Consider the following 55,968-nt stretch of genomic DNA (forward strand, 5'->3'; position numbering starts at 1 on the left):
TGTCGGAGTCAACCAAGGGCGCGGCGGAATGTGAGATTAATCCGATATGGACCTGTTACCGGATGATGGCCGGTGCGGACTGGTGCAATGCCATGATAGCGCAGGCGTGAGGGACCTCCGAATACGAGCACATCGCCATGTGTCAGGAGCAGTCGCTGTACCTTGGAAGATCGGGTCATTCCTCCGAGGAAAAATGTTGCAGCTAATCCGAAAGATACCGACACAATTGGGACATTAAAATCTTCCTCATCTTTATCTTGATGAAGTGATAATTGATTACCTGGTGCATATCGATTAATTAAACAGGTGTCTGGAACAAAATCCCAAAAACCTGCAAGATGCGCGGCTTGATGGACAAGCAGATACCAGGATGGTGGTATAACAGGCCAGTGATCACCAGTTTCCGGATCATATGGCGAATAACGATAGCTTTTCCTGTCTGAAATCCAGCCAATCGTGCCGCAACTGCTGGTACTGACTGACATCGTGTATCCACCTGGCGTCAGCATATGTCGAAAAGGCGATTTTTCCGTTATCTGATGAATATCTTGCAGCATATCCGCCACATTCGCACGAGCAAACTGGCGCAGTAAAACCACGCCTTCTTCGGGTTTTTCCTGCCTCATTGAGACAGCATCGTCTTCATCAAAGAAGTCCATTGCAAATTAAATTGGTTAATTTATTTAAAAATTAATTTGCGCAAATGAGCAAATAAAAATATATTATATTTAGAAAAAGTGTTACTGATAGCTGATGTTTATGTGATCTGACTTGGATTTATCTGCTGACATAGTTATGCAGACATATATATCCGTGACTTGAACCATAGTAACGTCATCAATAAAACGCTAACACACTGTAGAGATGGTATCTGTTCTGAAAATAAATACCAGAATTAAAAATTGTCGTGTACTAACCAATCGCCTGAATGAAGGAGACTATGGCGCACATCATTATATTAGGAGCGGGTATCTGATTGCGATTCTTGGCATTGGGAAGACAACCACTACGATGCAGTGGTTACCATTTTTATTCAATTTGCCGATACTGCTATGCGTGCTCGGATGTTTCCCAATTTCGTAAAAAACATTAAAGCCCGGCGGACTCCTGATATTGCAGGGTTATAAACCAAAGCAGCTGGAATATAAAACCGGCGGTCCGCCTGATATTTCGCATCTTTATACGGAGGAGCTGCTGCGCGATGCCTTTTCATTGATGCAGATTGATCAGCTGATATCATATGAAAAGGCGCTGGACGAAGGAACGCAACATGCAGGGATGTCTGCCCTGATCGGATTGATCGCGCACAAGCGTTGACCAGAACTCTGCAAGATGTTCTGTCTCAAAGGCGCACTCCCTTCTTCTGTTTGTTGTTGATTCGCAGCTGTACTTCTTAAGCAGGATTTCTGGATTTTCGGGCAATCGGAACGAAATCAAATTGAAATTTGACCGGACTGTTATTGTTTTGAATGCTGATTATCTGACTGAGCGGTGGTTTGATGCTGCCCAGATTCGGATGCCATGCTTCGATTTTATATTGACCCTCTGGCAGGTGATCGAGCTGTAATTGACCATTGATATCGGATTTGGCAAAATAAGGCGTTTCCAGCACCAGCACATAAGCACGCATCCAGTTATGGAGCAAGCAATAGACAACGACGGGACCAGTCCGGTCAAACAGAATCGGTGCCGGCGTTACGCCCCGCTCATACGTTTTAATTTCAAATTCCTTAGCCGGTGAAAATGATTTAACGTGATGTTCCATTTTGTCGTAGTTGGGAAATTCAATCTGCGTCCCCACCCGAATCGCGGTGACATAAGGGGAAAACTGCATGTCGCGCTGGAGAATGACGGCGGGCGGCGTTTTGGCTGCAGGTGGTAAAGCACCGTTAAGCGGTGTTGCGTAGACTACGGCATCCGTCATTGGGGCGCCATTTTTATCCAACGTGCTGACGTACAGATTGGCGGCCTGGGAATCCGCAATGCCGCTGTAAATAAAGATGGCAATCAGGATCAGTCTGGTGAACGAAAATGAGTTTGGCTGCATGATGTCAGTATCCGTTGATGTGGAGTGACCGGAAGAAATGCCGGGCATTGCTTCCGGATCATCGCTGTAGAGCAGGGTTATCGGGTCACGATATGCCGCTGCATAGGGGCTAGTTTTGCAATCAACTTGTTTTGAACGGAAGATGCGATCTGATGCTTTTCCATCGCTATCTGTAAATCTTCTGCCAGTGCATTGAATTGCGCATTGTTAATTTTCATTGACTGGTGCGCAGAGGTCATATCTTTTCCACTGTATTTGCACGGGCCGCCGCTCAGTTCACAGAATTGTTCTGTCAGCATCAGAGCAAGCCGTTCCATATCTGTTTCTGCGAACGCGGCGCTGATGCGCTGATCATTCGTCACGACAGCTAAAAAATCAGCCACGATCTTGCTGATACCTGTTTTTTCACCTAGTCCCCGGTATACAGCATCGGACATGCTCTGCGCCTGACTGTGACTGGTGATCAGACCAAGAGCGCTGAATGTCAGCAACATTGCGGCTACGGAATACTTAAATTTTTTCATGATACGGTTTCCTTAAAAAATGAGAACAGACTGCCGGGCTTTCAGAATCCGGCTTGTACTGATAAATACCAGCCACGCTGATTTTTCGGGTTAAAAACCGTGATATCGCCAAGTCTGGCATAAGCCGCTGTGATAGAAAGATTTTTTGATGGAAACCAGGCAACGAATGCGTCGTAGTAATCTTTTTCGTTATCAACACCCAGATTCCGTGGCTTCATCCGGTATTCCACACCTGCGGCAAGTTTGCGGTTAATCAGATAGGCAACAGAGCCTTCCAGCATAGCTTGGTAGTTGTCTTTTTTATCTCCGCCAAAACCGAGCAAACCCATTTGATTGGCCTTGGTCATTCGCACGGTGCCATTCAGCAGCAGGCTTTGATCGAGCAGAATTTTGGTGGCGGCAAGGTAGTAGTCCGTACCATGATCATCTTTGGCACCCAGTTGTTTGACATTGGTGACACCGAGACCTTCCAGACCCCCGATACCATTGTTCCGTTTATAGAGTGCACCGATGGCGATTTGCGGCATCCAGCTATCCTGATCATAGACAGCATCGCCGGCAAGCCTGACTTTTACTCCGACAATATCCTGTCTGATTTTCAGCGCGTTCAGTGGCGCCAGACTTCCGGTGAATTCCTGATTCGCCAGTGATAATTCCACCCGGTCGGCTATGCCCATAGCGACTCCGTAGGATTTCAAGGCGTAATCCTGAGTGTTTAACTGTGTGTAATGAACATTGGCACCATAACTGTCCCTGCTACCATAGCCGCTGATTAAGGCCCACGGTGTAATGCCACCACCACCCGTGCCTTCCACGCTGCTGACACCGCCCGTGGCCGTCAGTTTGCCCATATCAGGGCGGTTCATTTCCTGAGCACCGGCAGTTTCCCAGCTCATCACCGCACAGAGGCCCGCACAGGCCAGTTGTTTTGTTAAATGCATATCCGCTCCTTGGTCTCCATTGAATCAAAATAGTTCTTTCTCTTTTGAGCAGAGAAAGAACATTTGCCCGAAGACTGATACGCATGTCATCTGCAAACGGATTCAACTATTTTTCAGAATCTGTAAAAAATCTGAAATGAGACACTTTGCTGACAATTCGTCCTACTTAGGAAAATCTTGTGAAATCCGGCTACAATCCCTGACATACTTACATTGACAGAGATGGATACGCCATTGACTCAGTCCACCGCCGATACCCGACAATTGCATGACTTGCTGGCCGCTGTTGCCAGGCAGGATGCCCGGGCATTTCATTTGCTGTACCAGAGCACATCCTCGAAACTGTTTAGCTTCGCTTTACGTATATTGCATAAACGTGAGCTGGCTGAAGAAGTTTTACAGGAGAGTTATGTGAATATCTGGAACAGTGCGGCTAGTTATCAGTCCAGTCTGGCTGCGCCGATGACATGGATGACAACGATTGTGCGCAACCGGGCATTTGATTTGTTGCGCCGGCTGGATCACACCGTGGAAATAGATGGCGACGATTTTGATATGCATGTTTTGCAAGCCATGGAAGGTGAAACGGTTTCACCGGCGCGACATCTGGAATTGAGTCAGGATGCACATGCGCTGGCCTCCTGCATGGCGCGTCTGGAAAATGCGCACCGGCAGGCCATGGCACTGGCATTTTTTCATGACCTGTCTCACAGCGAGGTCGCCCAACAATTACGCTTGCCGGTTGGCACCGTCAAAACCTGGATACGACGCGGTCTGGATAAGCTGCGCTTATGTCTGAATCGTCGGGAGGCATGATGAATCTTCAGACCTTGCAGAATAACTCCAGATTACAGCACAAACTGGCTGCCGAATATGTGCTGGGCACTTTGCGCGGTGGAGCCAGGAGCCGTTTTGAGCACTGGTTGCGGCAGGATGCCAGTCTGCGCCAGCTGGTCCGTCAGTGGGAGGCACATTTGTTGGCGATGGCAGAACTTGCGCCGCTTAGCCATCCTTCACCGCAGGTATGGGAACAAATCCGGCAACGTATCGGGGACGCCCGTAAAGTTACCCAGTCTGTCTCGGGACGCTGGCAATTCTGGCGGGAATTACGAAATGATCTCGCATTCTGGCGTGGACTCGGACTGGTATCGACGACTGCCGCGGTGATTCTGTTTTCAGTCATGTTGAATAAACAGAGCGAACGCCCGGAACGCAGTCCTGCCCAGTATGTGGCGGCACTGGAAGATGATAAAGCCCAGGCGATTGCTTTAATTACCGGCGACCGCAGCCGCCGGCAACTGGTAGTGCGCATGCTGAATGCACCGCAGATCCGCGCTGATCAGAGTCTCGAATTATGGTCTGTCTCGAAAGAAGGAAAAGTCCGGTCACTAGGTCTGCTTGCCAGTCAGGGCAGCGCAACCCTGCCGATGCCGGAGCATATGATCAGTCACGAGCAGGCATTGCTGGCCATTTCATTGGAACCAAAGGGCGGCTCCGGCAATCCGGACAAGCCATCCGGTCCGATTTTATTCAAAGGTCAATGGTTGCAACTGTAGTACTGCAGGAGGTGCGGGCCAGCTTCCGGCAAAAGAGGCTGGCGCCAGGATTTGTTGCCGGGTTCAGTGCTTGCCCGTGCTGCCGAAGCCGCCTTCACCGCGCTCACTGTCTTCAAATTCTTCCACGATATCAAATCCGACCTGCAACACTGGCACAATGATGAGCTGTGCCAGGCGCTCCATCGGATTCAGGACAAAACCGGTCTGACTGCGATTCCAGGTGGATACCATGAGTTGCCCCTGATAATCCGAATCGATCAGGCCGACCAGATTACCGAGCACGATCCCATGTTTATGTCCCATGCCGCTGCGTGGCAGAATCATGGCGGCATAAGCGGGGTCGGCGATATGGATTGCGAGTCCGGTTGGAATCAGCACCGTTTCGCCTGGCTGAATTGTGAGTGGAGCATCAATGCAAGCACGCAGGTCAAGGCCGGCGCTGCCTGGCGTGCCATAAACCGGCAACTGATCTTTCATGCGGGCATCAAGGATTTTCAGTGCAATGTTTTTCATAGATCGTTCAAAGTAAAAAGAGGAAAGGCATCAGCTTGTGCCTCAGTGTTGAGACAAGCGTTCGGCCAGCTCTGCGATCAGTTGTGTCGCCAGCGTGTGCTTGTCCGCACGCGGCAGATGATGATGGCCGTTGGCATCGAATAAGATGAGTTCATTATCGTCCTGGCCGAAGGTGTGATGTCCGATATTACCGGCTAATAACGGAATATTTTTCTTGATGCGTTTAGCCGCACCATAGACCAGCAGATTTTCTGATTCGGCTGCGAAACCGACGCAATACGGTGCATCCGGCAGGGCTGCGACACTGGTGAGGATATCGGGATTTTGAGCGAATTTCAGTTCCGGCATATCGGATCCGGAATTTTTCTTCAGCTTCTGGGAACTGGCATTGGCGACGCGCCAGTCTGCCACTGCAGCGACTGCAATGAAAGCGTCTTGATGTTGCAGCCCGATCGCTTCCATGACGGCGTCATGCATCTGCTGCGCCGTCTGTACATGCAGACACTGTACACCGTAGGGTGCGGGCAGCGCGGTCGGGCCGGAGATCAGCGTGACGTGGGCACCTGCTTCCCAGGCGGCTTCGGCAATTGCATACCCCATTTTTCCGGAAGACAGATTGGTGATGCCGCGCACCGGATCGATTGGCTCGAATGTGGGCCCTGCGGTCAGCAGGACGTGTTTGCCAGCCATCGATTTGGGCTGAAATGCAGCGATGATTTCTGTCAGCAACTGAGCTGGCTCCAGCATGCGTCCCATGCCTGTCTCACCGCAGGCCTGATCACCGGCCGCAGGTCCCATCAGCAGGATACCATCTGCCAGAAGCTGGCTGACATTGCGTTGCGTTGCCGGGTTTTGCCACATCTCGACATTCATGGCCGGTGCAGCCAGCAGGGGAATATGTGCCGGCCGTGCGATGCACAGCGTCGACAGCAGATCATTACAGGCACCGTGCGCCAGTTTGAACACGAAATCAGTACTGCAGGGCGCAATCACGATCGCATCCGCGTCGCGTGTCAGGTCAATATGCGGCATGTTGTTGGCAATGCGGGCATCCCACTGATCGGTAAATACCGTATTCCCCGACAACGCCTGCATTGTCACCGGGGTGATAAATTGTGTTGCTGCCTGGGTCATCACCACGTGTACGTCAGCGCCTGCTTTCCCGAGCGAGCGTACCAGTTCGGCAACTTTATAACAGGCGATACCACCGGTCATGCCGAGTACGATTTTTTTTCCTGCCAGTCGCAAAGCCATAATCTGTACTCCTTATTTTCTGACGCGACGCAATTCATCCAGAATAAACAGGGCTGCGCCAATGGTGATGGCACTGTCGGCAATATTAAAGGCCGGAAAGTGATACAGCTCCTGATAATGAAAATCCAGGAAATCAATGACGTGACCATACAGCAGCCGGTCAATCACATTGCCCAGTGCGCCGCCCATGATCAGCGACAGCGCCCAGCAAAACAGTTTTTGTGAGGAGTGACGTTTCAGCAGAAACGTGATGTAAGCAGCCGCTATCAGGCCGATTGCCGTAAACAGATAACGCTGCCAACCGGATTCGGCCGCCAGAAAACTGAATGCTGCACCTTTGTTATAGACCAGCATCAGGTTAAAAAATCCGGTGACAGCCAGCGTTTCGCCATAAGCGAACAATTTAGTGATGGTGATCTTACTGACCTGATCCAGCAGGATGACGATGGTTGCCAGTCCCAGCCACGGAATCAGGCTGTTGCCGGAGCTGTGCGGGCGGGATACGGATTTCGGGGATTTTTTACTTGCCATGAAGATGAATCCATTAACTGGTAATAAGTGGAACGGAGTCCTGCTGATGGCTGTGTGCGGTCAGTGTATGACCGTACACAGCTTGCTGCAAATCAGGTTAATCAGGCAAAGCGGCGCGATTCACCGCTGCCGAACAGATTGCTGTGGCAACGTTGACACAGACCCGGATGGTCTGCATGGGTGCCGACGTCAGCACGATAATGCCAGCAGCGCTCGCACTTTTCATACCTGGACGGGGTGACCACGACGGTTTCATCTGTTTCGCTGGCGACTTGTTCTACGCTGGCCGCAGAGGTAATCAGGGTGAATTTCAGGTCATCTGCAAAGCTGTTTAACACGGCAAATTTATCGCCGCTGGTTTTGATCAACACTTCGGCCTGTAGCGAGGAACCGATGCCGCCGGCCACCCGTACTTCTTCCAGTTGTTTTGTCACATCTGCGCGTATCGTACGCAGCGTTGCAAAGCGTGCCAGCAACGCCTCTGCATCTGCGACCGGCGGCAACTGGTAGTAAGTCTGGGTAAAGATGGTTTCCCCGCTTGCCTGATACGTCTCGGCGGAGGCGAAGAACTGCCAGGCTTCTTCGGCGGTGAAGGACAAAGTCGGCGCCATCAGACGCAGCAGCGCCTGAGTGATATGCCAGATGGCAGTCTGCGCAGAGCGTCGTGCCGGTGAATTCACACCGCTGGTGTACAGCCGGTCTTTCAGGATATCCAGATAGAAGCCGCCCAGATCTTCCGAGCAATACGACTGCAGCTTGGCGATGACCGGATGGAATTCAAAGCTCTCGTAGTGAGCCAGGATCTCTTTTTGCAGCAGTGCCATGTTCGCAATCGCATAGCGGTCGATATCCAGCATCGCATCTACTGCTACGACATCTTTGCTGAAGTCAAAGTCAGAGGTGTTCGCCAGCAGGAAGCGCAGAGTATTGCGGATACGGCGATAGGCTTCGGTGACCCGTTTCAGGATTTCGTCCGAGATCGACAATTCACCGGAATAATCGGTCGATGCCACCCACAGACGCAGGATGTCGGCACCCAGCGTATCGGAGATTTTTTGCGGTGCCACCACATTGCCCTTGGACTTGGACATTTTTTTGCCTTCGCCATCCACCACGAAACCATGCGTGAGCAATGCTTTATAAGGTGCGTGACCATCCAGCATGGAAGCTGTCAGCAGGGATGAGTGGAACCAGCCGCGATGCTGATCCGAGCCTTCCAGATACAAATCAGCAGGATAAGTTGACTGCGCCTTGTGCGAGCCGCGTAAGACGGTGAAATGCGTGGTGCCGGAATCGAACCAGACATCCAGCGTGTCGCGGTTTTTCACGTACATGGCTGCGTCATCACCCAGCAGGTCAGCGGCTTCCATGTGTTGCCAGGCCTCGATACCTTCTTTCTCTACGCGCTGGGCGATCTGTTCAAGCAATTCCGATGTGCGTGGATGCAATTGTCCGGTTTCTTTATGCAGAAAAAATGCCATCGGCACGCCCCACTGACGCTGGCGGGATAAGGTCCAGTCAGGACGGTTCGCGATCATCCCATGCAGACGCGCTTTCCCCCAGGCAGGGAAGAATGCAGTTTCGTCGATTGCCTTGAGTGCAGTTTCACGCAGCGAGGCACGACCGTCTTTCGGTGTGTTATCCATACTCGCGAACCATTGTGAGGTGGCGCGGTAGATGATCGGTGTTTTATGACGCCAGCAGTGCATATAGCTGTGATCAAACATTTTCAGCGATAACAGGGCACCGGCTTCGCGCAATTTATCGCAGATCGGTTTGGAGGCTTCCCAGATGGTCATGCCAGCAAAAAACGGCAGACTGGACGCATAGCGGCCATCACCCATAACCGGGGCGATGATCTCGTCATCTTGCATGCCATGCGCTTTGCAGGACTGGAAATCCTCGATACCGTAGGCTGGAGCCGAATGCACTACACCGGTACCGCTGTCCAGCGTTACGTAATCGCCCAGATAGACTGGCGAATAGCGGTCATAGCCCTCATGCAGCGAAGACAGCGGATGTTTGAAACGGATCTCTGTCAGATCAGCACCGCTACAGGTCGCGATGATTTTGCCTTCGAGTTCATATTTTGCGAGGCTGGATTCCACCAGTTCCTGCGCCAGGATCAGCAACAGCGGCGCGCCGTCACGTATCGTTTCGACCAGCGCATAGCTGATTTCCGGATGCATGTTCAATGCCTGATTCGATGGGATGGTCCACGGCGTGGTGGTCCAGATCACGCAGAAGCCGTTCTGATGCGGCAGCTTGTCCATTTTGAACGCTTGTGCCAGTTTGTCGTGCTCGGCAAACGGAAAGCCGACATCGATCGACGGATCGCGCTTGTTTTCGTATTCTACTTCCGCTTCGGCCAGCGCGGAACCGCAGTCGAAACACCAGTTCACTGGCTTCAGACCGCGATAAACATAGCCCTTCTCGAGCAACTGACCCAGCGCACGGATTTCATCCGCTTCATTGCTGAAGTTCATTGTCTTGTAAGGATTATCCCATTCACCCAATACACCCAGACGGATGAAGTCAGCTTTCTGGCGGGCGATCTGCTCTTCAGCATAAGCGCGGGCTTTGGACTGCACTTCATTCACCGGCAGATTTTTACCGTGCAGTTTTTCGATCTGGATTTCGATCGGCATACCGTGGCAATCCCAACCCGGTACATACGGTGCATCAAAGCCTGCCATCGTGCGGGCTTTGACAATCATATCCTTGAGTATTTTATTCACAGCGTGACCGATATGGATATCGCCATTGGCATACGGCGGACCATCATGCAGAACGAATTTCGGACGACCGGCAGCAGCTTTGCGCACACGTTCGTAGATTTTTTTATCCTGCCATTCCTTCACCCATTTCGGTTCGCGCTTGGCCAGATCGCCACGCATGGGGAAGGGTGTTTCGGTCATGTTAACCGGATATTTATTGGCAGCTTTTGCAGGTTTGTTATCGGACATAATTATTTTCTTTGAATTTATAAATACAGGTGGAAGCATCTGCTTGCTGTGTACAGCGGTGTTGTCGTACGCTGCTGATCAGCCTGACAGAGCTTCAAATTCGGTCGGTGGCGCTACTGGCCGGAATCCGTGAGGCGGCGTCGAAATAAGTGCGCGCCTGTTCGGCGTCACGTTCAATCGCGGCGGTCAGGGTTTCCAGATCGCCGTATTTTTCTTCATCGCGTAGTTTTTTCAGAAATTCAATCTGCACGACCTTGCCATAGGCATGGCCGGCGTAATCGAACACATGGGTTTCTAGCAGTACCCGGCCGCTATCATCAACCGTCGGACGGACGCCCAGACTCGCTACTGCGGGCAGAGGCTGTTCTGCCAGGCCATGTACCTGGACAACAAAGATACCGGTGAGCGCCGGACGATGATGTGCAATACGCAGATTCAGGGTCGGAAACCCGATCGTGCGCCCCAGTTTCTGGCCGTGGATCACATGGCCGGAGATCCGGTAGGGATGGCCAAGCAGCTCCCGTGCGTCTTCAAAATTGCCTTGCGCTAAAGCAGCACGGACAGCCGATGAGGAGATTCTGACGCCTTTATTCTGGACTGCCGGCAGGGTCCGGACTTCAAAGCCATAGCGTTTGCCGGCCTCTTCCAGCGTGGCGATATTGCCGGCCCGGCGTGCGCCGAAACAAAAATCTTCGCCTACCATCAGCCATTTCACATGCAGGCCTTCGACCAGTACCTTGCGGATAAAGTCTTCCGGCGACAGTGCAGCAAAATGGGCATTGAAATGTTCGACAATCACGCGGTCGACACCGGCTTTTTGCAACGATGTCATGTTGTCACGCAGATTGGCAATTCTGGAAGGTGCTTTGGATAAATCTCCGGCGAGTTTGGCAAAAAAAGCACGGGGATGTGGTTCAAATGTCATCACAGCCGATTCCAGACCCAGCTGGTTGGCTGCCTGACGTAAATGCGCGAGCAAAGTCTGATGGCCGCGATGCACACCATCAAAATTACCTATCGCCAATGCACAGGGAGCACGGGAGGCGGCATTCGGAAGTCCGCGAAATACCTTCATTATGTTCAGAAAACAGCTGCAAAAGCCTTCGATTATAAATGCTTTCGCGGGGAAGGACTTCTAAAAACGCATCCGGCGCGGGTAACCGGTCATAGTCCGGTGCAAATGCCGGTGCTGAAATCCGTTTTCAGTACCGGAACATCTGGTTTGCGGCGCAGTGAGCCGTCAGTCTCAATGATGATGTGACCAGGTGACGGAATCGGAATGCATATAGGATTCGACCGCTTCTTTGTTGCCGGTTGCATGTTTCATGACGGTCCCGCAACTGCAGATGCCCTGATACGGCGCAATATGGGCGCAGGCAGATACTTTTTGTAAAAAGACCTGCACCGGCTTACTGCAGCTGGTGCATTTAAATGTCAGGATTCTGGCTGGTTTATTCATAAAGACAATGGTTAAAACAAAGAAGAAAATCAAAAATTAAAATAAAGAAAACGTGAAATGAACCCGAACATCACAAACAATGCCTGACGGCAGCTTGCTGTAATAAAAGCCTGGAGTTTATTTTAATTTCAAGCGCCACAGAGATGTCACTTCCTGCACGCGTGCGGCGTGCAGTGGATCGCAGGTATCTGTCGATTTCGGATGGCGTGGCCGGATATCCATTTTTCCACTCACAGTCAGACCGCCGGCGTCGATCCATTGCCAGAACTCTTCCTGACTGCGTAATCCCAGATGTTCTGCGAAATCGGACATGATCAGCCAGGCTTCACCACCGGGTTCCAGATGGACGCCGACACCGGTCAGAAATCCACGCAGCATGCGGCTTTCAGGGTCATATACGGCGTGTTCAACCGGTGAATTTGGCCGGGCGGGCAGCCACGGCGGATTGCACACAATCAGCGGCGCTTTTCCAGCCGGGAATAAATCGGTTTGCTGTAACTCTACCTGTGCAGCGAGGCTGAGACGTTCCAGATTGTCTCTGGCACACGCCAGCGCGCGCGGGTCCTGATCGGTGGCAATGATTTTTTGCACACCGCGCTTTGCCAGCACGGCGGACAATACACCGCTGCCGACACCGATGTCGAATGCGAGTTCGGTGGAGGGCAGGCGCGCCTTCCAGACCAGATCAATGTATTCGCCGCGGACCGGAGAAAAAACACCGTAGTGCGGATAAATTTTTGCGCCGAGTGCGGCAACTTCAACCCCGTTCCTGCGCCATTCATGCGCACCGATAATGCCGAGCAGCTCGCGCAAAGAAGCCACGAAGGCAGTGGTTGGCGCGCCATAAGCTTCGGTGCAGGCTTGTTGCACATCGGGTGCCCGTCGCAACGGAATCCGGTAGTCGGTATCAAACGGAATCAGCAGCATTGCCAGCACCCGGGCTCGCTGCGATTGTGCCTGGCGATGCAGGTGAAAAGCGGTTTGCGCATCCGTGGCCGGCGCAGTCTTTTTCTTTACCGGTTTTTTGTCGATACGCCGTGCCATGGCCTGCAGCATTTGCTTGGCCTGATGAAAATCACCCTGCCACAGCAGCGCGGTGCCTTCGCAGGCAAGGCGGTAAGCCGTATCCGCATTCAGCCGTTCATCTGCTACCTGCACTCTTTTAGGTGGCGGGCTGCCATTTTCTGCATGCCAGCGGCAACTCCGCGCTTGCCCGTCTTCAATCCAGTGCAACTGCGGTAAGGAGGTATTCATGGAAATGGTTTATTCAGAAAAAGAAGCAGCAGGGAGTGTAACAAAGAATGCCGCCGGGAACGGGCTGTTCAGTCTTTCCGGAGTGAAAACAATCGGCAATATTGGGTTAAAACTGTGGAGTATGTAAAGAGAACCTAGGTTTTATATAGAGAATAAGGCTATTTATTTATTTATATACTGCCCGGGAGTATGTGACAGCCCATTTTGTTCATGAATAGCCGCAGCTATGAGGGTAAAAGCGAACAAGTCGCACTGTTGTGGCAGATCAACAGAACAAATGTTGACGATTAGATATATTTTTGAGATAGTCCTTGAGCCTTAATATATTAGCGACATTATGCTTTCCTGTCGGGTGTGGCACTGCGTTGCCACCTGCCCGATTTTCTGAATTTTTTCCGAATATTTTTATGCAAAAACACGGTTTCCGCCTTTTGCTTGCGAGCCTGATGGCGGGTTTGCTGCCCGCTGCGTCATTACCGGCGTACTCTGCCGTCACTCCTGCGGCGTCTGCTCTGGCTGCGGATCAGCATCAGGCAGATCTGGATTTTCAGAAAATCAAGGCAACTTTTTTAAAAGAATTGTGGCGGCAGGACCCTGATCTGGCGATGTCTGCCGGACATTTCGCACAGGCCGACCGGCTGGCGCTACCGGGGCAGAGAGAACGCGATGCTTACGTGGCTTTTGCTGAACGCTGGCTGCAACGGTTGCAGCAAGTCGATGCGACGCGGTTACCCCCCCGGGAGCAGACCGATCTGGTACTGATGCAGAATTACCTGAATGGCACGCGCTGGTATCTGACGCGATTCCGCGAATTTTCCTGGAACCCGTCCCAGCATAATATTGCCGGCGGTTTTGATGCGATTCTGAATACCGATTATGCACCGAATATACAGCGCATCCGGGCGGCGATCCGGCGTCTGCAACAGGTGCCAGCCTACTATGCCGCCGCCAGAGCCAGCATCAGCCAGCCGACTCCGGAGCACACCCGTCTGGGAATTCGACAGAGCAGCGGTGCGGTTTCTGTGCTGGCAGCGCTGGAGTCGGCTGCCGCAGAACAAAAATTAAGTCATGCGGAACAGACTGCGTTGACAACCGGACTGCGTCAGGCACGCACGGCGATTCAGGAATATGTGCAGTTTCTGGAAAATACCGAACAATCGATGAACCCTGCTACGGCACGTTCTTTCCGTATCGGATGCGCACTGTATGAAGAAAAATTCAAAGCAGACATCCAATCCGGACTGACTGCAGAACAAATGTATCAGCGCGCCCTGGTTGCTAAGCAGGCTGCGCACGACAACATGGAAAAACTGGCCGATCAGCTATGGGATAAAACCATGGGCGATACGGCAAAACCGGCAGATCGCGTACAGAAAATTGCTATGATGATCGACAAGTTATCCGAACAGCATGTGCCCGCGAAAGAACTTTACCCGGAAATCCGGCGTCAGCTTCCGGTGCTGGAGCGTTGGATACGCGAACATGACCTGCTGAGTCTGGATGCTGAAAAGCCCTTGGTCGTGCGTGAAACGCCGGAATATGAACGCGGCGTGACGGTGGCCTCCATCGAGGCTCCGGGTATTTTCAGACCCAATGATAAAACTTACTACAACGTGACGCCACTGGACGGACAGACGCCGGAACAGATCGAAAGCACGCTGCGCGAATACAATCGCTGGGTGCTGCAGATACTGAATATCCATGAGGCGATTCCGGGCCATTACACGCAATTGCAGTATGCGAATCAGTATCCTTCTGTCATCAAAACCTTGTTCGGCAGCGGTGCGATGATTGAAGGTTGGGCGGTCTACAGCGAACGCATGATGCTTGAATCCGGTTATGGTGATCAGGCACCGGAGATGTGGCTCATGTATTACAAGTGGAATCTGCGGACGATCTGTAACACGATTCTTGATTACAGCGTCCATGTGCTAGGTATGAGTGAAGCAGAGGCAAAAGATCTACTGATGCATCAGGCATTTCAGACCAAAGCAGAGGCGGATGGCAAATGGCTGCGGGTGCAGTACAGCTCCGTGCAGCTGGCCAGTTATTTTAGTGGTTACAGCGAGATCATGGCATTTCGTGATGAGCTGAAACAGCAGCAGGGAGCGCAATTCAAGCTGAAACGTTTTCACGAACAGTTTCTGAGTTACGGCAGCACCCCTGTTAGTATGATCCGCAACATGATGCTGAATGATAAAAGCCATTGAAATGATTCGATTTCTGCAGTTCGCGGGAGCTGGCGGCCTGCGGCAGGTATTCCTCTGATCACTATTGCTGCTCTTGACAGTGCAGGAAATATTGCTGCATATCAAGGAAGGATGTGTCGGGAAGGCGTAAGATGAATCGGCATTCTCCTCAAAAAGGGGAATGCACACATCCTTCATTCGTCCGTCATATCATGGCCAAGAAATTTCCTGCCAATCCGAAGAACCCGGAACGCATTTGCTGGGGATGTGATCTGTATTGTCCGGCAGATTCCATGAGCTGTGGTAATGGCGCTGACCGGACGCCGCATCCTGCCGAATTATTCGGTGAAGACTGGGATCAGTGGCAGCCTGTCGTGATAACAAAAATGCCGGTAGTGACAGAGGCACCGGTAAAAGATCATCCGCTTCCTCCCCCTAAGTGATGCACCAATTCCCCGGATAGTCGCCAGGACGGTATGACTGATTACATGCCGCCCCAGGCCGCGCTGAGAATGGCGATGGCCGTCAGTCCGGCAGTTTCAGTGCGTAAAATCCGCGATCCCATAGACAAAGACAGAACGCCCTGCTGTATGGCCAGATTTTCTTCCTGCTCAGTCAGTCCGCCTTCCGGTCCGATCAGCAGGGAAATTGCCTGCGGCGGATGATGCCGCGCCCAGTCTGCCAGTGACTGTCCGGCGCGGGGAGACAGCATGATACGTGGATGCAAATCCTGCTGCTGTAACCATTTTCCGATGTCGACCGGAGTAGCCAGATGCGCCAGACGATTTCTGCCGCATTGTTCGGATGCTGCACGGATCACCCCTTCCCAATGCGTCAGTTTTTTTTCAGCCCGTTCGGCACTCAGTCTCACTACAGAGCGTTGCGCTGCCACCGGCTGAATGCTACTTACGCCAAGTTCAACCGCTTTTTCGATAATCCAGTCCATCTTGCTGCCTTCTGGCAACGCCTGCACCAGATTCAGCGAAAAAGGTAATTCGTTTTCTTCCTGCAGAAATACTTTCACCTCGGCGCTGGCACGTTTTTTTTCAATGATCGTCAGGCTGGCGACATAACAGCCGCCCTCGCCATTAAACAGCTGAATGGCATCTCCGGGCTGCAGGCGCAACACCTGTGCATGATGGGCGATATCGGCAGGGAGATCAACGAGGGCACCGACCGATAACGGTGTCTGACAAAAAAAACGAGGCATGAAGGTCAGTGAAGAATGATGATGTAATCCAGATGGAAACGGATTTGATTATACGATAACGCCCTGGAAATGCGTGACAAGAAGTTTCCCATGTGGCAAGGACAATCGGGACAAAATGAGAAGAATACAACCCTGTATCGGGCTATCAAAAATACATCTGTATGACGCACTAGCGTGCTCTGGTAAAATGGCAGTTTATCGTTTTGTCTAATTCCCGAATAGCTTGCCGGATAACGCTATAGCGCACATTCAGGTACCGCATAATTTCGACCAGTTTCTTCAATACACCATCTATCGTCATGATCTCAACTCTTCAGCCTGCAACACTCACCACCATGGCCAATGCCGTGCGCGTTTTGTCCATGGATGCCGTTCAAAAAGCCAATTCCGGTCACCCGGGCGCACCGATGGGCATGGCGGATATTGCGGTGGCATTGTGGAAAGGCCACTACCGTCATAATCCGACGAATCCGCAGTGGATTAACCGCGACCGTTTTGTGCTGTCGAATGGCCATGGCTCGATGTTGCATTATTCGTTGCTGCATCTGACCGGCTACGACTTGTCGATGGATGAAATCAAAAATTTCCGTCAATTGCATTCCAAAACAGCAGGGCACCCTGAAGTGCATGTCACTCCGGGTGTGGAGACGACAACGGGCCCATTGGGGCAAGGCATCACCAATGCCGTTGGTATGGCACTGGCCGAAAAATTGCTGGCCGCCGAGTTCAATCAAGGCGGTATGAATATCGTTGATCATCACACCTACGTATTCATGGGCGATGGCTGCCTGATGGAAGGTATCTCGCACGAAGCCTGCTCGCTGGCGGGTACGTTGCAATTGAATAAACTGATCGCGTTCTGGGATGACAATGGCATCTCGATCGACGGTCACGTCGAAGGCTGGTTCACCGACGATACGCCAAAACGTTTTGAAGCTTACGGCTGGAATGTGATTCGTGCAGTGGACGGTCACGATGCCAAAGCGGTGGATGCGGCAATTGCATCAGCCAAAACATCTGACAAACCGACACTGATCTGCTGCAAAACCGTGATCGGTAAAGGCTCGCCGAACAAGCAGGGTACGCACGATGTGCATGGTGCAGCACTCGGTGACAAAGAAGTGGCGGCAGTTCGTGAAAATCTGGGCTGGACTTTGCCTCCGTTTGAAATGCCTGCAGACGTTTACTCAGCCTGGGATGCAAAAGCAAGTGGCGCCAAGGCTGAAGCCGACTGGAATGCGCAATTTTCCGCTTACACTGCACAGTTTCCACAAAAAGCCGCTGAACTGACGCGCCGTATGAAGGGCGATTTGCCTGCGAATTTCGATGAATTGGTCGCGAATGCGATTGCATCCTGCGTAGAGAAAAAAGAAAACATCGCGACTCGTAAAGCCAGCCAGAATGCGATTCAGGCATTTGCGCCATCGCTGCCAGAATTCCTCGGTGGCTCTGCCGACCTGACCGGTTCCAACCTGACCAACTGGAAAGAATGTATTGCGGTACGCGGCAATCAGGCTGGTAATCACATCAACTATGGCGTGCGTGAATTCGGCATGAGCGCGATCATGAATGGTATCGCCTTGCATGGTGGTTACATTCCGTTCGGTGCGACTTTCCTGACCTTTTCTGACTATAGCCGCAACGCAATCCGCATGGCCGCGTTAATGAAAATCCGCACACTGTTTGTGTTCACGCATGACTCTATCGGTCTGGGTGAAGATGGCCCGACGCATCAGTCTGTTGAGCACGTTTCCAGTCTGCGTCTGATCCCGCATCTGGATAACTGGCGTCCGTGCGATACGGTTGAATCTGCTGCGGCCTGGGCGCATGCAGTCAAACGTAACAATGGCCCATCGACCCTGATTTTCTCGCGTCAAAACTTGCCATATCAGGAACGTACAGCGCAGCAAATCGCTGACATTCAGCGTGGTGGCTATGTCCTGCAAGATGCAGCAGATGCGAAAGCGGTGCTGATTGCGACCGGTTCTGAAATCGAGCTGGCGGTGAAATCCGCTGCTGCGCTGGCTGAACAGGGCATCGCAGTACGAGTGATATCCATGCCTTCCACCGATGTGTTTGATCGTCAGGATGCTGCATATAAAACTGCGGTGTTGGGCAAAGGCTTGCCACGCATTGCGATTGAGGCCGGTGTGACGGATTTCTGGTACAAATATGTCGGTCTGGAAGGCGCGGTGGTCGGTATCGATACCTTTGGCGAATCTGCACCAGCAGGTGTCCTGTTCAAGCATTTCGGCTTTACAGTTGAGAACGTGGTTGCCAAAGTCAAGGCGACGCTGGCTTGAGCGCGATGAATGAAGTTATGAGTAGCATCAAAGAAGTCAGTCTGCGTCGTGCTACAGTCGCCGACGCAGAAGCGATCGCCGCCGTGCGTGTGGAAAGCTGGCAAACCACCTATCGCGGCATGATTCCGGATACCTATCTGGATCAGATGCGTATTGAGGATAGCTTCCTGCACTGGAAGCAGATACTGGAAGCCTTGCCTGCTGCAGGTGACCGCGTGTGCGTGTACGTTGCAGAAAGCGAAGGACACATTATCGGCTTTGCTTCGGGCATGTTGTTGCCAGAGCCAAAGTTGGGGATGTGTGCAGAATTGACCGCAATTTATCTGCGTCCGGTCTGGCAGCGTTCTGGCATTGGTCGTCGTTTGCTGCAAAAGGTCGCCCGTACATTGCAAGCGCAGGGTGCTGATAATTTGCTGGTCTGGGTGATTTCAGGTAATGCGATCGCCCGCAATTTTTACGAAGATTTGGGTGCTGTTTTAATGCATGAACAGGCGTTTACCTGGGATGGCATCGATTTGAAAGAAGTCGGTTACGGCTGGCGCGATTTATCGGTGCTGATGGCATCAGTGAATGCGATGCCGACATCGGGTGCAGTACACTGAGATTTTTGCAAAACAGTTTGATTTTTATTGTTCTTTTATTGTTGTTCAGACCTTTGGAGATAAAACCATGACGATTCGCGTCGCAATCAACGGCTATGGCCGTATCGGCCGCAACATCCTTCGCGCACACTATGAAGGTGGCAAATTCAAAAATGAGATTCAGATCGTCGCCATCAACGATCTGGGCAATGCGGAATCGAATGCCCACCTGACACGCTATGACACTGCTCATGGCAAATTCCCTGGCACCGTCGTGGTCGAAGGCGACTCCATGATCGTCAATGGCGACAAGATCAAAGTATTTGCAGAACGCAATCCAGCCAACATCCCTTGGGGTGAACTGAATGTGGACGTGGTGCTGGAATGCACAGGCTTCTTCACAACCAAAGAAAAAGCCTCTGCCCATCTGGCTGGTGGCGCCAAGAAAGTCATCATCTCCGCACCAGGCGGTAAAGATGTCGACGCGACGGTTGTATACGGCGTTAACCACGGCGTTCTGAAAGCAACTGACACTGTAATCTCCAACGCATCCTGCACCACTAACTGCCTGGCTCCGCTGGCAAAACCACTGAACGACGCGATCGGTATCGAAAGCGGTCTGATGACGACGATCCACGCTTACACCAATGACCAGGTGCTGACCGACGTGATGCATGAAGACCTGCGCCGTGCACGTTCTGCCACAATGAGCATGATCCCGACCAAAACTGGCGCAGCAGCGGCAGTTGGTCTGGTATTGCCAGAGTTGAACGGTAAGCTGGATGGCTACGCCATGCGCGTTCCAACCATCAACGTTTCTGTAGTTGATCTGACTTTCATCGCTAAGCGTGATACGACAGTAGAAGAAATCAACAAAGTGTTGAAAGAAGCATCCGAAGGTGCGTTGAAAGGTATTCTGGATTACAACAAGGCACCCCTGGTGTCGGTTGATTTCAACCATAATCCGGCATCGTCGACTTACGATGAAACTTTAACGAAAGTCAACGGCGGCCGTCTGGTGAAAGTATCGAGCTGGTACGACAACGAGTGGGGATTCTCCAACCGTATGCTCGACACCACTGTCGCACTGATGAGCGCAAAATAATCCCGGTTTTTAAAACGGAATTCAAAATACCCCGAACTTTCGGGGTATTTTTTTGTCTGAGGTTCAGTTTGTATGCCCGGTAATCAATGCAGGGCAGCTGACGCATATAAATCATGCAGGTCATTATAGATGGAGACTGGGATGTTGAATTTTAAAAAACTGATTGCAGACAACAAAGGTTTTGCCGCATTTATGCTGGGTATGTTGCTGGTGCGCAGTGCTTTTGCCGACTACTATCTGGTGCCGTCGAGTTCCATGTATCCGACCTTGCTGGAAGGTGATCGCGTGATTTGCGACCGGATTGCTTACGATCTGAAGATCCCGTTCACCGATCTGATTGTCAAACATCTGGCTGATCCGCAGCGTGGCGACATCGTGACTTTTTCTTCGCCGGAAGACGGCACCCGTCTGGTCAAGCGGCTGATTGCCGTGCCGGGTGATGTGGTCGAAATGCGTGAAGAGCGTTTATTCATCAACGGTCAGGCGGCAAATTACGAAACTGTGTCACAGCTCAGCGGCAGTCATCTGACGCCACAACGGGAATATGCCGGCGAGCAGCAGGTTTATCAGGAAAAACTCGGCAGCCTGAATCATCCGATCATCGTCATGCCGGAGCGTCCAGCCATGCGCAGTTTTGGTCCGGTAACCGTGCCTGAAGGACAATTTCTGATGCTGGGTGATAACCGCGATAACAGCAAGGATTCCCGTTATATCGGCCTGGTGAAGCGCGAGCTGATCACCGGAAAAATCAAACATCTGATGTTTTCTCTGGATGGCGACCGTTACTACATGCCGCGTTTCGAGCGTTTTGGTTCGGCAGTCTGAGCACGCGGCGCGGGGAAGATCTGTGCCTGAAAAAATGACGCTGCTATTCTGTCGTCTCTCTGAGTAGCCGTAATCTCACTGCCCGAAGGTGCCGTCAAAGCACAGGCGATATTTGCTATGTTGGGGAAATCAGCCGTAGAAGGCAATCTGCAATCTGGATTCGGCAGCAGCAATCATGCGCTGTCGGATCCGTCAGCTGCTGGCGCCGCTACGATAGCCGAGCGCCGCTGAAATTTGTTGCGCTGTGTCTATCAGATTGGTCAGCCAGTCTTCCTGCAAACGATCGGCAGGAGCGGAAATCGATAATCCGGCGATCATTTTTCCACTGTCGTCGTGAATGCCGGCAGCCATACAGCGCACACCGAGTTCCAGCTCTTCGTTGTCGCGCGCAAAACCAGTCACACGCACTTCAGCGAGTTCCTTTTCCAGTTTGGCGAGGTCGGTGATCGAATTTTTATTATGTCCTGCCAGGCCGGTGCGGGTGGCATAGGCGCGGATGGCTTTCGGCTCGTCGAGCGACAGGAATAATTTGCCGGTGGACGTCAGATGCAACGGCGCGCGGCCACCGATGGCACGTACCACCTGCATGCCGGAACGTTCGGAATAGGCGCGGTCAATATATACAATTTCGTCTCCCTGACGCACAGACAGGTTAATCGTCTGATTGGTCTGCCGGTGCAGGGTACGCATGAATTCGAGTGCCGCTTCGCGCACATTCAGGCGGCTTTTGACGATATTACCCAGTTCCAGCAGTCGCATGCCAAGCTGGTAATAACCGGTATCGGCACGGTCAACAAAGCGGGTTGTGACCAGATCGTTCAGAATGCGGTGGGCTGTGGATGGATGCAGGCCGGTTTCAATTGCGAGTTCTTTCAGGCTGACCGGATCCTGATGCTGGGACAGGACATCCAGCAAGGAAACCATGCGTTCAATGACCTGAATAGATGTTTTTTCTGAAGCGGGAGCGTCGTTTTTCATGGAAAATGTGGTGCAGTGCAATAGTTATGTTATACCACAATGTGAAAAAAACAGTCATCTTTTGGAAGAAAAAATAACAGGCTTAAAAGCAATTCAGACAAAAACGATACAAAATCCGCATCTTTCTCCTTGAAAATTGAGCATGAGCGCTGGGAAATGCAACGCGTCTGCAAACCGCCACCGGTGGCGCTCTGACCGCGTAAGCAGCGGTTTTTGATACGGTTTCTTTGATGTTGTCTGTAATTTTCTGGCGCGACACGGAAGTTTTGTCATGTAAAATCCGGCGGCGGTGTTGGCTATGCGAACTGGTCTTGCGTACCTGCAATATGCCGTTTTTATCCGATAAGGGAATGAGATGTCTGCACCAGAGCAACCAGTCAGTGAATTTAAAAGCAAGAGCGGCTTAAAGCGTATTTTTTCAGCACTTTTTTACTCCATCGACGGCTTCCGTTCTGCATGGAAAATCGAGCATGCGTTCCGGCAGGAGCTGGTGCTGGTGGTGGCTGGCGCTGTGATCGCCCTGTTTCTGCCGGTGTCGGGGATTGAAAAGCTGATGATGATTGCGGTATTGCTGCTGATTCTGGTGGTCGAATTGCTGAATTCGGCAATTGAAGCTGTTGTTGACCGGGTCTCGCTGGAGCGGCATTCGCTGTCCAAAAATGCCAAGGATTTTGGCAGCGCTGCCGTGCTGCTGACATTTGTGATTGCCGTCGCCACCTGGACGGTCATTCTGGTGAACCGATTTTATCCATAAAGAAGAAAAATATGAGATTCATGATTTCTGATTTGCATATTGCCCCAGCCAAAGACAGTAAATTGCAGACTGTGCTGCAGCACGCGATCGATCACAAGACCAAGCCGCCGGGAAGTCTGGGGCGGCTTGAGCTGCTGGCAGCCCAGATCGGCCAGATCCAGCAAACCGCGTCGCCTGTTTTACGCGACCCTGCCATCATCGTGTTCGCAGGTGATCATGGTGTCGTGGCAGAGGGAATTTCGGCATTTCCACAGGATGTGACCTGGCAGATGGTCGAGAATTTTCTGGCTGGCGGTGCGGCAATCAATGTCTTTGCCAGACAGAACGGTATTGCGCTGCATATCGTCGACAGCGGTGTCCGGCATGAATTTGGACAGCGTGACGGGCTGACTGACCGCAAAGTGGCACCCGGTACACAGAATTTTGCGAAGCAAGCTGCGATGAGTCCTGTGCAGTGCGCCGAGGCCATCCGGCATGGTCGAGAGCTGGTGCGCGGTCTGAGCGGCAATGTACTGGGCTTTGGTGAAATGGGTATTGGCAACACTACGGCGGCGGCGGCAGTGATGCACAAGCTGACCGGCATTCCGGTGGCGGATTGCGTTGGTGCCGGAACCGGTTTATCGCCACAGGGTATACGCCATAAACAGCAGGTGATTGAGGCAGCAGTCGCACTGCATGCTGGTGTGACTGCACCGCAGGAGGTGCTGGCCTGTTTCGGCGGACTGGAAATCGCGATGATGACGGGTGCTATGCTGGAAGCTGCGCAGCGCCGCATGGTGTTGCTGATCGATGGCTTTATCGTCAGCAGCGCCTTACTGGTGGCGGCGCGGTTACAGCCGGCGATTCTGGATTATTGTGTGTTTTCACATCAGTCAGACGAAAGCGGTCATGCCCGCATGCTTGATGCCTTGCAGGTTTCTCCGGTACTGAAGCTCGATCTGCGACTGGGCGAGGGCACCGGTGCGGCGCTGGTGTATCCGATGGTGCAGGCGGCGGTGAATTTCCTGAACCAGATGGCGACTTTTGGCGACGCCCGTGTCAGTGAAAAAACGGCTGACTGAAGCATTCCGATGAATGCATTCACCCATATCACGCAACTGACCTTGCATCAGCTGCGGCTATTTTTTATCGCCGTGCAGTTTTTTACCCGAATTCCTATCCCGCGTTGGGTCGGATATGATCCGGACTGGCTGCAACAGGCCTCCCGTTATTTCCCCGCAGTGGGCTGGCTGGTCGGTGCCGTGGTGTCTTGCGTGTATATCTTTGCGGTGCAATGGTGGCCGGCGGCAGTGGCCGTGCTGTTGTCGATGATTGCCGGACTTTTGCTGACCGGCGCCTTTCACGAGGATGGCTTTGCCGATGTCTGTGACGGCATGGGGGGCGGACTGACGGCGGAGCGTACCCTGGAAATTATGAAGGATTCCCGTATCGGTGCTTACGGGGCGATCGGCATCGGCATGATGTTGCTGAGTAAATTTATTTTGCTGGTCAGCCTGCCCGTCGTGCTGGTGGTGCCGGCATTGCTGATTGCGCATCCTTTGTCGCGGCTGTTTTCCTGCAGTCTGATCTGGTTGCTGGAATATGCCCGTACCGAGGGAAAAGCCAAGCCGCTGGCGCAGCATATGAGCTCCAATGAATTCGGCATCGCCTGCCTGAGTGTGCTGGTGCCGGTCGGCATGATCCTGTTATGCGAACCACTGGTGCTGGAGCGTCTGATCGCTGCGCTGATGCTGATGTTGCTGGCGGCGTTCTGGATGGCACGATTGTTTGTCAGAAAAATAGGTGGCTATACCGGCGATTGTCTGGGGGCTGTCCAGCAGGTCACCGAAGTAGTGTTTTATCTTGGACTGCTGGCGCACGCGGCAAAATGACGTCGCCGCCGGATAGTGTTGCTGTGCGTCTGCATCTGATCCGCCATACAACGCCGCAGATCGATTCTGATGTGTGCTACGGACAGGCTGATATTGCGGTCAGTCACGAAGATTGCATCCGGCTCGCGGCAAGCATGTATCCGCGCTGGCAAGGCCGCATTCCGGTGTACAGCAGCCCTTTGCAGCGCTGCTATCAACTGGCTGTGCTGCTGCATGAGCGACCGGTAACGGATGCCCGTCTGATGGAAATGTCGTTTGGCGAATGGGAGCTCCGGAGCTGGTCTGCGATTCCCCGTGCCGACATTGAGGTCTGGGCGCAAAATGTTGCGCATTATTGCCCGGGAGGCGGCGAAAATCTGCTGCAGATGGTCGGCCGGGTAGACAGCTTTTTACGTGAGCTGCTGCGCGCCGCACAGCAGACCGGGCAGGATGAAGCAGTGCTGGTTTGTCATGGCGGCGTGATTCGCGTCATCCTGGCATGGAATGCGGCCCTGTCTCACGCTGAACTGGCGCAGTTAGTCAGCACCCGGCAGGTGACGCTGGATTTCGGTTCCTGTCAAGAAATCATGCTCACGACCAGCGCATTGATCTGAGTCAGGAAACAGGAAAATGCGTCTGTCATGAGCGCGTCACCTGTTGCTTTACAAGGCGCTGCCGCTGCGCCAACCTTGCTGCACTGCGGTTCTGCCATTAAAATAGCAGAGTTTTGGTGCTCGCGGACATGATCGTGTCTGCGGTTAAACGGGAAACATGATGTGTACCGGACCTGTTCGCTAGTCAGCCTGACTGACGATCGGGCTACGGATATGCAGGAATGTGCTGCCCCCGCAACGGTGTGCAAGTTGTCATTGAAGAACTTTGACAGCCATCTCTCAACACCACTGTGCAATTGCATGGGAAGGTCAGATGGTGATACTTGTCAGCCCGGATACCGGCCAGAATAAGTGGAGTGATACGGACGGGGATTTTCGTGAATAGCTGATGCAGGAACACTGCGTCAATTCTCATCCCGGGCATTGCCCGGCGAAATCTTTTCTGTGCACTTTGTTCAGGACAGCCTGCGGGGACGTTGGCTGTGCGCCTAGCTTATTTTTCTACATCATGACTTCTGTACTGAAACCTCTCGCCATCGGCCTGGCCGTGGCCGCCGCATTTCCTTCCATTTCCTCCGCACAGACAGCAAATACTGTTACTGCTTCCGTTGCTTCCAGCGTGATTGTCACGGCAGGTCGTCAGGCACAGGCTGCCAAAGATGTGCTGGCCGATAATGCGGTCATCACCGCTGATGAAATCGGACAATCCGGTGCAGCCACAATCGTCGATCTGCTGCAGCAGCAACGCGGCATCGAGGTGGCCCGCAATGGCGGCCCTGGCACCAATAGTTCGGTCTTTATGCGCGGCGGTAACAACTCGCAAATCCTGGTGCTGGTCGATGGCGTGCGCGTCGGTTCTTCCACCACGGGCGGTGCAACCTGGTCCAATATTCCGCTGAATCAGATTGATCATGTCGAGATCGTGTATGGTCCGTTGTCGAGCCTGTATGGCGCGGATGCAATGAGCGGCGTGGTCCAGATTTTCACCAAAAAAACAGCCGGCACACTGAGCCCGACAGCAGCAGTCGGCGTGGGCAGCTATGGCACCCGCAAGATGCAGGCCGGAATCAGCGGTTCGATTTCCAACAGCCTGAGCTTCGCCCTGAATGCCGGGCATGATGAAAACGAAGGCTTTTCAGCCACCAAGCCCGGTGCCGGTATTTATACCTACAACCCGGATAAAGACGGTTACAAGCTCGACAGCTTCAGCGCCCGCATGAATCTGCAGATCAGCCGCGATAGCGAAGTCGGAGCGAGCTATCTGAAAAGCCGTCTGAATGCCCAGTTCGATGCTGGCCCTTCGTATGACGACCATAATGTACAAAATCTGGAAACGATTACGTTGCACGGTAAAACGCAAATCAGTGACATCTGGACTGCTTCCCTGCAGGTTGCGCAGTCCGCTGATCAGACCTTTACCGATGCTTCATACGGTCAGAGCCAAATCGACACCCGTCAGAATTTCATCACGTTGCAGAACGATATCCGTATCGACAAAGACGTGTTGCAACTGATCGCAGAGCGCCGTGAAGAAAATGTGGCCACCACCATTGACGGCTTAAATGGCCGGCGGCGCACCGGCTCGCTGGCCGCATCCTATGTGCTGAAGCGGGATGCGCATCTGGCCAGTGCCAGTGTGCGTTACGACCACAGTTCGGTGTATGGCAACAACACGACCGGCAATCTGGCATACGGCTATCGCCTGAGCGACGTCTGGCGTGTCAATGCGAGCTACGGCACCAGCTTCCGCGCACCGACTTTCAATGAACTGTATTACCCGGGTTACGGTGTGGCAGGCAATAAGCCAGAGAGCGCCAGGAATGCGGAAATCGGTGTTTATTATGCGCTGGGCGATATGCAGCTGAGCGCCGTGTATTATCAGAATAAAGCCACGGATCTGCTGGTCAGCACCAATGTCTGCCCGGTTGAAACGGCGACCCATCCTTATGGCTGTGCTTATAACGTGAATCAGGCGACTATGTCCGGTCTGACACTGGGCGCGGCAACCCGCTTCGGTGACTGGAGTCTGCGTGGCTCGCTGGATCTGCAGGATCCGAAAGACGATACCACCGGTCTGCGTCTGGCGCGCCGTTCCAGGCAGCATGGCACACTGGCAGCGGAGTATGCTGTCTCTGCATTCAAGTTGGGTGTGGAAACGGTGCTGTCGGGTAACCGTTACGATGATGTGGCAAACAAAAAAGTGTTGCCAGGCTATGGATTACTGAACCTGTACGGTACTTATGCGCTGACCAAAGATCTGTCGCTGATTGGCCGCTGGAACAATGCGCTCAACAAGGACTATGAGCTGGCGAAAAATTATGCCACTCCCGGTTCGAATCTGTATGTTGGTCTGAACTACGGTTTCAGATAAAAACTGATGGCGTTTGTCATGACGACAAACGCTGTCGCCCGGAACAGCCTGTCGTCTGACGCCAGACTGTGCCGGGTAACCAGAATGCACGTTTAGTGCATTCTTCTTTTTTGTAATAAAACAGCCTTACAGGATAAAGATGGCGATTTCTTCTGCAGAGCGGCATTGGCAGGCTGTCCGCACTCCGCGCTGGCAGGCGCTTCCTGTGCTGCTTGTCGCAGCGCTGGCGAGCCTCGTACTGGCTTGCGTAACTGGCTCTGTACCACTCAGTTTTTCCGAATTATTGCAGGCAGCATCTGAGTTGAGCAAAGGTGCACAGCCATCCCTTGCAGCGAGCCTGCTGGATTTGCGGCTGGGAAGGGCGTTGACCGGATTCATCACTGGCGCCACGTTATCGTTGGCCGGTGTGCTGATGCAGGCGCTGCTGCGCAATCCGCTGGCCGATCCTTATGTGCTCGGCATTTCCGGTGGCGCCGCAGTCGGAGCGTTGGCTACGATTTTGTTTTATGGTGCATTCTGGATGGTCGATCTGGCCGCATTCGGCGGCGCCATCACGGTTGCCCTGTTGCTGTTTGCGCTGGCATACCGCGATCTGCGCGGTGCCGGCAGCAGCGATGGCAGCGCGCCTTTGTTATTGCTGACCGGCGTGATTGTGGCCGCCGGTTGTGGCGCGCTGATTACGCTGATGTTATCGGTTGCGCCGGACAGCCGCCTGCGCGGCATGGTGTTCTGGATGATTGGCGACTTGTCGAATACCCAGTCACGTTATCTGCCGTGGCTGATTGGTGCTGCCGTGCTGCTGTTTGTTATGCACCGGTCCCGGGCAATCAACGTGGCGGCGATGCATGCGGACAATGCCAGCACGCTGGGTGTGCATATCGGCCGTTTGCGTCAATCCTTGTTTGTCTGCGCTGCACTGCTCACGGCCAGCGCTGTCAGCACAGCGGGCAGCATCGGTTTTGTCGGCCTCATCATGCCGCATGCCTGCCGTTTTGCGCTGGGGCCGGATCACCGCCTGCTGATTCCCGCCGCCACGCTGGCTGGCGGCAGTTTTCTGGTGCTGGCCGATACCATTGCGCGAACCGCGATTGCGCCGCAACAGTTGCCGGTCGGCGTGATTACCGCCATCATCGGTGTTCCGGTTTTTCTGCTCCAGCTGCATCATTTGCGGAGGCGTTGATGGAAATACGTCAACTGTCTTTGTCTATCGCAGGCCGGATTCTGGTCAGGCGGCTGAACTGGCAGATACTGCCCGGTGAATGCTGGTGCCTGATCGGCCGTAACGGCGCAGGAAAAAGCACCTTACTGCGCACGCTGGCCGGATTGCGGCAGCCGGATGCCGGCCAGATTTTGCTGCACAGCGAACCGCTGGCGACGTGGCCCTTGACGGCACTGGCGCGGGAGCGCGCCTTCCTGCCGCAAAACAGAACAGACGCTTTTGGTTATTCGGCACGGGAAACCGTACTGAGCGCCCGGCATCCTTATCACGGCACGCAATACTGGGAATCTGCCGACGATCTGAAACAGGCCCAGGCTGCGCTCTGTGCGCTGGATGTGGATGCGCTTGCCGACCGCGATGTGCGCAGTTTGTCCGGCGGCGAGCGGCAGCGGGTGGCGATTGCCGCCATGCTGGCGCAGGATGCGCAACTGCTGCTGCTGGACGAACCTGCCAATGCGCTCGATATGGCGCATCAGGTCAGCGTGATGCAGCTGTTGTCGCGCCTGTGCCGGGAACAGCAGAAATCCGTGGTCATGGTCAGTCACGACCTGAATCTGGCAAACAGTGTCGCTACCCACGCCCTGTTGCTTATGGGAGACGGTAGCTGGCTGGCTGGCAGCGCCGGCGAGATGCTGACGGCCAGCCATCTGAGCCGCTGTCTGGGGCACCCGGTCGACAGCCTGAACCATCAGGGACAGACCATTTTTATTCCCCGCCATGCAGTCACAGGATAAATCATGAATACACCCTCTGTTCCGGATCTGCCGGACGATATCAATACCCGTCATCAGTGCCGCATGGCGCGCAAAAAAGCGCTGATGGATGACAAGATCCAGCAGGCACAACGCGAAACCGGGGTGCTGCTGATTCATACCGGCAACGGCAAGGGAAAAAGTTCCAGCGCATTCGGCATGGTGATGCGCGCGCTTGGGCATGGCATGCAGGTTGGTGTCGTGCAGTTCATCAAAGGCGCGATGTCTACCGGCGAAGAAATTTTCCTGCGGCGCTTTCCGGAGGAAGTACAGTTTCACGCTATGGGCGAGGGCTACACTTGGGAAACCCAGAACCGCGAACGCGATATCGAAAAAGCTGCAGCTGCGTGGCAGCAGGCGCGGCAATTCCTGCGTGACCCGGCCATCGGACTGGTGGTGCTGGATGAACTGAATATCGCGCTGAAATACCATTACCTGAATGTGCAGGACATTATCGCGGATCTGGATGCCCGGCCAGAGATGCAGCATGTTGTAGTCACTGGGCGTGGCGCATTGCCTGAGTTGATTGAGATTGCTGATACTGTCACCGAGATGCAGGTCATCAAACATGCGTTTAAAGAAGGCATCGTGGCGCAGGCCGGAGTGGAGTGGTAATGGCCGGCGCACTGGCTGCCACGCCTCCGGTTGCTGGCGTGAGCACGGTATCGGCGAAGGTGGTGCTGGTGTCGGCGATTGCTTCCGGACAGGGAAAAACCACCACTACCGCAGCGCTGGCGCGCAAACTGGTGCAGCAGGGGCAGCGCGTCCGGGTGTTTAAAACTGGGCCGGATTTTATCGACCCGATGATTCTGGAACGTGCCTGCGGCGCGCCGGTCTATTCGCTGGATCTGTGGATGGTCGGCGTATCTGCATCGCGGCAGATGCTGGCGCAAGCCGCTGCCGAGGCAGACGTGATACTGATCGAGGGCGTCATGGGATTGTATGACGGCGAACCGTCATCCGCAGATCTGGCGCGGGCTTTCGGTGTGCCGGTGATTGCCGTGCTGGATGCCTCTGCGATGGCGCAGACCGTCGGTGCGCTGGCGCTCGGCCTGCGCGATTTCGGCCCGGTGCAGCTGGCGGGCGTGATCGCGAACCGGATCGCCTCTGCCGGCCATGCGGCCATGGTCGCCGCTGCAATGCGTGATATTCCATTGCTCGGCAGTCTACCGCGTCAGCCGCAGACGCTGCCAGAACGGCATCTGGGGCTGGTGCTGCCGGATGAAGTCACGCAGATCGACGCTTTGCTGGATCAACTGGCGGCGCAGCTGGAATTGTCGCCGGATGCCTGGGAGGGATTACCGCGCACCGCATTTGAACTGATGTCAGAACCGGCGCCGGCAGCGTTGCTGAGCGATAAAACCATTGCCATTGCGCGCGATGCCGCTTTTTCATTTTTGTATCCGGCCAATCTGCGCTGCCTGCGTGAGCTGGGGGCGGAACTGGTCTTTTTTTCCCCACTGGCCGACGAATGTATTCCACCGCAGGCGGATGCGCTGTATCTGCCGGGTGGTTATCCGGAACTGCATGCTGCCGTACTGAGCAAGGCACAATGCTGGCAAGGCTCAGTGCGCAAAGCCTGGCTGAACGATATGCCTATTCTGGCGGAATGCGGCGGCATGATGGCGCTGACCGAAGGGCTGACCGATCAGCAGGGACAGCACTGGCCCATGGCGGGATTACTCGGCGGACAGGTTGTCATGCAGCCGCGGCTGGCGGCATTGGGTGGGCAGGCGTGGCAGACGCCGCAAGGCGAATTGCGTGGTCATACGTTTCACTACTCGCGTTTTGAAACCACGCTGACTCCGGCGCAGCATACCTGCAAGCATCAGCGCGGCGAGCTGGCAGGCGCAGGGGAAGCGATTTACCGCAGCCGACAACTGCACGCGTCGTATTTTCATGCATATTTCAGCTCATCGCCTGACGCTGCCGCCAGCCTGTTTCTCCGGGATGGCGCATGAGCAGCACACTGATTTTCGGCGGTGCCCGTTCCGGTAAAAGCGCGTTTGCCGAAGGACTGGCGACACAATGGATGGCGCAACCGGCAAAGGTGGGCAGTGCACCGGATAACGGCAGACAGGTGATTTACCTGGCAACGGCGCAGGCTGCCGATACCGAGATGCAGCAGCGCATTACACACCATCAGCAGCGTCGTCCGGCAGAGTGGATCACATTGGAGCAGCCGCTGGCGCTGGCGGATACGATTCGTCGTCATAGTCAGCCGGATGTGCTGATCCTGATCGACTGCATCACGGTCTGGCTGTCGAATTGTCTGTTTTCTGACAACCGGGATTTTCCTGAAATCGGCACCATCACGCCACCCGCGATTTATACGGAACAGCGGGCTGCGCTGCTCGATGCGCTGGCACAGGCACCGGGTGAAGTGATTCTGGTATCCAATGAAGTTGGCATGGGCATTGTGCCGATGGGAGCCGTATCGCGCTGGTTTACCGATGAGGCCGGGCGGCTGAATCAGGCGCTGGCATCATGCAGCGAACGGGTAATCTGGGTAGCGGCCGGTTTGCCTCTGTATCTGAAAAATGCACCACAAGCGTGGCCCGCGGGAGGCACATGCTGATTCTGTCACCGGCATTGCTGGCATTGAGTCTGATCGTGGGCATGGGCCTTGATCTGGCGCTGGGCGAAGCAAAGCGCTGGCATCCGCTGGTCGGATTTGGCAGACTGGCCAACTGGCTGGAACGCCATCTGAATCATGTTCGCGCGACCCGCTGGACGGGGCTCGCGGCATGGCTGCTGGCGGTGATTCCGTTAACTGCACTGGTCTGGTTTGGACTGGCGTGGGCAGGGGCGCAGTCATTCTGGCTGGCGGTGTTAGCACAGGCATTGTTCTTGTATCTCTGTCTCGGCCTGCGCAGTTTGCGCGATCATAATCTGCCGATTCAGCGCGCACTGGAAGACGGGGATCTGCCACTCGCCCGCGCACTGACTGCCCGTATCGTGAGCCGGGATACCGCTGATGGTGATGCTGCCTATCTGGCCAAAGCCAGCGTCGAATCGGTGCTGGAAAACGGCTGCGATGCGGTCTTCGGCACCTTGTTCTGGTTCGTGCTGCTGGGCGGTGCCGGTGCGGTCTGCTACCGGCTGGTGAATACGCTTGATGCCATGTGGGGCTATCGCTCGCCGCGTTTTTTGCGCTTTGGCTGTGTTGCTGCGCGTGTGGATGACGTCATGAACTGGATACCGGCCCGGCTGACTGCGCTGACCTATGCCTTGCTCGGTCATACTACGCTGGCATGGCGCTGCTGGCGGACGCAGGCGCCCGCCTGGCCCAGTCCGAATGCAGGCCCTGTGATGGCGGCAGGCGCCGGTGCGCTCGGTGTCATGGTGGGTGGTCCGGCACGGTATGACGGTGTGGGTGAACTGCGTCCTTTGCTCGGCGCTGGCCCGGCTGCAGCTGCGGCCGATATCCGGCGTGCCTTGTTGCTGGTGTCCGGCGGCAGCTTTTTCTGGACGGGTGGTATGGCGCTGGCTGCGTTTCTTTGTGGAGGGTGGTGAGATGCTGGAACATGGCGGCAATCTGCGCGATGCAGTTCACAATTTCGGACGTCCGCTGGAACAGTGGCTGGATCTGTCGACCGGGATCAACCCCGGTTTTTATCCGGTGCCGTCATTGCCTGCGGATGCCTGGCACCGCTTGCCGGAACCTTCGACTGCCTTACTGGAAGCGGCGCAAGCGTATTATCAGGCGCCGCAGATGCTGGCGGTGGCCGGAACGCAGGCCGCGATTCAGGCATTGCCCCGGTTGCGCGCTGTATCGCACGCGGCTTCGCGGGTCGTGGTGTCTGCCCCCTCGTATGCCGAACACGCTCATCAATGGCGGCAGGCCGGTTTCAGCGTGGATGAAGCGCCGTATGCCTTGCTGGACAAGCAGGTCGATGCGGCAGATGTGATCGTGATCTGCAATCCGAACAATCCGACCGGCGAACGGATTGCCCCGGCACAGTTGCTGGACTGGGCGAGGCGGCTGGCGGCACGCGGCGGCTGGCTGATTGTCGATGAAGCGTTTGCCGATACTGCCAATGATTTCAGCATTGCCCGGTACAGTCAGCAAGCCGGTGTGATCGTTTTGCGTTCGGTCGGAAAATTTTTTGGACTGGCCGGTATCCGGCTCGGTTTTGTCGCTGCCGGAAAACAGCTGTTGCGTCAGCTCGCGCATGCACTTGGCCCCTGGACGATCAGCGGTCCGGCGCAGCAGATCGCTTTGTCTGCGTTGCAGGACAAAGCATGGCAGCAAGAAACCCGTGACAAATTGCAGCATGGCGGTGAACGTCTGCGCAATCTGCTGCGGCAGCACGGATGGCACACCACCGGCACCGATCTGTTTCAGTGGATCAGCCATCACGAAACCGGGGAGCAGAGCGAACATTTATTTCACTTCATGGCGCAGCGCGGCATCTGGCTGCGCTGGTTTGCACCCGGGCCGCAGCGTCCGCATGGCGTGCGGCTGGGCTTACCCGGCAGTGAGGCAGGGTGGCAGCGTTTGCAACAGGCTTGCCGCGAATGGACTCAGCAGTAGCCATGAAACACGAATGACCGCCATAGACATAGCAAGCAACGTCAGCAATACACTCAGCAGCACAGTCAGCAAAACAGTCAGCATAATCGGCACACTCATCGCAATCGGCAGAGGTGACTCAGCATGAAAAAAATCAGGCACAAGCATGTTGCCAGCACAATCAATTCCACATTCCTGAACGGTTGGCGGTGCACTCCGGTCATTGCTGGTATGACAGGGATATTGTTCACGATCTCTCTGTTCATATTACAGGTCGCTCAGGCCGCGCAGCCTTTGGCTATCAGCGTGACGGACGACATGGGCAATACGGTGCGCCTGTCCCGCCCGGCGCAGCGTGTCATCAGCCTGTCACCGCATGTGACTGAACTGATTTTTGCAGCGGGCGGTGGTGCTAAAATCGTCGGCACCGTGAGTTACAGCGATTATCCTGCGGCAGCCAAAGAGATTCCTCGTATCGGTGATAATCGTCTGGTTGACATGGAGCGTATCATGGCGCTGAAGCCGGATCTGCTGGTGGTCTGGATGCACGGCGCCTTTGACAAACAGCAGGAAAGGTTGCGGCAATCCGGTATTCCGTTTTTTTTCAGCGAACCGCACCGGTTGGCGCAGGTTCCTGAAACGCTGCAAAAATTCGGCAGTCTGCTTGGCACCGAAGCGCAGGCACAGCAGGCTGCGGCGGAGTTTCGTCAGCAATTACAGCAATTGCAGTCACTGTACGGAGGAAAGCCGATCGTCCGGACCTTTTATCAGGTATGGCATCAGCCGCTCTATACGCTCAACGACAGGCACATCGTCAGCGATGCGATCCGTCTGTGCGGCGGCGAAAATATTTTCGGCAGACTGACGACGATTGCGCCAGTGGTCAGCATGGAAGCGGTATTGCAGGAAAATCCGGAAGCCATCATCAGTTCGGAGAGTCCGGATCAGCGCAGCAATAGCATGACGCAATGGAAAGCGCTGACGACGCTGCTGGCAGTCAGGAATCAGAATCTGGTGACCATTAACGGCGATCTGATGAATCGCCCCGGACCGCGCATCATCGACGGCGCCCGGGCCATCTGCGAGGCGCTGGAGCAGGCGCGGCAGCATCGTCAGAGCACTCAGAAAGGCACGTCATGAGTGATGTCACGGGCCATTATGAACGTATCGCCTGCCTGTCGACCGAAGCGGTGGAAGTGCTATATGCGATCGGTGCGGAAGACCAGATCGCGGGCATTTCCGGCTACACCGTGTATCCGGCGCGGGCGCGGGCCGAGAAGCCGAAAGTCAGCGGTTTTTCTTCTGCGAAGACGGAGCGGATTCTGGCCGTCAATCCCGATCTGGTGGTGGCGTATTCAAATATGCAGTCTGAGCTGTGCCGTGAACTGATTGCCGCCGGTGTGGAAGTGCATGCGTTTAATCAGCGCAGTCTATCGGGTATTTTCAGGATGATCCATGTGCTGTCGGCGCTGACCGGTAGGGCTGAGCGCGGTGCGCAGCTGGTGGCGGAATTGCAGGCGCAGATTGCGCAGGCACGCCAGCTCAGCGCAGGCTGGACGAGCAAGCCAAAGATTTATTTTGAAGAATGGAATGATCCGATGATGTCCTGCATCGGCTGGGTGTCCGAGCTGATCGGTGTGGCTGGCGGGGAAGATGCGTTTGCCGACCTGGCCGGCTTTCACAGCGCCAAAGAGCGCATCATAGCTGACCCGGCAGAAGTGGTGCGTCGTGCCCCGGACATCATCATCGGTTCGTGGTGTGGTAAAAAATTCCAGCCGGACAGCGTGATCCAGCGTCCCGGCTGGGCTGCCGTGTCAGCGGTGCGCAATGGTCAGGTCTGGGAAATCAAATCTCCCGACATCCTGTCGCCGGGGCCATCGGCAATCCGGTATGGGCTGCCGCAGCTGCAGAAGATCATTGCAGACTGGCAGAAGGCGAATTCCGGAGAACTGGGCGCAGCGCAATGAATATTTCCACGCTGATGGTGCAGGGCACCACTTCCGATGCAGGTAAAAGTACGGTGGTGGCCGCCCTGTGTCGCCTGCTGCAGCGTCAGGGCGTCTGTGTGGCGCCGATGAAGCCGCAAAACATGGCGCTCAACAGTGCCGTCACCGCCGATGGCGGCGAGATCGGCCGCGCTCAGGCATTGCAGGCGCTGGCCGCCTGCATACCGCCGCATACCGATATGAATCCGGTGCTGTTGAAGCCGTCTTCCGATACCGGTGCCCAGGTCATCATTCATGGCAAGGTGCGGGCGGATATGCAGGCGCGTGATTATGACCAGTATAAAACGATGGCGATGCAGGCGGTGCTGGCGTCGTATCAGCGTCTGCAGATGCGGTATCAGGCGATTATCATCGAGGGGGCCGGCAGTCCGGCAGAAGTCAATCTGCGCGAACGCGACATCGCCAATATGGGATTTGCCGAAGCGGTGGATTGTCCGGTGATCCTGGTAGCGGACATTGATCGTGGCGGCGTATTCGCCCACTTCGTCGGTACGCTGGCGTGTCTGTCGGCATCGGAACAGCAACGCATCGTTGGTTTTGTCATCAACCGTTTCCGTGGCGATATCCGTCTGCTGGAGCCCGGGTTGCGCTGGCTGGAACAACAGACCGGCAAGCCGGTGCTTGCTGTGCTCCCTTATCTGCATGGTTTGCAACTCGACGCGGAAGATGCGATTGAGTCGAGTCAGAACCGCAGCGGCCAGTTCCGCATAATCGTGCCGGCGATTCCACGCATTGCCAATCACACCGACTTTGATGCCCTGCGCGCGCATCCGGATGTTGATCTCCAATTCATCGGCCCGGACTGTACGATTCCGCCTGCTGATCTGATCATCCTGCCGGGCAGCAAAAACACCCGCGCCGATCTCGCATTTTTGCAGCAGCAGGGATGGCAGCAGACCTTGCGGCGGCATCTGCGCTACGGTGGCAAAGTCATTGGTATTTGTGGCGGTTATCAGATGCTGGGGCAGGTTATTGATGATCCGCACGGCGTGGAAGGCGCGCCGGGCATGTCTGAAGGCTTTGGCTTGCTGGAGATCCGTACCGAGCTCACACAGGAAAAACGCCTGCAGCAGGTCAGCGGCATATGTCTGTTCGGTCAGACACCGGGTGCAACCGTGCAGGGTTACGAAATTCATATGGGCGTTACCACCGCCAGCCGCATCAGTCAGAATACGTTGCCGGTATTCCGGCTGCATGGCAAGGATGCTGCTCTCCCTTTTGACGAGGGTGCGCGTTCGGCGGACGACCAGATCATCGGCAGCTATCTGCATGGCATGTTCGATGATCCGGCGGCCAGTGCCGAGTTGCTGGCATGGGCAGGATTGCGCAGCGATGCCCGGGTTGATCTGGCGGCACTGCGCGAGCACAGCATCAACCGCATTGCCGATGCCTGTATTCCCTTGCTGGATGCTTTGCAACGGCTGTAAATGTCAGGACTGAGGCTAAACGGATTTGGCCCTGTTGCCGCATCTTGTCGTGCCAGCCTGTACCGCTTGCGATATCTCGTATGAGCAGGATTTTTAAAGCATTTTTCTTTCCGGGTCATGACATTGGGGAGAAATATTTTTTCCGTCAGGAAAGATATTTCTCGAAAAATCAGCCGATCCGTCACGTCATCGTCACAAATGCTGATTAAGCTACGCGGGTTTTTTATAAACCTTCTTTTCCTCTATTCCGTTTTGAGAGAACCGCATGCAATCAGCGAAATCCACAAAAAAAATTCCCGTGCAGCAGACATTCCGTTTGCTCGCGATCAGTGCCGCCTGCCTCATGGCTTATCCTGCGCTGAGTCAGGCGCAGACTGTGGCGGCGAACGCCGGCAGTACAACGCAAGATCAGACTGCAAAAGCAGATGACGCTGTAGCGACTGTGGAGATTTCTTCGCAAAGCACCCGCTCTTCCGTCTCTTTGCGCGGTAATGAAATTCAGAAAATTCTGCCGGGTATCAATCCGGTCAAATCCTTGCAGACGCTGCCTGGCGTGACATTTGCGACCGCTGACCCATGGGGTAACAACGAACAGAATCTGTCGCTGTTTGTGCATGGTTTTAACGGCCAGCAGCTCGGCTACACTATGGACGGCGTGCCACTCGGCGATCAGCAATATGGTAACTACAACGGTTTGTCGCCACAGCGCGCCGTCATCAGTGAAAACGTACGCAATGTGATCCTGTCGTCCGGTGCTGGTAATCTGGCAACGCCATCGACCAGCAATCTGGGCGGCACCATCGAAGTGTTCTCCAGCGATCCGTCTGCCACCCGTAAAACCAGCATCGAGCAGACATTCGGCAGCTATCGCACATCACGCACTTTTGCCCGTTTTGATACCGGTAATTTTGGGGAAGGCAATTCCGCTTATGTGTCGGTATTACGTCAGAATGCCCGCGCCTGGGATTTCGATGGCAAGCAGGGTGGCAAGCAACTCAATGGTAAATTTGTCCGCAACAACGACTCCGGCAAGCTGACGCTGTTTTTCAACTACAGCGACAAGATTGAGCCGAACGAAGACAGCACCGTGCATGTGACCGGTGAGACCAGTGCACCATACACACGTCCGTTCTGGTACCCCGACTTTGCCGGTGCCCTGTCTTACCTGTCGCCGACCGGTGCGACACCTGCAGCAGATGGCGCTAACTACCGGAACTATTACAGCGATGCGCAGCGCAAAGACGTGCTGACTTATGCCAAATATGACTGGAATCTGAATCCTTCCACGGTCTGGTCGAATCAGGTTTATTTCCACCGTGATGATGGCGTCGGCGTGGTCGCCGGACCGATCGGTGCTGCCGGTTTACCAGCGCTGTTCAGGGTGTATTTCCCGAATCAGAATCTGAAAACGGTTTTTGGTAATTCTGGCTATGCAACCCGCACCACCGAATACGACATTCACCGTTCCGGCCTGATCTCTAATCTGCGCAGCGAAATCGGCAATCATCAGATCGAATTCGGCGGCTGGTGGGAACACAATGAATCATCCGCTTACCGTCGCTGGTATCCGCTGGATGTGAATAATCCAAGCTCTCCTTACGACAGACCGTCTAACCCATTGATCACGCAGTACGGCAGCGAAATCCGCAACAACGTGGTTCAGTTGCATTTGCAGGATGAATGGCGCGTGCGGCCGGATATGTCAGTGCAGATGGGCTTCAAATCCAGTCTGCAATATGCAAAAGGCGATTTCCCGGTACAGCCTTTGCCGGGGGCGATTTCCGGTGGTTCCACGGCCCTGCCGGTCGGTGAAATCGATACCAAGAAATGGTTCCTGCCGCAGCTTGGTCTGTTGTGGGATATCAGCTCGCGCGACCAGTTCTTTGTGAACGTGCAGAAAAACATGCGCCAGTTCGTCACCTATGGCGGTGGCGGTGCATCACCGTGGAGCTTGTCCAGCCAGTCCTCTTTCGATCTGTTCAAAAACACCGCACAGCCTGAGACTTCGGTGACTTATGAGATGGGTCTGCGCGGCAAACGCAATCTGGAGCTGGGCGCGCTGAACAGGATCGATGGTCAGGTCAACGTTTACCACGTCGATTTCAGCAACCGCCTGTTGCAGATCAGCCCGACGCCGGTGATTACCGCCATTGTCGGCGGCAACCCTGTGCTGGCCAACGTCGGCAGCGTCACCACGGACGGTATCGATCTGGCGGGCACCGTGTACTTTGGCAAGAACTTCAGTTTTTACAATGCGTTGTCGTATAACCGCTCTGTCTACAACGATGATTACAGCAACGGCAAGAATAATGTCGCCACCTCCGGCAAGCGGGTTCCGGGTAGCCCGGAATGGATGAATAAATTCGTGGCAACGGCAACTTTCGGTAATATCGAAGCGCAGCTGATCGGTGACTATGTCGGCAAACGTTACGCGACTTACACCAACGATTTATCCGTTGACAGCTATTTCATGCTGAATCTGGGCGTTACCGCAAAGATTCCGATGGAGAAGAACGTCTTCCTCAGAAATGCGCGGGTACGTCTGAACGTGAGCAATCTGAATCAGGTAACCGGCGCTTCTGCTGTGGTGGTCGGTGCTGCCAGCGGTACTTACAATACGTTCCCGATTGCACCACGCCAGGTGTTCGTGACCTTTGGCGCGGAATTCTGATGGAGACAAAGATGGATCAAACTAATCTGACACGCCGCAAATGGCTTAATACTATGGTTGCCGGTACCGGTTTATCACTGACCCAGCTCAGTCTGGCAGCAGCCGGTGTCTCGACGGAGCAGGCATCCGCTGCGGCAGGTGCTGCGCAAAAGAGCACCTCCGGCCGCAAGGTGGAATTGTTCGCACACCGCGGCGCCTCGGCTCTGCGTCCTGAGCATACGCTGGCATCCTACGCCAAGGCGATTGCCGATGGCGCTGATTTTATTGAACCAGATTTAGTCAGCACCAAAGACGGCGTACTGGTGGCACGACATGAGAACTTCCTCAACGAAACCACAGACGTCGCGCTGCATCCTGAGTTTGCCGCCAGGCGTGTGACCCGCACGATTGATGGCATGACGCTGAACGGCTGGTTTTCAGAAGATTTCACGCTGGCAGAACTCAAGACCCTGCGTGCTGTAGAGCGTCTGCCTAAAGTACGCCCGCAGAATACGCAGTATGACCGCATGTTCCAGATCCTGACCTGGGACGAGATCATCGATTTCGCTGCGGCCAATGCCGCTACCACCGGTAAGGTGATCGGCCTGATTCCGGAACTGAAACATTCGACGTATTTTGCGGCCATCGGCCTGCCGCTGGAAGACCGTTTTCTGGCAAGCATCGCTGCGCATGAATACACCCGGCGCTGTCCGCTGGTGGTGCAGTCGTTTGAAGTGGCGAACCTGAAATACCTGCGCAGTGTGCTGGGCAAGCGCCCGAATATCCGCCTGATGCAACTGGTGGAACGCGGGCGCCCTGCCGATGTGGTGGCTGCTGGCGGTGATCTGACATTTGAAAAAATGTGCACCCCGCAAGGCTTGAAAGAGATGGCGCGTTATGCCGACATCGTAGCGCCGCCAACCAGAGCGCTGATTCCTCTGCTGGCGGATGGCAGGTTAGGGCAGCCCACAGCCCTGATTGCCGATGCGCATGCGGCCGGCCTGCTGGTGCATACCTGGACCTTCCGTCCGGAAAACCGTTTTCTGGCAGCGGATTTCCGCAATGATCAGGGGGAAGATGCGCGGCACGACAGCGGTTCCGTGGCAGAAATGCGCCGTTATATCGAGGCTGGTATTGATGGTTTCTTTTCGGATGATTCGGCGCTTGGACGACGGGCTATCGACGGCTGATGCATGGTGGCATGATGCCGGATCGTACCGGGCATCAAAAAAAATCCGGCACCAGAAAACGGTGCCGGATTTTTTATGTCGGACAGGCGGTCATCCCATGCCTACTGACCCGCTGCCGTCCATTCTTTGGCGCGGGTGGTGGCTTCGCTGATCTGCTCCACGCTCATGGAACGCGCCACATAGCTGCGATAGACTGCGGCATCGTCATAATCCTCTGCCAGCAGCAGCCATTTGTAGGCCTCAACCAGATTCACCGCAACACCCCTGCCTTTGAAATACATCAGGCCCAGCTGGTACTGGGCGCTGGCATTATTCTGATCGGCAGCCTGTTGAAACAGCTCACGTGCCTTGCGATAATCCAGCGCGATACCATTTCCGGTCACGTACAGCACTCCCAGGCTGTACTGGGCATCGGCATAACCCTGATCGGCCGCTTTTCTGAACCAGCTGACGGCTTTGCCATAATCCGGCGCGACACCTTTCCCTTTGGCATAAATCCGCGCCAGATTCACCTGTGCCCGCACATTGTTTTGTGCTGCCGACTGTTCAAATAGCTCACGCGCCCGCCGGTAATCTTCGGGAACACCTTCGCCGTTCAGATACATCAGCCCGAGATTGAACTGCGCATCGGCATGTCCTTTGCTGGCGGCAGCCTGAAAGGCTTCTGCAGCGGCGGAGAATTCTTCCTGTTCATACAGACTGACTCCATCTTCAAAATCGCCTGCACGGACAGGCTGGCACAGCAAGCTGGCGGCGAAGAGCAGGGCGCTGATGAGCAGAAACGGGCGGACAGGCATGATGAGCACTGGAATTGGATAATGCGATCGGCGATATCGTTTTATTGTAGCCGCTATGACTGGCTTTTGCAGCTTTGTGCGATTGCGATCCGTGAGCGAATGGCGACCGGCGCAACCCCGGCACAATAAAACTGGAATGCATAGAAAATCGTTTGCCTGAAGCGGTAAAAAAGCTTAACCGGCTGTTTCTGTACTGACCTGGTCCCAGTCGTTTTCGTCATCGTAGCGAATCATCCAGTTCACGGCTTTGTGCCACTCATGCACCGCATGGGCGTCGAGCCGGCCCGGCACCGGCTTGCCGTTCAGATGCGCATGTCTGACCGCCCAGTGCAGACGGTACAACAGATCAGCCCAGTCCAGAATATCTGTTCTGGAGCGCAGATGCAGTTGCTCCGGTAAAGTGGCAGGCTGGCGGCTGAGGGTTTGCCAGAGCGTGGTAATTTCAGGCAGTGCCTGCTTGCCGTCGGGCATTCCTGCCTCTTTTTTCAGACCACAGCACCAGAGCAGAAACGACAGGGCATCGGTGCTGGCGGCTGTTGCTCCCGGTGTGAATAACTGCTGCTGCTCACGCTGGGATAAACTTTGGGCATCGGTGGTATCCAGCAGATGCCGTACCTCTGGTCGCAGTGTTTCCTGTGCGCTGTGATGCAGCAGGCACAACGCATACAGGCGCTGGGCGATATCGTCCTTGCTGCGCAGGGTAATTTCCTCTTCGCTTTCAATTAGTGGAAGTTGCAGATTCAGGCGGATGCCGCGTTTGTGCAGGATGAGTTCAGATAATTCTTTGCGCAGTTCCGGGGATTTCATAACAGGCGATCAGCAAAATAGCCTGAGATTGTACCAGCGCCCCGGCCTGTATTCACCGGATTCTGCGGCAGACGGCGCTGGTGATGGCGCATTAATGGCTGACCCGGTTCCGGTTGCGGCGGAAATATTGAAACAGCATGACCGCGCCGACAACAGCCAGCACAGGTACGAACATCGGCAACAGCGCAAACATCAGGCCGAAAAACACAGAAATGGCGATACATGCCAGCAGCACGCCGACACCGGCCAGCACCAGTCCACCGAACAGAAAAGCCAGCACTCCGGCAAATACCGCAAAGATCATCCCGCACAGAATGACGCCGAATCCCGTGATGCCATGGATTTCTTCCCCATTAATCCACACCTGTTGATCCGGCAGCAATGGCATGCACAGCATGGCTGTGATCAGCACTACGCACAACACGAGAAATACCTTGAATGTTGTTTTCATCTTTGTTCCCCTCGTTAATGATATAAAAGATATCTGTATAACTGTTTTACCGTCAGGACGTTTGTCAATGACATGGCTGCATCGTAGAAGAAGCACTGTGACGGCACAAGGCGGATGCGACAGAGTGCAGAAACGGAGGAATCAATCGCAGATATCGCCAACCGGATTTGATGCTACGGATAGTGTGATGCGTGCTTTGCAATTACCGAAGTCCATGCAGAGTATGGTTTTTTACTTCGTGCTTCTGGTTGCCGCGTTCCGGTTAAATAAAAATGTTGCCTGCTTGGTAAGGCTCGCGCACAATGAAACATTTCCGTCTCCCTGACTTTAACAAGGAAATGTCACATGATTCAGCTTTTCATCGCCAACAAAAATTACTCCTCCTGGTCTCTCCGCCCCTGGCTGCTGATGCGTGAACTGGGCATTCCCTTTACCGAGCATCTGGAACATTTCCGCAAAGGCTCCAGCTGGGAGGCATTTCGTGGATTTTCTCCTACCGGAAAAGTCCCCTGCCTGATCGAGGACGGGCAGGTCATCTGGGATTCGTTGGGCATCACCCTGCATCTGGCAGAACGCTATCCGCAGATATGGCCATCCGATCCGGCTGCGCGTAGCTGGGCGCGTTGCGCTGCAGCAGAAATGCATTCAGGGTTCACCGCTTTACGCCAGTATTGCACCATGAATTGCGGCATACGCGTAGCCCTCTCAAACATGTCCGAAGCGCTCCAAAAAGATATCGCCAGGATTGATGAACTGTGGCAGGAAGGTTTAAGCCGATTTGGTGGCCCGTATCTGGCAGGCGCGCAGTTCAGCGCAGCAGACGCTTTTTTCGCGCCAGTGGTGTTCCGCATCCAGACTTACGGCCTGACCATGTCTGCTGCTGCCACCGCCTATTGCCAGCACATGCTGGCGCTGCCCGGCATGAAACAGTGGTATCAGGATGCGTTGCAGGAAAACCTCCGTGAACCGGAGCACGAGCAGGAAGCCATGCAGGCCGGAACCTGGCTGCATGATTACCGTCATCAGCCTGTCTGAAGTAAAACGGAAAAGCAGCTTGCTAATACAAGACATGCTTCATGGCGAGGTGTGTTTTGTCGTATATGGAGCTTAGATATTTGAGTTGGACAGTTTGATTGGATAGCCCTTTTTGTAAAAGTTCGTCAATGAAGTCAGAAATATCTTGACGAGTAATTTTCTTGATAGGGAAGTGTGGGGTATTTTTACGAATCGCTATCCAGTCAGCGAACAGCTGTTGATGATTTCGGTACTCGTATAAAGTCTTGGGGGCGATCTTCATGGAAACCTCCAGTGAAGAGGTACCCCTATGAGTGCCACCATGTGCGAAACCAAAAGAAAAAAGCCCTTGAAAAATCAAGGGCTTATGTATCTTTGGCGGAGAAGGGGGGATTCGAACCCCCGGTAGGGATTAACCTACGCACGCTTTCCAGGCGTGTGACTTAAACCACTCATCCACCTCTCCTGCTTTTCGTGTTCACAAATAGTTGTGTCAGCGAAGCTCGCTATTCTAGCAAACTATTTGATCAGATGGAAGCTTTTGCGCAGATTTGTTCGAAATCAGGCGCCGCTCCAGGGCAAATTCTGCTGGCACCAGCCGCAAACGGTTTTCCGGTGGCCGTGTTCATTTTTGTCGCCTTCAAAGCCGTGCAGGATATCGAAGCAGTGGCTATATCCGTGTTCTGTAGCCAGTTTGGCTGCATGACGTGAACGTACGCCAGAACGGCACAGGAATAGAAGTACTGTATTTTTATCCGGACATACAGCTTGCAGTTCAGCTAAAAAATCGGGATTTTGTGTGCCGCCCGGATACAGGTTCCATTGCACGGAGTAGTGCTGCGTTTCCGGCAGGGTGACTTTGCCGACCCAATCCCGTTCTGCGTTGGTGCGTACGTCAATCAGGATGGTCTGGTGATCAGTGCTTAATAGTGTCCATGCTTCTGCAGGAGTGACTGCTCCGGCGTAAGGGAGTGTCTGATCCTGACCGCGTTGCCGGGCTGTTTGTAACAAGGTCGTCGTTGTCATGATGAAGGCTGAAGAGTGGAAGCAGATGGTGAATTATGCCTCAAGCGAAGGCGTTCTGCATTCAGCGTGACAGGCTGAATTTTCGCGTCAGATCCAGTTCGGGGACCGGTTTGCCAAACAGATAGCCTTGAAAGGCATGGCAATCCTGATTTTGCAGAAACAGGCGTTGCGTCTCTGTTTCCACGCCTTCTGCAATGACGGCGAGCCCCAGACTTTTTCCCAGTCCGATAATCGTTCGGGTGATGGCGGCGTCATTTGGATTGATCAGGATGTCTTTGACGAATGACTGGTCTATTTTGAGCTGATCCAGTGGAAGCTGTTTCAGGTAGCTGAGGGAGGAGTAACCGGTGCCAAAATCATCCAGTGAAAAACAGACGCCGTGTGCTTTGAGCAGGTGCATTTTTTGAATGGTTTCTTCGATGTTGTCGACCAGCAGGCTTTCTGTGAGTTCGAGTTTGATTTTGCGGGCATCTACGCCGATATGATCGATGCAGTGCAAGACGATGTCCGAGAAATCCGGTTGCCGGAACTGTTTGGCGCTGACGTTGATGGACATGGTCAGATGGCTGGTTTCTTTTTGTTGGTGCCAGGCGCGTAGTTGCGCACAGGCTGTGCGCATGACCCAGTTGCCAATCGGGATGATCAGTCCGCTTTCTTCTGCCAGCGGGATAAATTCTGCCGGTGAAATCATGCCTTTTTCCGGATGCTGCCAGCGCAGCAGGGCTTCTGCCCCGATGATTTTTCCCGCGCTGTTGACTTGTAGCTGGTAGTGCAGGATGAATTGCTCCTGGCTGATTCCGGTGCGCATATCAGCTTCCATCATTGCGCGTGTGGTGACAATATTCAGCATGTCTGGATCAAAGAAATACACGTTGTTGCCGCCGCTGGCTTTTGCTTCATACATGGCGACTTCGACTTGTTTCAGGATGTCTTCTGCCGAATGGCTGTGCGCGCTGAACAGGTCAATGCCGATACTGGCCGAGGTGTGGTGTTCACTGTCATCGAGGAAATAACTGACGGCGATGTCATCCAGGATTTGGGTAGCCAGTGTTTTCGCGCAGATCGCGGCTTCGCGCATGGTGTCACCGAGGTCTTCCAGTATCAGTGCAAATTCGTCGCCACCGATACGCGCCAGGGTGTCGCCTTTATTCAGCCGGGCCGTCAGCCGCTTGGCAATCTGCTGCAGGAGTTGGTCGCCTTTGCCATGACCATTGATGTCATTGATGGTCTTGAAGTTATCGAGGTCCAGATACAGGATGGCACCAAAACGATGGCTCCGGGTATTGCTGGCCAGCGCATGTTCCAGCCGGTCCAGCAGCAGTCTCCGGTTGGCCAGGCCAGTCAGCGGGTCGTGGTAGGCAAGGTGTTCCAGCTTGGCCTCGGTGGCTTTGCGCTGAGTGATGTCGAGCATGGTGCCGACGAAATGGATGCTCTGGTCATGCTCTGATGTCACGGCAGTGATTGTCAGCCATTCCGGATAGATTTCCCCGTTTTTACGGCGATTCCAGATTTCACCTTGCCAGAATCCATGTTGCTCCAGTTGTTCGGACATGTCGCTGTAATAGCTGGCGCTATGCATGCCTGATTTCAGCAGGCTGGTTTTTTGACCAATGGCTTCTTCCCGCGTATAGCCGGTAATCCGGCTAAATGCCTGGTTAACCCGCAAAATCTCGCGTTGTTCATTGGTGATTACCATGCCTTCCTGACCTTCAAACGCTATCGCTGCCACGCGCATATTTTCTTCGGCATGCTTGCGATCTGTGATGTCCTGGATGGTGCCGATCCGGCGGTGTGATAGTTGCTCAGCGGTGGTCACGCTTTCCAGCTGGGAATGCACCCACCTGATTTGTCCGTTGATCTCGAGGCGGTATTCGATTTCACTCTCTTGTCCGGCCAGTGCTTTAAGCCAGTTGTTGAAAGCAGCATCCCTGTCATCAGGGTGGATTTTCTGTATCAGCGTATCCGGGCTCAATGCTGCGTCAGCCGGAGTATCCCAGATGCGTGCAGCTTCTTCGGAGCATTGAATCTGATGTTTGTTGATGTCTATGATCCAGCTGCCTGTTTTGGATATGGTCTGTGCTCTGCGCAGATCGGCTTCGCTTTCGGCGAGTTCTGCGGTGCGGCTGGCGATGATGTTTTTCAGATTCTGCTTCTGTATCCGTGCTTCCAGTAATAACTTGACCAGATCGGCCAGCATCAGGCTGAAAATGAAACCCAGACTGTACTTCAGGTAAAGCCCGTAGAGGGATGCCTCGCTAACCTGATGTGCGACATCCAGATTCCATTCTGTGTTAGGTAGGGTTAAGGGATAGTGAATCTGATCGCCGGCATTCAATTCCTGATTACCGTCAATGATTTGTTTTTGCCCGGCTTCAGGTTTGATGCGCCAAAGTTGGTATTGGTAGTCGCGTTGTGCCAGCGCAGGTAAACCGGCATCCTGCAAAATTTTCGATAGGGAAATAACGACCGATACCATACCCCAAAAATATTCTGTTCCGTCATTCCTCTTTAAAAAGACAGGCAGGCGACCGATGATTCCTACGCCTCCCCGGCTCAGGGTCTGTGGACCTGCAAGTGTCAGGCGCTTGGTATTTTTTGCGAGAATGGTTTCCGTTTTTCGTTCAGGATCGGTCAGTAGATTGACGCCCAGTCCCTTTTCTCTCCATGGTGGTGGCACGACCTGGCGCGTGATGGCGTCAGGAGCCAGATAGATCGCTGAAATGGCAGGATGAAATTCCAGCAACTGGGTTGCGAAAGTTTCAAAATTAGTGATTTGTCCCTGCGTATCCTTGATCAGGGCAGCTACCGCATAGGCAGCAGAGAGCGCTTGTCCGATCTTATGTTCAATCGCGTGCGCATGGACTGTGGCCAGATCATGCGTGAGAGTCAGTGTTTCCTTGTCATTGTATTCTTCCAGCTTAAGAATCAGTTCCGTACATAAACTGAGGGCAATACAAAAGACAACTGCTGCCCATAAATAGGGATTGCCCTTAAATCGTTGAAAAAAACGCAGCATTTGGAAGAGAAAAAGATGGATTGCAATGGAGTTATTTTGTCGGATGTATCGACAAAACACTATTGATGCTCTGCAGCACAATAGTCAGTCACGGAATGAGAGTCAATTGCATTCTTTGGAAAGATGCAGAGATTGTGATGCGCATCAAGTCTCTTATTACTGAGGGTAAGAACAGAATGATCTTGATATTGAGAATCTGAAGGCGGCTCTTTTTGCATCATGAAAGGGGCGTCTTGCACTAAAACAAGGGTGCACTATTTTGGTGATTTTATGTGCACTTATTTAGTGCTTTGGTGGGCGGGTGCTTCATCGTGGTGAATTTCTATAATGTGATAAAACATTTTCTATGGGCGCCCTGATTTAAGACCTGTAAAAACAAGGGTTTAGAAATACGGATATTTGATTCTGGTATATCAGGCGGGTGGCATAGTTTCTGCTATCATGTTTTATTGAGTTTAGCAGCCACGGTATATCGGGACTGACAAGTAAACAAGTCGATCGTTTACTGGTTGTCATGGCTGATAATGGGCTCGGCAATTTCTGAATTTATTTTTTAGCTCTATTTGAGGAGTTTCACATGGCAATGACAGCCGCAGAAGTCTTGAAGATGGCGAAAGACAACGAAGTTAAGTTCGTTGATTTCCGCTTTGCTGATACCCGAGGCAAAGAACAGCACGTGACTGTTCCAGTTTCCCAATTCGATATGGATAAATTCGAATCTGGCCACGCATTTGACGGTTCGTCGATTGCAGGCTGGAAGGGCATTGAAGCTTCTGACATGTTGCTGATGCCTGATCCTAACACAGCCAATATCGATCCATTCATGGAAGAAACCACATTGTTCATGCAATGTGATGTTATCGAACCATCCGATGGCAAGGGCTACGACCGTGATCCGCGTTCGATCGCGAAGCGCGCAGAAGCGTATCTGAAGTCTTCCGGTATCGGTGATACTGCCTACTTTGGCCCAGAGCCAGAGTTCTTCATTTTTGATGGCGTGCGCTGGGATGTGGATATGTCCGGCTGCTTCGTGAAAATTGATTCCGAAGAAGCCTCCTGGACAACAGGTGCCAAACTCGAAGGTGGCAACTCCGGTCATCGTCCAACCGTTAAAGGCGGCTATTTCCCTGTTCCTCCGGTCGACAGCTTCCAGGACATGCGTTCTGAAATGTGCCTGATCCTCGAATCCATGGGTATCCCGGTTGAAGTGCATCACCACGAAGTGGCTGGTGCCGGCCAGAATGAGATTGGTACTAAATTCTCTACATTGGTTGAGCGCGCTGACTGGACCCAAAATCTGAAATATGTGGTCTGGAATGTGGCGCACACTTACGGCAAGACAGCGACTTTCATGCCTAAGCCTATCGTTGGCGACAATGGTTCCGGCATGCACGTTCACCAGTCGATCTGGAAAGACGGTAAAAATCTGTTTGCTGGCGATGGCTATGCCGGTTTGTCTGAATTCGCCTTGTACTACATCGGCGGCATCATCAAGCACGCCAAAGCACTGAACGCCATTACTAATCCGGGTACCAATTCCTACAAGCGTCTGGTTCCAGGTTTTGAAGCTCCGGTTAAGCTGGCTTATTCGGCACGTAACCGTTCTGCTTCTATCCGTATTCCTTACGTTGCGAATCCAAAAGGTCGCCGCGTTGAAGCGCGTTTCCCTGATCCGCTGGCAAACCCATACCTGGCATTCTCCGCGCTGATGATGGCAGGTCTGGACGGTGTTCAGAACAAGATCCACCCAGGCGAAGCCGCAACGAAAGATCTGTATCATCTGCCACCTGAGGAAGATGCACTGATCCCGACAGTTTGCTCTTCTCTGGAAGAAGCATTGGATGCACTGAACAAAGACCGTGAGTTCCTGACCCGTGGCGGTGTATTCAGCGACAGCATGATCGATGCTTACATCGAACTGAAAATGCAGGAGGTCCAGCGCTTCCGCATGACTACTCATCCGGTAGAGTTCGATATGTACTACTCCCTGTAATTCACCGGGAAAAGAAAAGCGGGGTTTTCACCCCGCTTTTTTTGTTTGTTACCTTAAGTAACCTGGAATTGTGCTCAAACCTTGCTTCGCATACACTACTTGTCTGTTTTTGATGAATGATTGAATATGAAGCGACTTTTGACTGGTTTTGTGGTTCTGGTTCTTTTGCAGAGTCTCGCTCATGCGCAGACAGAGGTTTTTTTGTGCGTCGATGAACACGGGAAAAAAGAATATAAAAATACCGGCGCAACAAAGGGGTGCAAGAAGGTAGATTTGCCGGGTATTACGGTGGTTCCGGCGCCCACTTTGCCGGCGTCTGCCAAAAAGACACAGGGAAAGTCAGCTTCCAGTCCGGCAGATTTCCCCAAAGTGGATGAGGGCACCCAAAAGGCCAGGGATTCAGACCGTAAGCAGATATTGGCAGATGAACTGAAAAACGAAGAGCAAAAACTGGCTGACCTGAAGCAGGAGTACAACAACGGGGAACCGGAGCGCCGCGGCGATGAGCGGAATTACGCCAAATACCAGGAGCGTGTGGCTAACCTGAAAGACAGTATCAGCCGCAGTGAAAAAAATGTTGAGGCTCTCAAACGGGAATTGGCGAACCTGAAGTGAGCCCCGGTAAATCATGCAGGAAATCATATGACAATCTCACTTTATTTTCAGGCATGATGTTTGCGTAACAAGGTCGCTGAATGCGACCTTTTTTCATGAATGATTTTGAAAAATACTTTCCCCTCATTTACCGGTCTTGATTTGCTGACTTCCGCTGTGCTGGTGCTGGATGCTCAGGGCGGTGTTTTGTTCGCCAATGCTGCGGCCGAAAGTCTGCTTGATAGTTCCATGAAGGCGCTGGCGCAGCAACGTCTGACAGACCTGTTTCTGAATGGCGAAGAATTAGTGGAGGTTTTTCATCAGGCCGTGGCGCATCAATTTGCGGATAAGCGGCAGGATCTGACGCTGGAGCGCGCGGGCCGGGAGTCGCTGCACGTGCACAGCATTGTGACTGCGCTGGATAATCCCGAGATGCCGGTCTTAATCGAGTTCAGAGAAAATGTTCAGCAACTGAAGCTTGATCGCGAAGAGCGCATGCTGGATCAGAGTAAAGCGAACAAAGAGCTGATCCGCAATCTGGCGCATGAGATTAAAAATCCGCTCGGTGGCATCCGCGGTGCTGCGCAGTTGCTGGAGCTGGAATTGCCGGAGCGTCATCTGAAAGAGTTGCGTGAATATACGCAGGTGATCATTAAAGAAGCCGACCGGCTGCAAACACTGGTTGACCGTTTGCTGGCACCGCATCGTTTCCCGCACATCGTGGGCGATGTCAATATTCATGAAGTCTGTGAACGGGTGCGGAGTCTGATCGTCGCGGAGTTTCCGCAAGGTCTGAGGATTCAGCGTGATTATGATTTGTCCATTCCGGAATTCCGCGGCGATAAAGAACAGCTAATCCAGTCTGTTCTTAATATTGCCCATAATGCCGCACAGGCATTGGCTGAACGTATTCGTCTGGGGGATGCTCGCCTTACTTTCAGAACGCGAGTGGTGCGGCAGATCACGCTGGCCAAAGTCAGATACAGGCTGGCATTAGATTTGCATATCATTGATAACGGACCTGGCATACCTCCGGAAATCCGGAACCGGATTTTTTATCCGCTGGTTTCCGGCAGGGATGGTGGCAGCGGGCTGGGGCTGACTCTGGCACAGACCTTTGTCGAGCAGCATTTAGGTGTGATTGAGTGTGAGAGCCGGCCGGGTTGTACGGATTTCAGAATCCTGATTCCGCTTCCGTAAAAATCACGCACCATTTTGGGTGCGAAGTATAAAGACAAGATATCGTGATGAATGCATCAGTTCAATACTGGAAATAAGACAAAAATATGAAACCTATCTGGATTGTGGATGATGATGATTCGATTCGCTGGGTGCTTGAGAAAGCATTGGCAAGAGAAAATCTGACGACAAAAAGTTTTACGAATGCGCGTGATGCCATGCTTGCCTTGCAATCAGAAACACCGCAAGTTCTGGTATCTGACATCCGTATGCACGGCGCTTCGGGTCTGGAATTGTTGCAGACAGTCAAAGCCAAACATCCCGGCCTGCCAGTCATCATCATGACGGCATTCTCTGATCTGGATTCGGCTGTGGCCGCATTTCAGGGCGGAGCCTTTGAATATCTCGCAAAGCCTTTTGATCTGGATAAAGCGGTAGAGTTGATCCGCAGGGCGCTTGAGGAAAGTTTGCGTGAGTCAAACGTTGAGCAGGCGACATCCGAGACGCCTGAAATTCTCGGGCAGGCACCGGCGATGCAGGATGTATTCCGTGCTATTGGCCGTTTGTCTCAATCCAACGTAACTGTTCTGATTACCGGCGAATCCGGTAGCGGTAAAGAATTGGTCGCCCGCGCCTTGCATAAACACAGCCCTCGCGCCCATCAGCCATTTATTGCGTTAAATACAGCCGCTATTCCCAAAGACTTGCTGGAATCTGAATTATTTGGCCATGAGCGCGGTGCATTTACCGGAGCGCAGACGACTCGCCGGGGGCGGTTTGAGCAGGCGGAAGGCGGTACTCTGTTTCTGGATGAGATTGGTGATATGCCATTTGATCTGCAAACCAGATTGTTGCGGGTGCTTTCTGATGGGCATTTCTACAGAGTTGGCGGGCATCAGCCCATGAAAGCCAACGTGCGTGTGATTGCCGCCACACACCAGAATCTGGAAGCTCGTGTCAAAGAGGGTTTGTTCCGTGAGGACTTATACCATCGTCTGAATGTCATTCGCTTGCGCTTACCCAGCTTACGCGAACGTCGGGAAGATATTCCTTTGCTGGCCAGATTCTTTCTGAGCCAAAGCGCAAGACAGCTTGATGTGGAGGTGAAGCGCTTGTCTGATTCCGCGATGCAGTTTTTATCGACGCTGGATTTTCCGGGAAATGTGCGGCAACTGGAAAATCTTTGCAACTGGATTACCGTGATGGCTCCGGGTCAGACAGTAGAAATTCCTGATTTGCCTCAGGATTTATTGCCGTTGAATTCACTTTCTTCCCTGACTTCGCACAGTTCGCAGCTTGAGAGATCCGGTACTGAAGCTGCGAATCATCCTGTCGTACACACTTCAGCAGAAGGGGGGGCTGACAGACATCATACTTTTGCAGTGACGCATAGTTGGCTGGAGTTGCTGGAAGCCGAAGCCACCAGCATGCTTGCTCAGGGGCAGCCGGAAGTTATTGTCAAGCTGGGTGATAAATTTGAAGCCATCGTCATTAAGGCCGCGTTGAAATATACGCATGGGCGGAAGAACGATGCGGCAGTACGATTGGGGATCGGGCGCAATACGATTACCCGTAAAATTCATGAACTGGGAATTGATGGCGCGAAGGATGATTGAGTCGCATCCCTCGATAGAAATCGTATAGCTGGTTTGCTCTGATAGTGGGGCGGCGATCTTCCCTGATGTCTGCCCCAGTGCGATCTTTATGCGGTTTTATTCATCGATAAAGCGATTGCTTCTGCAACCCGGATGCCGTCTACACCGGCAGATAAAATCCCGCCGGCATAACCTGCCCCCTCACCGGCTGGGTAAAGTCCTGTGGTATTGATGCTTTGAAGTGTTTCATCATTTCTTTTTATCCTGATGGGAGAGGATGTTCTTGTTTCGACGCCGGTCAGGATGCCGTCATTCATCGCGAAGCCTTTAATTTTTTTATCAAACTCAGGAATGGCTTCGCGTATCGCCTCAATGGCAAATCCGGGCAGGGCAGCAGCCAGATTGACTAATGTAATGCCAGGCTTGTAAGACGGTGTTACCGCACCTAATGCCGTTGAACTGGTGTTGCGCAAAAAATCCCCGATTAGCTGACCAGGGGCATTGTAATTGCCTCCTCCCATGACATAAGCGTGTGACTCCAGTTCACGTTGAAATTGTATGCCAGCCAATGGATGGCCTGGATAATCGGCGGGTGAAATGCCAACTACGATGGCGCTGTTGGCATTGCGTTCGTTTCTGGAATATTGGCTCATTCCGTTGGTGACCACGCGTCCCGGCTCCGAGGTGGCGGCCACTACTGTGCCGCCCGGGCACATGCAAAAGCTGTAGACGGAACGTCCATTTGACGCGTGGTGGACCAGTTTGTAATCCGCCGCGCCCAGGATTTTATTGCCGGCATTCGGGCCAAACCGGGCCTGGTCAATCACGGATTGCGGATGCTCAATCCGGAAGCCAACAGAAAACGGCTTGGCTTCCACGTAAATGCCTTTGTCATACACCATCTGAAAAGTGTCCCGTGCGCTGTGCCCTATTGCCAGAACCACGTGATTAGTTTCGATGTATTCGCCGTCGTTCACCACTACGCCCTGAACTGCGCCATTTTGGATATCAATATCCGTGACCCTTTGCTGAAAGCGGATTTCTCCACCTAATGCCTCGATTGAATGACGCATTTCTTCAATCATTTTCACCAAACGAAAGGTGCCGATGTGCGGTTTGCTGACGTATAGAATTTCGTCTGGCGCACCAGCTTTGACGAACTCAGTTAATACCTTCCTGCCATAATGTTTAGGGTCTTTAATCTGGCTATATAATTTGCCATCCGAAAAGGTACCGGCTCCGCCCTCACCGAACTGAACGTTGGATTCAGGTTGTAATTCCCGTTTTCGCCATAGTCCCCAGGTATCCTGAGTTCGCTCTCGTACCGTTTTTCCTCTTTCGAGAACAATCGGGCGATATCCCATTTGAGCTAGTATCAATGCAGCGAATAAACCGCAAGGACCAAAGCCGATGACAACAGGTCGTTTGAATTGGTTGCCTTTAGCTTGCACAACAAACTGATAACTTGTATCCGGTGTCGTGCTGATGCGAGGATTATTTTTATTTTTCTGCAAAACAGACTCTTCATGCTTTACTTCAATGTCGACCGTATAAATGAGAATGATGGTTGTTTTTTTACGGGCGTCGTAGCTGCGTTTAAATACTTCAAAGTGGATTAATTCATCTGCTGGTAAATTAAGTAACTGCAGAATAGCTGCCTGCAAAGCAGATTCAGAATGATCGAGCGGGAGTTGTAAATCGGTAATGCGTAACATAGTGATTGATTCCAGAGACCTCAGTCAGAAATGGCCTGAAGCGTTTTATTGCTGCGAAAACGGTATTCTACCCTTTGATGTGACGCAGTCTTTAATTCAGTTCGATACAAAGAAATTTTGTCGGGCAGTCACATCTAAAACTGATGCGGCTAGGAGTTTGTGGGAAGGTAGTTGACATGGGTAGGTAAGTCGTTCA

General features: G+C 53.5%; 51 protein-coding genes, 1 tRNA gene and 1 riboswitch. Of the genes, 31 read left to right on the forward strand and 21 right to left on the reverse strand.

Annotated features, from left to right (window positions below):
• Positions 1 to 8: 8 nt before the first annotated feature.
• The 4 genes from alkB to HV832_RS15950 all read right to left on the reverse strand — a co-directional run bounded on the left by alkB (position 9) and on the right by HV832_RS15950 (position 3,467).
• Positions 9 to 659 carry a DNA oxidative demethylase AlkB gene (gene alkB / locus HV832_RS15935; RefSeq protein ID WP_176804867.1) on the reverse strand — a complete coding sequence of 217 codons (651 nt, stop codon included), beginning with the start codon at positions 657 to 659 and terminating at the stop codon, positions 9 to 11.
• Positions 660 to 1,393: 734 nt separating this feature from the next.
• Positions 1,394 to 2,047: a methylamine utilization protein gene (locus tag HV832_RS15940; protein WP_176804869.1), complete on the reverse strand. Its 654-nt coding sequence runs from the start codon at positions 2,045 to 2,047 to the stop codon at positions 1,394 to 1,396.
• 77 nt (positions 2,048 to 2,124) lie between these two features.
• Positions 2,125 to 2,571, reverse strand: coding sequence for a group I truncated hemoglobin (locus HV832_RS15945; protein ID WP_176804871.1), 447 nt, complete (start codon positions 2,569 to 2,571; stop codon positions 2,125 to 2,127).
• Between the two features lie 41 nt (positions 2,572 to 2,612).
• Positions 2,613 to 3,467 carry a DUF3034 family protein gene (locus HV832_RS15950; RefSeq protein ID WP_223827385.1) on the reverse strand — a complete coding sequence of 285 codons (855 nt, stop codon included), beginning with the start codon at positions 3,465 to 3,467 and terminating at the stop codon, positions 2,613 to 2,615.
• A gap of 279 nt (positions 3,468 to 3,746) precedes the next feature.
• Here HV832_RS15950 and HV832_RS15955 point away from each other — a divergent pair, with 279 nt between their 5' ends.
• Together HV832_RS15955 and HV832_RS15960 are read left to right on the forward strand one after the other, a co-directional pair.
• On the forward strand, positions 3,747 to 4,328 hold the full coding sequence (locus HV832_RS15955; RefSeq protein ID WP_223827384.1) for a sigma-70 family RNA polymerase sigma factor: 582 nt from the start codon (positions 3,747 to 3,749) through the stop codon (positions 4,326 to 4,328).
• Entirely contained in the window at positions 4,304 to 5,068 is a 765-nt protein-coding gene (locus tag HV832_RS15960) for an anti-sigma factor (protein ID WP_244954628.1), read from the forward strand. Before HV832_RS15955 ends, HV832_RS15960 begins: the two co-directional genes overlap by 25 nt.
• Positions 5,069 to 5,131: 63 nt before the next feature.
• Here the strand turns inward: HV832_RS15960 and dut are convergent, their stop codons facing one another.
• From dut to HV832_RS15990, 7 genes are all read right to left on the reverse strand, one after another.
• Positions 5,132 to 5,581, reverse strand: a complete 450-nt coding sequence (dut, locus tag HV832_RS15965; protein ID WP_176804877.1) for a dUTP diphosphatase — start codon at positions 5,579 to 5,581, stop codon at positions 5,132 to 5,134.
• A 42-nt stretch (positions 5,582 to 5,623) separates the two neighbouring features.
• Entirely contained in the window at positions 5,624 to 6,829 is a 1,206-nt protein-coding gene (gene coaBC, locus HV832_RS15970; protein ID WP_176804949.1) for a bifunctional phosphopantothenoylcysteine decarboxylase/phosphopantothenate--cysteine ligase CoaBC, read from the reverse strand.
• Between the two features lie 18 nt (positions 6,830 to 6,847).
• Positions 6,848 to 7,366 (reverse strand): signal peptidase II, encoded by a 519-nt coding sequence (gene lspA / locus HV832_RS15975; RefSeq protein ID WP_176804879.1) that lies wholly within the window; start codon positions 7,364 to 7,366, stop codon positions 6,848 to 6,850.
• Between the two features lie 101 nt (positions 7,367 to 7,467).
• On the reverse strand, positions 7,468 to 10,332 hold the full coding sequence (ileS, locus tag HV832_RS15980) for an isoleucine--tRNA ligase (RefSeq protein ID WP_176804881.1): 2,865 nt from the start codon (positions 10,330 to 10,332) through the stop codon (positions 7,468 to 7,470).
• Between the two features lie 94 nt (positions 10,333 to 10,426).
• Positions 10,427 to 11,407, reverse strand: coding sequence for a bifunctional riboflavin kinase/FAD synthetase (locus tag HV832_RS15985; RefSeq protein ID WP_176804883.1), 981 nt, complete (start codon positions 11,405 to 11,407; stop codon positions 10,427 to 10,429).
• A gap of 171 nt (positions 11,408 to 11,578) precedes the next feature.
• On the reverse strand, positions 11,579 to 11,791 hold the full coding sequence (locus HV832_RS17420; RefSeq protein WP_223827382.1) for a hypothetical protein: 213 nt from the start codon (positions 11,789 to 11,791) through the stop codon (positions 11,579 to 11,581).
• Positions 11,792 to 11,908: 117 nt separating this feature from the next.
• Positions 11,909 to 13,045, reverse strand: a complete 1,137-nt coding sequence (locus HV832_RS15990) for a methyltransferase (RefSeq protein ID WP_176804885.1) — start codon at positions 13,043 to 13,045, stop codon at positions 11,909 to 11,911.
• Between HV832_RS15990 and HV832_RS17540 the strand changes: the two genes are divergently transcribed.
• The 3 genes from HV832_RS17540 to HV832_RS16000 all read left to right on the forward strand — a co-directional run bounded on the left by HV832_RS17540 (position 13,044) and on the right by HV832_RS16000 (position 15,677).
• Entirely contained in the window at positions 13,044 to 13,172 is a 129-nt protein-coding gene (locus HV832_RS17540) for a hypothetical protein (RefSeq protein WP_263398767.1), read from the forward strand. The two genes, HV832_RS15990 and HV832_RS17540, sit on opposite strands and share 2 nt — an antisense overlap.
• 280 nt (positions 13,173 to 13,452) lie before the next feature.
• The gene (locus HV832_RS15995) at positions 13,453 to 15,255 is read left to right on the forward strand and encodes a DUF885 domain-containing protein (RefSeq protein ID WP_176804887.1); all 1,803 of its coding nucleotides are present in this window, start codon (positions 13,453 to 13,455) and stop codon (positions 15,253 to 15,255) included.
• A 191-nt stretch (positions 15,256 to 15,446) separates the two neighbouring features.
• Positions 15,447 to 15,677, forward strand: a complete 231-nt coding sequence (locus HV832_RS16000; protein WP_176804888.1) for a DUF3079 domain-containing protein — start codon at positions 15,447 to 15,449, stop codon at positions 15,675 to 15,677.
• Between the two features lie 41 nt (positions 15,678 to 15,718).
• On the opposite strand, the gene HV832_RS16005 is transcribed toward HV832_RS16000, so the two are convergent.
• Positions 15,719 to 16,444 carry a 16S rRNA (uracil(1498)-N(3))-methyltransferase gene (locus HV832_RS16005; protein ID WP_176804890.1) on the reverse strand — a complete coding sequence of 242 codons (726 nt, stop codon included), beginning with the start codon at positions 16,442 to 16,444 and terminating at the stop codon, positions 15,719 to 15,721.
• Between the two features lie 299 nt (positions 16,445 to 16,743).
• Between HV832_RS16005 and tkt the strand changes: the two genes are divergently transcribed.
• The 4 genes from tkt to lepB all read left to right on the forward strand — a co-directional run bounded on the left by tkt (position 16,744) and on the right by lepB (position 21,258).
• On the forward strand, positions 16,744 to 18,747 hold the full coding sequence (tkt, locus tag HV832_RS16010) for a transketolase (protein WP_176804892.1): 2,004 nt from the start codon (positions 16,744 to 16,746) through the stop codon (positions 18,745 to 18,747).
• Between the two features lie 17 nt (positions 18,748 to 18,764).
• Positions 18,765 to 19,349 (forward strand): GNAT family N-acetyltransferase, encoded by a 585-nt coding sequence (locus tag HV832_RS16015; protein WP_223827381.1) that lies wholly within the window; start codon positions 18,765 to 18,767, stop codon positions 19,347 to 19,349.
• Positions 19,350 to 19,416: 67 nt separating this feature from the next.
• Entirely contained in the window at positions 19,417 to 20,433 is a 1,017-nt protein-coding gene (gap, locus tag HV832_RS16020; RefSeq protein ID WP_176804895.1) for a type I glyceraldehyde-3-phosphate dehydrogenase, read from the forward strand.
• Between the two features lie 141 nt (positions 20,434 to 20,574).
• Complete coding sequence (lepB, locus tag HV832_RS16025; protein WP_176804897.1) at positions 20,575 to 21,258, forward strand: signal peptidase I; 684 nt, start codon at positions 20,575 to 20,577, stop codon at positions 21,256 to 21,258.
• A 192-nt stretch (positions 21,259 to 21,450) separates the two neighbouring features.
• On the opposite strand, the gene HV832_RS16030 is transcribed toward lepB, so the two are convergent.
• Positions 21,451 to 22,236 carry an IclR family transcriptional regulator gene (locus HV832_RS16030; RefSeq protein WP_176804899.1) on the reverse strand — a complete coding sequence of 262 codons (786 nt, stop codon included), beginning with the start codon at positions 22,234 to 22,236 and terminating at the stop codon, positions 21,451 to 21,453.
• 355 nt (positions 22,237 to 22,591) lie between these two features.
• On the opposite strand from HV832_RS16030, the gene HV832_RS16035 reads away from it, so the two are divergent.
• The 17 genes from HV832_RS16035 (at position 22,592) to HV832_RS16115 (ending at position 41,585) form a co-directional block, all read left to right on the forward strand.
• Positions 22,592 to 22,990, forward strand: a complete 399-nt coding sequence (locus HV832_RS16035; protein ID WP_176804901.1) for a diacylglycerol kinase — start codon at positions 22,592 to 22,594, stop codon at positions 22,988 to 22,990.
• Between the two features lie 20 nt (positions 22,991 to 23,010).
• Positions 23,011 to 24,051 carry a nicotinate-nucleotide--dimethylbenzimidazole phosphoribosyltransferase gene (gene cobT, locus HV832_RS16040; RefSeq protein ID WP_176804903.1) on the forward strand — a complete coding sequence of 347 codons (1,041 nt, stop codon included), beginning with the start codon at positions 23,011 to 23,013 and terminating at the stop codon, positions 24,049 to 24,051.
• Positions 24,052 to 24,060: 9 nt separating this feature from the next.
• A complete protein-coding gene (locus HV832_RS16045; protein WP_176804905.1) occupies positions 24,061 to 24,861 on the forward strand; it encodes an adenosylcobinamide-GDP ribazoletransferase in 801 nt (266 codons plus the stop codon).
• On the forward strand, positions 24,858 to 25,454 hold the full coding sequence (locus HV832_RS16050) for a histidine phosphatase family protein (protein WP_176804907.1): 597 nt from the start codon (positions 24,858 to 24,860) through the stop codon (positions 25,452 to 25,454). The genes HV832_RS16045 and HV832_RS16050 overlap by 4 nt, the downstream gene beginning before the upstream one ends.
• Before the next feature lie 97 nt (positions 25,455 to 25,551).
• A riboswitch (cobalamin riboswitch) is annotated at positions 25,552 to 25,815 on the forward strand.
• A gap of 147 nt (positions 25,816 to 25,962) precedes the next feature.
• Positions 25,963 to 27,825, forward strand: coding sequence for a TonB-dependent receptor domain-containing protein (locus HV832_RS16055; RefSeq protein ID WP_218132066.1), 1,863 nt, complete (start codon positions 25,963 to 25,965; stop codon positions 27,823 to 27,825).
• Positions 27,826 to 27,964: 139 nt separating this feature from the next.
• Entirely contained in the window at positions 27,965 to 29,005 is a 1,041-nt protein-coding gene (locus tag HV832_RS16060; protein ID WP_176804909.1) for a FecCD family ABC transporter permease, read from the forward strand.
• The gene (locus HV832_RS16065) at positions 29,005 to 29,778 is read left to right on the forward strand and encodes an ABC transporter ATP-binding protein (RefSeq protein WP_176804910.1); all 774 of its coding nucleotides are present in this window, start codon (positions 29,005 to 29,007) and stop codon (positions 29,776 to 29,778) included. The genes HV832_RS16060 and HV832_RS16065 overlap by 1 nt, the downstream gene beginning before the upstream one ends.
• A 3-nt stretch (positions 29,779 to 29,781) precedes the next feature.
• Positions 29,782 to 30,411 carry a cob(I)yrinic acid a,c-diamide adenosyltransferase gene (cobO, locus tag HV832_RS16070; RefSeq protein ID WP_176804912.1) on the forward strand — a complete coding sequence of 210 codons (630 nt, stop codon included), beginning with the start codon at positions 29,782 to 29,784 and terminating at the stop codon, positions 30,409 to 30,411.
• The gene (locus HV832_RS16075; RefSeq protein ID WP_176804914.1) at positions 30,411 to 31,757 is read left to right on the forward strand and encodes a cobyrinic acid a,c-diamide synthase CobB; all 1,347 of its coding nucleotides are present in this window, start codon (positions 30,411 to 30,413) and stop codon (positions 31,755 to 31,757) included. Before cobO ends, HV832_RS16075 begins: the two co-directional genes overlap by 1 nt.
• Complete coding sequence (gene cobU, locus HV832_RS16080) at positions 31,754 to 32,374, forward strand: bifunctional adenosylcobinamide kinase/adenosylcobinamide-phosphate guanylyltransferase (protein WP_176804916.1); 621 nt, start codon at positions 31,754 to 31,756, stop codon at positions 32,372 to 32,374. The genes HV832_RS16075 and cobU overlap by 4 nt, the downstream gene beginning before the upstream one ends.
• The gene (gene cbiB, locus HV832_RS16085; RefSeq protein ID WP_176804918.1) at positions 32,368 to 33,312 is read left to right on the forward strand and encodes an adenosylcobinamide-phosphate synthase CbiB; all 945 of its coding nucleotides are present in this window, start codon (positions 32,368 to 32,370) and stop codon (positions 33,310 to 33,312) included. Before cobU ends, cbiB begins: the two co-directional genes overlap by 7 nt.
• 1 nt (position 33,313) lies before the next feature.
• Entirely contained in the window at positions 33,314 to 34,333 is a 1,020-nt protein-coding gene (cobD, locus tag HV832_RS16090) for a threonine-phosphate decarboxylase CobD (RefSeq protein WP_176804954.1), read from the forward strand.
• A 210-nt stretch (positions 34,334 to 34,543) separates the two neighbouring features.
• A complete protein-coding gene (locus HV832_RS16095) occupies positions 34,544 to 35,452 on the forward strand; it encodes a cobalamin-binding protein (protein WP_176804957.1) in 909 nt (302 codons plus the stop codon).
• The gene (locus HV832_RS16100; protein WP_176804920.1) at positions 35,449 to 36,279 is read left to right on the forward strand and encodes a cobalamin-binding protein; all 831 of its coding nucleotides are present in this window, start codon (positions 35,449 to 35,451) and stop codon (positions 36,277 to 36,279) included. The genes HV832_RS16095 and HV832_RS16100 overlap by 4 nt, the downstream gene beginning before the upstream one ends.
• A 14-nt stretch (positions 36,280 to 36,293) precedes the next feature.
• Positions 36,294 to 37,745, forward strand: coding sequence for a cobyric acid synthase (locus HV832_RS16105; RefSeq protein ID WP_176804959.1), 1,452 nt, complete (start codon positions 36,294 to 36,296; stop codon positions 37,743 to 37,745).
• A gap of 265 nt (positions 37,746 to 38,010) precedes the next feature.
• Positions 38,011 to 40,416: a TonB-dependent receptor gene (locus HV832_RS16110; RefSeq protein ID WP_223827379.1), complete on the forward strand. Its 2,406-nt coding sequence runs from the start codon at positions 38,011 to 38,013 to the stop codon at positions 40,414 to 40,416.
• A 53-nt stretch (positions 40,417 to 40,469) separates the two neighbouring features.
• Complete coding sequence (locus HV832_RS16115; protein WP_176804963.1) at positions 40,470 to 41,585, forward strand: glycerophosphodiester phosphodiesterase; 1,116 nt, start codon at positions 40,470 to 40,472, stop codon at positions 41,583 to 41,585.
• Positions 41,586 to 41,686: 101 nt separating this feature from the next.
• Here HV832_RS16115 and HV832_RS16120 read toward each other — a convergent pair whose 3' ends face one another.
• The 3 genes from HV832_RS16120 to HV832_RS16130 all read right to left on the reverse strand — a co-directional run bounded on the left by HV832_RS16120 (position 41,687) and on the right by HV832_RS16130 (position 43,640).
• Positions 41,687 to 42,382 (reverse strand): tetratricopeptide repeat protein, encoded by a 696-nt coding sequence (locus tag HV832_RS16120; RefSeq protein ID WP_176804922.1) that lies wholly within the window; start codon positions 42,380 to 42,382, stop codon positions 41,687 to 41,689.
• A 174-nt stretch (positions 42,383 to 42,556) separates the two neighbouring features.
• Positions 42,557 to 43,189: a DUF4272 domain-containing protein gene (locus HV832_RS16125; protein WP_176804924.1), complete on the reverse strand. Its 633-nt coding sequence runs from the start codon at positions 43,187 to 43,189 to the stop codon at positions 42,557 to 42,559.
• Between the two features lie 91 nt (positions 43,190 to 43,280).
• A complete protein-coding gene (locus HV832_RS16130) occupies positions 43,281 to 43,640 on the reverse strand; it encodes a hypothetical protein (RefSeq protein WP_176804926.1) in 360 nt (119 codons plus the stop codon).
• Between the two features lie 348 nt (positions 43,641 to 43,988).
• Here HV832_RS16130 and HV832_RS16135 point away from each other — a divergent pair, with 348 nt between their 5' ends.
• Positions 43,989 to 44,675, forward strand: a complete 687-nt coding sequence (locus tag HV832_RS16135) for a glutathione S-transferase family protein (RefSeq protein ID WP_399311485.1) — start codon at positions 43,989 to 43,991, stop codon at positions 44,673 to 44,675.
• A gap of 22 nt (positions 44,676 to 44,697) precedes the next feature.
• Here the strand turns inward: HV832_RS16135 and HV832_RS16140 are convergent, their stop codons facing one another.
• The 4 genes from HV832_RS16140 to HV832_RS16155 form a co-directional block, all read right to left on the reverse strand.
• Entirely contained in the window at positions 44,698 to 44,937 is a 240-nt protein-coding gene (locus HV832_RS16140) for a site-specific integrase (RefSeq protein WP_176804930.1), read from the reverse strand.
• Between the two features lie 93 nt (positions 44,938 to 45,030).
• Positions 45,031 to 45,120: transfer RNA gene (locus HV832_RS16145), tRNA-Ser, on the reverse strand.
• A gap of 95 nt (positions 45,121 to 45,215) precedes the next feature.
• Positions 45,216 to 45,680, reverse strand: a complete 465-nt coding sequence (locus HV832_RS16150; RefSeq protein ID WP_176804932.1) for a rhodanese-like domain-containing protein — start codon at positions 45,678 to 45,680, stop codon at positions 45,216 to 45,218.
• A 61-nt stretch (positions 45,681 to 45,741) separates the two neighbouring features.
• Complete coding sequence (locus HV832_RS16155; RefSeq protein WP_176804934.1) at positions 45,742 to 48,696, reverse strand: bifunctional diguanylate cyclase/phosphodiesterase; 2,955 nt, start codon at positions 48,694 to 48,696, stop codon at positions 45,742 to 45,744.
• Between the two features lie 577 nt (positions 48,697 to 49,273).
• On the opposite strand from HV832_RS16155, the gene glnA reads away from it, so the two are divergent.
• From glnA to ntrC, 4 genes are all read left to right on the forward strand, one after another.
• Entirely contained in the window at positions 49,274 to 50,689 is a 1,416-nt protein-coding gene (glnA, locus tag HV832_RS16160; RefSeq protein ID WP_176804936.1) for a type I glutamate--ammonia ligase, read from the forward strand.
• Positions 50,690 to 50,815: 126 nt separating this feature from the next.
• Complete coding sequence (locus tag HV832_RS16165; RefSeq protein WP_176804938.1) at positions 50,816 to 51,304, forward strand: DUF4124 domain-containing protein; 489 nt, start codon at positions 50,816 to 50,818, stop codon at positions 51,302 to 51,304.
• 99 nt (positions 51,305 to 51,403) lie between these two features.
• Complete coding sequence (gene glnL, locus HV832_RS16170; protein ID WP_176804940.1) at positions 51,404 to 52,483, forward strand: nitrogen regulation protein NR(II); 1,080 nt, start codon at positions 51,404 to 51,406, stop codon at positions 52,481 to 52,483.
• Positions 52,484 to 52,569: 86 nt separating this feature from the next.
• On the forward strand, positions 52,570 to 54,078 hold the full coding sequence (gene ntrC / locus HV832_RS16175) for a nitrogen regulation protein NR(I) (RefSeq protein ID WP_176804943.1): 1,509 nt from the start codon (positions 52,570 to 52,572) through the stop codon (positions 54,076 to 54,078).
• An 86-nt stretch (positions 54,079 to 54,164) separates the two neighbouring features.
• Here the strand turns inward: ntrC and HV832_RS16180 are convergent, their stop codons facing one another.
• Positions 54,165 to 55,772 carry an NAD(P)/FAD-dependent oxidoreductase gene (locus tag HV832_RS16180; RefSeq protein ID WP_176804945.1) on the reverse strand — a complete coding sequence of 536 codons (1,608 nt, stop codon included), beginning with the start codon at positions 55,770 to 55,772 and terminating at the stop codon, positions 54,165 to 54,167.
• Between the last annotated feature and the right edge of the window lie 196 nt (positions 55,773 to 55,968).

This window comes from Cognatundibacterium oligocarboniphilum, from assembly GCF_013377855.1.
Lineage (GTDB): Bacteria > Pseudomonadota > Gammaproteobacteria > Burkholderiales > Burkholderiaceae_D > Undibacterium > Undibacterium oligocarboniphilum.

What these genes read in the sequence shown, in the direction of transcription:
- alkB (WP_176804867.1), bottom strand. Translation starts at nt 659, where the DNA reads ATGGACTTCTTTGATGAAGACGATGCTGTCTCAATGAGGCAGGAAAAA.
- HV832_RS15940 (WP_176804869.1), bottom strand. Translation starts at nt 2,047, where the DNA reads ATGCAGCCAAACTCATTTTCGTTCACCAGACTGATCCTGATTGCCATC.
- HV832_RS15945 (WP_176804871.1), bottom strand. Translation starts at nt 2,571, where the DNA reads ATGAAAAAATTTAAGTATTCCGTAGCCGCAATGTTGCTGACATTCAGC.
- HV832_RS15950 (WP_223827385.1), bottom strand. Translation starts at nt 3,467, where the DNA reads ATGAGCTGGGAAACTGCCGGTGCTCAGGAAATGAACCGCCCTGATATG.
- HV832_RS15960 (WP_244954628.1), top strand. Translation starts at nt 4,304, where the DNA reads ATGTCTGAATCGTCGGGAGGCATGATGAATCTTCAGACCTTGCAGAAT.
- dut (WP_176804877.1), bottom strand. Translation starts at nt 5,581, where the DNA reads ATGAAAAACATTGCACTGAAAATCCTTGATGCCCGCATGAAAGATCAG.
- lspA (WP_176804879.1), bottom strand. Translation starts at nt 7,366, where the DNA reads ATGGCAAGTAAAAAATCCCCGAAATCCGTATCCCGCCCGCACAGCTCC.
- ileS (WP_176804881.1), bottom strand. Translation starts at nt 10,332, where the DNA reads ATGTCCGATAACAAACCTGCAAAAGCTGCCAATAAATATCCGGTTAAC.
- HV832_RS15985 (WP_176804883.1), bottom strand. Translation starts at nt 11,407, where the DNA reads ATGAAGGTATTTCGCGGACTTCCGAATGCCGCCTCCCGTGCTCCCTGT.
- HV832_RS17420 (WP_223827382.1), bottom strand. Translation starts at nt 11,791, where the DNA reads ATGAATAAACCAGCCAGAATCCTGACATTTAAATGCACCAGCTGCAGT.
- HV832_RS17540 (WP_263398767.1), top strand. Translation starts at nt 13,044, where the DNA reads ATGGAAATGGTTTATTCAGAAAAAGAAGCAGCAGGGAGTGTAACAAAG.
- HV832_RS15990 (WP_176804885.1), bottom strand. Translation starts at nt 13,045, where the DNA reads ATGAATACCTCCTTACCGCAGTTGCACTGGATTGAAGACGGGCAAGCG.
- HV832_RS15995 (WP_176804887.1), top strand. Translation starts at nt 13,453, where the DNA reads ATGCAAAAACACGGTTTCCGCCTTTTGCTTGCGAGCCTGATGGCGGGT.
- HV832_RS16000 (WP_176804888.1), top strand. Translation starts at nt 15,447, where the DNA reads ATGGCCAAGAAATTTCCTGCCAATCCGAAGAACCCGGAACGCATTTGC.
- HV832_RS16005 (WP_176804890.1), bottom strand. Translation starts at nt 16,444, where the DNA reads ATGCCTCGTTTTTTTTGTCAGACACCGTTATCGGTCGGTGCCCTCGTT.
- tkt (WP_176804892.1), top strand. Translation starts at nt 16,744, where the DNA reads ATGATCTCAACTCTTCAGCCTGCAACACTCACCACCATGGCCAATGCC.
- HV832_RS16015 (WP_223827381.1), top strand. Translation starts at nt 18,765, where the DNA reads ATGAGTAGCATCAAAGAAGTCAGTCTGCGTCGTGCTACAGTCGCCGAC.
- gap (WP_176804895.1), top strand. Translation starts at nt 19,417, where the DNA reads ATGACGATTCGCGTCGCAATCAACGGCTATGGCCGTATCGGCCGCAAC.
- lepB (WP_176804897.1), top strand. Translation starts at nt 20,575, where the DNA reads ATGTTGAATTTTAAAAAACTGATTGCAGACAACAAAGGTTTTGCCGCA.
- HV832_RS16030 (WP_176804899.1), bottom strand. Translation starts at nt 22,236, where the DNA reads ATGAAAAACGACGCTCCCGCTTCAGAAAAAACATCTATTCAGGTCATT.
- HV832_RS16035 (WP_176804901.1), top strand. Translation starts at nt 22,592, where the DNA reads ATGTCTGCACCAGAGCAACCAGTCAGTGAATTTAAAAGCAAGAGCGGC.
- cobT (WP_176804903.1), top strand. Translation starts at nt 23,011, where the DNA reads ATGATTTCTGATTTGCATATTGCCCCAGCCAAAGACAGTAAATTGCAG.
- HV832_RS16045 (WP_176804905.1), top strand. Translation starts at nt 24,061, where the DNA reads ATGAATGCATTCACCCATATCACGCAACTGACCTTGCATCAGCTGCGG.
- HV832_RS16050 (WP_176804907.1), top strand. Translation starts at nt 24,858, where the DNA reads ATGACGTCGCCGCCGGATAGTGTTGCTGTGCGTCTGCATCTGATCCGC.
- HV832_RS16055 (WP_218132066.1), top strand. Translation starts at nt 25,963, where the DNA reads ATGACTTCTGTACTGAAACCTCTCGCCATCGGCCTGGCCGTGGCCGCC.
- HV832_RS16060 (WP_176804909.1), top strand. Translation starts at nt 27,965, where the DNA reads ATGGCGATTTCTTCTGCAGAGCGGCATTGGCAGGCTGTCCGCACTCCG.
- HV832_RS16065 (WP_176804910.1), top strand. Translation starts at nt 29,005, where the DNA reads ATGGAAATACGTCAACTGTCTTTGTCTATCGCAGGCCGGATTCTGGTC.
- cobO (WP_176804912.1), top strand. Translation starts at nt 29,782, where the DNA reads ATGAATACACCCTCTGTTCCGGATCTGCCGGACGATATCAATACCCGT.
- HV832_RS16075 (WP_176804914.1), top strand. Translation starts at nt 30,411, where the DNA reads ATGGCCGGCGCACTGGCTGCCACGCCTCCGGTTGCTGGCGTGAGCACG.
- cobU (WP_176804916.1), top strand. Translation starts at nt 31,754, where the DNA reads ATGAGCAGCACACTGATTTTCGGCGGTGCCCGTTCCGGTAAAAGCGCG.
- cbiB (WP_176804918.1), top strand. Translation starts at nt 32,368, where the DNA reads ATGCTGATTCTGTCACCGGCATTGCTGGCATTGAGTCTGATCGTGGGC.
- cobD (WP_176804954.1), top strand. Translation starts at nt 33,314, where the DNA reads ATGCTGGAACATGGCGGCAATCTGCGCGATGCAGTTCACAATTTCGGA.
- HV832_RS16095 (WP_176804957.1), top strand. Translation starts at nt 34,544, where the DNA reads ATGACAGGGATATTGTTCACGATCTCTCTGTTCATATTACAGGTCGCT.
- HV832_RS16100 (WP_176804920.1), top strand. Translation starts at nt 35,449, where the DNA reads ATGAGTGATGTCACGGGCCATTATGAACGTATCGCCTGCCTGTCGACC.
- HV832_RS16105 (WP_176804959.1), top strand. Translation starts at nt 36,294, where the DNA reads ATGGTGCAGGGCACCACTTCCGATGCAGGTAAAAGTACGGTGGTGGCC.
- HV832_RS16110 (WP_223827379.1), top strand. Translation starts at nt 38,011, where the DNA reads ATGCAATCAGCGAAATCCACAAAAAAAATTCCCGTGCAGCAGACATTC.
- HV832_RS16115 (WP_176804963.1), top strand. Translation starts at nt 40,470, where the DNA reads ATGGTTGCCGGTACCGGTTTATCACTGACCCAGCTCAGTCTGGCAGCA.
- HV832_RS16120 (WP_176804922.1), bottom strand. Translation starts at nt 42,382, where the DNA reads ATGCCTGTCCGCCCGTTTCTGCTCATCAGCGCCCTGCTCTTCGCCGCC.
- HV832_RS16125 (WP_176804924.1), bottom strand. Translation starts at nt 43,189, where the DNA reads ATGAAATCCCCGGAACTGCGCAAAGAATTATCTGAACTCATCCTGCAC.
- HV832_RS16130 (WP_176804926.1), bottom strand. Translation starts at nt 43,640, where the DNA reads ATGAAAACAACATTCAAGGTATTTCTCGTGTTGTGCGTAGTGCTGATC.
- HV832_RS16140 (WP_176804930.1), bottom strand. Translation starts at nt 44,937, where the DNA reads ATGAAGATCGCCCCCAAGACTTTATACGAGTACCGAAATCATCAACAG.
- HV832_RS16150 (WP_176804932.1), bottom strand. Translation starts at nt 45,680, where the DNA reads ATGACAACGACGACCTTGTTACAAACAGCCCGGCAACGCGGTCAGGAT.
- HV832_RS16155 (WP_176804934.1), bottom strand. Translation starts at nt 48,696, where the DNA reads ATGCTGCGTTTTTTTCAACGATTTAAGGGCAATCCCTATTTATGGGCA.
- glnA (WP_176804936.1), top strand. Translation starts at nt 49,274, where the DNA reads ATGGCAATGACAGCCGCAGAAGTCTTGAAGATGGCGAAAGACAACGAA.
- HV832_RS16165 (WP_176804938.1), top strand. Translation starts at nt 50,816, where the DNA reads ATGAAGCGACTTTTGACTGGTTTTGTGGTTCTGGTTCTTTTGCAGAGT.
- glnL (WP_176804940.1), top strand. Translation starts at nt 51,404, where the DNA reads ATGATTTTGAAAAATACTTTCCCCTCATTTACCGGTCTTGATTTGCTG.
- ntrC (WP_176804943.1), top strand. Translation starts at nt 52,570, where the DNA reads ATGAAACCTATCTGGATTGTGGATGATGATGATTCGATTCGCTGGGTG.
- HV832_RS16180 (WP_176804945.1), bottom strand. Translation starts at nt 55,772, where the DNA reads ATGTTACGCATTACCGATTTACAACTCCCGCTCGATCATTCTGAATCT.